The 57286-nt window shown below is 65.2% G+C and carries 53 protein-coding genes and 2 tRNA genes; 28 read left to right on the forward strand and 27 right to left on the reverse strand.

What is annotated here, in order from left to right; all coding sequences use genetic code 11:
- Nucleotides 1-102: 102 nt before the first annotated feature.
- Complete coding sequence (locus HV681_RS18045) at nt 103-1200, forward strand: S24 family peptidase (RefSeq protein WP_175124353.1); 1098 nt, start codon at nt 103-105, stop codon at nt 1198-1200.
- Nucleotides 1201-1626: 426 nt separating this feature from the next.
- The gene (locus HV681_RS18050; RefSeq protein WP_175124354.1) at nt 1627-2898 is read left to right on the forward strand and encodes an MFS transporter; all 1272 of its coding nucleotides are present in this window, start codon (nt 1627-1629) and stop codon (nt 2896-2898) included.
- A 56-nt stretch (nt 2899-2954) separates the two neighbouring features.
- Here the strand turns inward: HV681_RS18050 and HV681_RS18055 are convergent, their stop codons facing one another.
- Nucleotides 2955-3827: an NAD(P)-dependent oxidoreductase gene (locus HV681_RS18055; RefSeq protein WP_175124355.1), complete on the reverse strand. Its 873-nt coding sequence runs from the start codon at nt 3825-3827 to the stop codon at nt 2955-2957.
- 196 nt (nt 3828-4023) lie between these two features.
- Between HV681_RS18055 and HV681_RS18060 the strand changes: the two genes are divergently transcribed.
- On the forward strand, nt 4024-4452 hold the full coding sequence (locus HV681_RS18060; RefSeq protein WP_056563788.1) for a PaaI family thioesterase: 429 nt from the start codon (nt 4024-4026) through the stop codon (nt 4450-4452).
- Nucleotides 4453-4519: 67 nt separating this feature from the next.
- On the opposite strand, the gene HV681_RS18065 is transcribed toward HV681_RS18060, so the two are convergent.
- Nucleotides 4520-5977 carry a phospholipase D-like domain-containing protein gene (locus HV681_RS18065; protein WP_175124356.1) on the reverse strand — a complete coding sequence of 486 codons (1458 nt, stop codon included), beginning with the start codon at nt 5975-5977 and terminating at the stop codon, nt 4520-4522.
- 217 nt (nt 5978-6194) lie between these two features.
- Here HV681_RS18065 and HV681_RS18070 point away from each other — a divergent pair.
- Nucleotides 6195-6270, forward strand: a tRNA-His gene (locus tag HV681_RS18070).
- A 314-nt stretch (nt 6271-6584) separates the two neighbouring features.
- Here HV681_RS18070 and HV681_RS18075 read toward each other — a convergent pair.
- Complete coding sequence (locus HV681_RS18075; protein ID WP_175124357.1) at nt 6585-7241, reverse strand: GntR family transcriptional regulator; 657 nt, start codon at nt 7239-7241, stop codon at nt 6585-6587.
- 215 nt (nt 7242-7456) lie between these two features.
- Here HV681_RS18075 and HV681_RS18080 point away from each other — a divergent pair, with 215 nt between their 5' ends.
- The 4 genes from HV681_RS18080 (at nt 7457) to HV681_RS18095 (ending at nt 12287) form a co-directional block, all read left to right on the forward strand.
- Complete coding sequence (locus HV681_RS18080) at nt 7457-8431, forward strand: Bug family tripartite tricarboxylate transporter substrate binding protein (protein ID WP_175124358.1); 975 nt, start codon at nt 7457-7459, stop codon at nt 8429-8431.
- A gap of 24 nt (nt 8432-8455) precedes the next feature.
- Entirely contained in the window at nt 8456-10051 is a 1596-nt protein-coding gene (gene ggt, locus HV681_RS18085) for a gamma-glutamyltransferase (protein WP_217467862.1), read from the forward strand.
- A gap of 160 nt (nt 10052-10211) precedes the next feature.
- A complete protein-coding gene (locus HV681_RS18090) occupies nt 10212-11615 on the forward strand; it encodes a trypsin-like peptidase domain-containing protein (protein WP_175124359.1) in 1404 nt (467 codons plus the stop codon).
- A gap of 123 nt (nt 11616-11738) precedes the next feature.
- Nucleotides 11739-12287: a DUF3455 domain-containing protein gene (locus tag HV681_RS18095; RefSeq protein WP_175124360.1), complete on the forward strand. Its 549-nt coding sequence runs from the start codon at nt 11739-11741 to the stop codon at nt 12285-12287.
- A 133-nt stretch (nt 12288-12420) separates the two neighbouring features.
- Here the strand turns inward: HV681_RS18095 and HV681_RS18100 are convergent, their stop codons facing one another.
- The gene (locus HV681_RS18100; protein WP_175124361.1) at nt 12421-12876 is read right to left on the reverse strand and encodes a hypothetical protein; all 456 of its coding nucleotides are present in this window, start codon (nt 12874-12876) and stop codon (nt 12421-12423) included.
- A gap of 140 nt (nt 12877-13016) precedes the next feature.
- Between HV681_RS18100 and HV681_RS18105 the strand changes: the two genes are divergently transcribed.
- Nucleotides 13017-13481: a hypothetical protein gene (locus HV681_RS18105; RefSeq protein WP_175124362.1), complete on the forward strand. Its 465-nt coding sequence runs from the start codon at nt 13017-13019 to the stop codon at nt 13479-13481.
- Between the two features lie 311 nt (nt 13482-13792).
- On the opposite strand, the gene HV681_RS18110 is transcribed toward HV681_RS18105, so the two are convergent.
- From HV681_RS18110 to HV681_RS18120, 3 genes are all read right to left on the reverse strand, one after another.
- A complete protein-coding gene (locus tag HV681_RS18110; protein ID WP_175124363.1) occupies nt 13793-14899 on the reverse strand; it encodes a porin in 1107 nt (368 codons plus the stop codon).
- A gap of 231 nt (nt 14900-15130) precedes the next feature.
- Nucleotides 15131-15850, reverse strand: a complete 720-nt coding sequence (locus tag HV681_RS18115) for a glutamine amidotransferase (protein WP_175124364.1) — start codon at nt 15848-15850, stop codon at nt 15131-15133.
- Between the two features lie 36 nt (nt 15851-15886).
- Nucleotides 15887-16054, reverse strand: a complete 168-nt coding sequence (locus HV681_RS18120; RefSeq protein WP_313065589.1) for a hypothetical protein — start codon at nt 16052-16054, stop codon at nt 15887-15889.
- Between HV681_RS18120 and HV681_RS27900 the strand changes: the two genes are divergently transcribed.
- Nucleotides 16053-16223: a hypothetical protein gene (locus tag HV681_RS27900; protein WP_254594319.1), complete on the forward strand. Its 171-nt coding sequence runs from the start codon at nt 16053-16055 to the stop codon at nt 16221-16223. The two genes, HV681_RS18120 and HV681_RS27900, sit on opposite strands and share 2 nt — an antisense overlap.
- Here HV681_RS27900 and HV681_RS18125 read toward each other — a convergent pair.
- Entirely contained in the window at nt 16220-17140 is a 921-nt protein-coding gene (locus HV681_RS18125; RefSeq protein WP_175124366.1) for a LysR family transcriptional regulator, read from the reverse strand. The two genes, HV681_RS27900 and HV681_RS18125, sit on opposite strands and share 4 nt — an antisense overlap.
- 166 nt (nt 17141-17306) lie before the next feature.
- Between HV681_RS18125 and HV681_RS18130 the strand changes: the two genes are divergently transcribed.
- The 10 genes from HV681_RS18130 to hutI all read left to right on the forward strand — a co-directional run bounded on the left by HV681_RS18130 (nt 17307) and on the right by hutI (nt 29754).
- Complete coding sequence (locus HV681_RS18130) at nt 17307-17804, forward strand: (R)-mandelonitrile lyase (RefSeq protein ID WP_175124367.1); 498 nt, start codon at nt 17307-17309, stop codon at nt 17802-17804.
- Between the two features lie 97 nt (nt 17805-17901).
- Nucleotides 17902-18579 carry a carboxymuconolactone decarboxylase family protein gene (locus HV681_RS18135; protein WP_217467863.1) on the forward strand — a complete coding sequence of 226 codons (678 nt, stop codon included), beginning with the start codon at nt 17902-17904 and terminating at the stop codon, nt 18577-18579.
- Nucleotides 18580-18745: 166 nt separating this feature from the next.
- The gene (locus HV681_RS18140; RefSeq protein ID WP_175124369.1) at nt 18746-19219 is read left to right on the forward strand and encodes a (2Fe-2S)-binding protein; all 474 of its coding nucleotides are present in this window, start codon (nt 18746-18748) and stop codon (nt 19217-19219) included.
- Nucleotides 19216-21507 carry a xanthine dehydrogenase family protein molybdopterin-binding subunit gene (locus tag HV681_RS18145; protein WP_175124370.1) on the forward strand — a complete coding sequence of 764 codons (2292 nt, stop codon included), beginning with the start codon at nt 19216-19218 and terminating at the stop codon, nt 21505-21507. The genes HV681_RS18140 and HV681_RS18145 overlap by 4 nt, the downstream gene beginning before the upstream one ends.
- Before the next feature lie 73 nt (nt 21508-21580).
- Nucleotides 21581-22546: an XdhC family protein gene (locus HV681_RS18150; RefSeq protein WP_175124371.1), complete on the forward strand. Its 966-nt coding sequence runs from the start codon at nt 21581-21583 to the stop codon at nt 22544-22546.
- A 90-nt stretch (nt 22547-22636) separates the two neighbouring features.
- On the forward strand, nt 22637-23380 hold the full coding sequence (gene hutC, locus HV681_RS18155) for a histidine utilization transcriptional repressor HutC (RefSeq protein ID WP_279974892.1): 744 nt from the start codon (nt 22637-22639) through the stop codon (nt 23378-23380).
- 255 nt (nt 23381-23635) lie between these two features.
- Nucleotides 23636-25315: a urocanate hydratase gene (hutU, locus tag HV681_RS18160; protein ID WP_175124372.1), complete on the forward strand. Its 1680-nt coding sequence runs from the start codon at nt 23636-23638 to the stop codon at nt 25313-25315.
- Between the two features lie 97 nt (nt 25316-25412).
- Nucleotides 25413-26942, forward strand: coding sequence for a histidine ammonia-lyase (gene hutH, locus HV681_RS18165; protein ID WP_175124373.1), 1530 nt, complete (start codon nt 25413-25415; stop codon nt 26940-26942).
- 120 nt (nt 26943-27062) lie between these two features.
- Nucleotides 27063-28493 (forward strand): amino acid permease, encoded by a 1431-nt coding sequence (locus HV681_RS18170; protein WP_175124374.1) that lies wholly within the window; start codon nt 27063-27065, stop codon nt 28491-28493.
- A gap of 55 nt (nt 28494-28548) precedes the next feature.
- Nucleotides 28549-29754, forward strand: a complete 1206-nt coding sequence (hutI, locus tag HV681_RS18175; protein ID WP_175124375.1) for an imidazolonepropionase — start codon at nt 28549-28551, stop codon at nt 29752-29754.
- A 196-nt stretch (nt 29755-29950) separates the two neighbouring features.
- Here hutI and HV681_RS18180 read toward each other — a convergent pair whose 3' ends face one another.
- The 13 genes from HV681_RS18180 to HV681_RS18240 all read right to left on the reverse strand — a co-directional run bounded on the left by HV681_RS18180 (nt 29951) and on the right by HV681_RS18240 (nt 42901).
- Nucleotides 29951-30310: a helix-turn-helix transcriptional regulator gene (locus HV681_RS18180; RefSeq protein WP_175124376.1), complete on the reverse strand. Its 360-nt coding sequence runs from the start codon at nt 30308-30310 to the stop codon at nt 29951-29953.
- A 10-nt stretch (nt 30311-30320) separates the two neighbouring features.
- The gene (locus tag HV681_RS18185; RefSeq protein WP_175124377.1) at nt 30321-30584 is read right to left on the reverse strand and encodes a PAAR domain-containing protein; all 264 of its coding nucleotides are present in this window, start codon (nt 30582-30584) and stop codon (nt 30321-30323) included.
- A gap of 23 nt (nt 30585-30607) precedes the next feature.
- A complete protein-coding gene (locus HV681_RS18190; protein ID WP_175124378.1) occupies nt 30608-32083 on the reverse strand; it encodes a type VI lipase adapter Tla3 domain-containing protein in 1476 nt (491 codons plus the stop codon).
- Nucleotides 32084-32253: 170 nt separating this feature from the next.
- Complete coding sequence (locus HV681_RS18195; RefSeq protein WP_175124379.1) at nt 32254-34587, reverse strand: T6SS effector phospholipase Tle3 domain-containing protein; 2334 nt, start codon at nt 34585-34587, stop codon at nt 32254-32256.
- Between the two features lie 85 nt (nt 34588-34672).
- Entirely contained in the window at nt 34673-37252 is a 2580-nt protein-coding gene (locus HV681_RS18200; RefSeq protein WP_175124380.1) for a type VI secretion system Vgr family protein, read from the reverse strand.
- Nucleotides 37253-37442: 190 nt separating this feature from the next.
- A complete protein-coding gene (locus HV681_RS18205) occupies nt 37443-37733 on the reverse strand; it encodes a hypothetical protein (RefSeq protein ID WP_175124381.1) in 291 nt (96 codons plus the stop codon).
- A 17-nt stretch (nt 37734-37750) separates the two neighbouring features.
- Nucleotides 37751-37827, reverse strand: a tRNA-Arg gene (locus tag HV681_RS18210).
- Nucleotides 37828-37898: 71 nt separating this feature from the next.
- Nucleotides 37899-38483, reverse strand: a complete 585-nt coding sequence (locus HV681_RS18215; RefSeq protein ID WP_175124382.1) for a helix-turn-helix domain-containing protein — start codon at nt 38481-38483, stop codon at nt 37899-37901.
- 85 nt (nt 38484-38568) lie between these two features.
- On the reverse strand, nt 38569-39861 hold the full coding sequence (locus HV681_RS18220) for an NAD(P)/FAD-dependent oxidoreductase (RefSeq protein WP_175124383.1): 1293 nt from the start codon (nt 39859-39861) through the stop codon (nt 38569-38571).
- A gap of 9 nt (nt 39862-39870) precedes the next feature.
- Nucleotides 39871-40560, reverse strand: a complete 690-nt coding sequence (locus HV681_RS18225; RefSeq protein ID WP_175124384.1) for an amino acid ABC transporter permease — start codon at nt 40558-40560, stop codon at nt 39871-39873.
- Between the two features lie 2 nt (nt 40561-40562).
- On the reverse strand, nt 40563-41255 hold the full coding sequence (locus tag HV681_RS18230) for an amino acid ABC transporter permease (protein ID WP_175124385.1): 693 nt from the start codon (nt 41253-41255) through the stop codon (nt 40563-40565).
- A gap of 18 nt (nt 41256-41273) precedes the next feature.
- Nucleotides 41274-42065, reverse strand: a complete 792-nt coding sequence (locus tag HV681_RS18235) for an ABC transporter substrate-binding protein (protein ID WP_175124386.1) — start codon at nt 42063-42065, stop codon at nt 41274-41276.
- Between the two features lie 86 nt (nt 42066-42151).
- Nucleotides 42152-42901, reverse strand: coding sequence for an amino acid ABC transporter ATP-binding protein (locus tag HV681_RS18240; protein ID WP_056563861.1), 750 nt, complete (start codon nt 42899-42901; stop codon nt 42152-42154).
- Nucleotides 42902-43107: 206 nt separating this feature from the next.
- On the opposite strand from HV681_RS18240, the gene amaB reads away from it, so the two are divergent.
- The 8 genes from amaB (at nt 43108) to cynS (ending at nt 52359) form a co-directional block, all read left to right on the forward strand.
- Entirely contained in the window at nt 43108-44610 is a 1503-nt protein-coding gene (gene amaB, locus HV681_RS18245) for an L-piperidine-6-carboxylate dehydrogenase (protein ID WP_175124387.1), read from the forward strand.
- 245 nt (nt 44611-44855) lie between these two features.
- Nucleotides 44856-46142 (forward strand): phospholipase A, encoded by a 1287-nt coding sequence (locus tag HV681_RS18250; protein ID WP_175124388.1) that lies wholly within the window; start codon nt 44856-44858, stop codon nt 46140-46142.
- Between the two features lie 833 nt (nt 46143-46975).
- Entirely contained in the window at nt 46976-48118 is a 1143-nt protein-coding gene (locus HV681_RS18255; protein ID WP_175124389.1) for a sensor histidine kinase, read from the forward strand.
- Nucleotides 48119-48131: 13 nt separating this feature from the next.
- Nucleotides 48132-48770: a response regulator gene (locus HV681_RS18260; RefSeq protein ID WP_056563872.1), complete on the forward strand. Its 639-nt coding sequence runs from the start codon at nt 48132-48134 to the stop codon at nt 48768-48770.
- Nucleotides 48771-48902: 132 nt separating this feature from the next.
- Nucleotides 48903-50264, forward strand: a complete 1362-nt coding sequence (locus HV681_RS18265) for a CmpA/NrtA family ABC transporter substrate-binding protein (RefSeq protein WP_175124390.1) — start codon at nt 48903-48905, stop codon at nt 50262-50264.
- Nucleotides 50264-51106, forward strand: a complete 843-nt coding sequence (ntrB, locus tag HV681_RS18270; protein ID WP_175124391.1) for a nitrate ABC transporter permease — start codon at nt 50264-50266, stop codon at nt 51104-51106. Before HV681_RS18265 ends, ntrB begins: the two co-directional genes overlap by 1 nt.
- Nucleotides 51107-51111: 5 nt before the next feature.
- The gene (locus HV681_RS18275; RefSeq protein WP_175124392.1) at nt 51112-51906 is read left to right on the forward strand and encodes an ABC transporter ATP-binding protein; all 795 of its coding nucleotides are present in this window, start codon (nt 51112-51114) and stop codon (nt 51904-51906) included.
- Nucleotides 51907-51915: 9 nt separating this feature from the next.
- On the forward strand, nt 51916-52359 hold the full coding sequence (gene cynS / locus HV681_RS18280; RefSeq protein WP_056566815.1) for a cyanase: 444 nt from the start codon (nt 51916-51918) through the stop codon (nt 52357-52359).
- A gap of 32 nt (nt 52360-52391) precedes the next feature.
- On the opposite strand, the gene pdxK is transcribed toward cynS, so the two are convergent.
- The 6 genes from pdxK to HV681_RS18310 form a co-directional block, all read right to left on the reverse strand.
- On the reverse strand, nt 52392-53255 hold the full coding sequence (pdxK, locus tag HV681_RS18285; protein ID WP_056563884.1) for a pyridoxine/pyridoxal/pyridoxamine kinase: 864 nt from the start codon (nt 53253-53255) through the stop codon (nt 52392-52394).
- Nucleotides 53256-53286: 31 nt separating this feature from the next.
- Nucleotides 53287-53652, reverse strand: coding sequence for a cupin domain-containing protein (locus HV681_RS18290; RefSeq protein WP_056563887.1), 366 nt, complete (start codon nt 53650-53652; stop codon nt 53287-53289).
- Between the two features lie 44 nt (nt 53653-53696).
- Nucleotides 53697-54251: a helix-turn-helix domain-containing protein gene (locus tag HV681_RS18295; RefSeq protein ID WP_056563890.1), complete on the reverse strand. Its 555-nt coding sequence runs from the start codon at nt 54249-54251 to the stop codon at nt 53697-53699.
- Nucleotides 54252-54329: 78 nt separating this feature from the next.
- Nucleotides 54330-55112, reverse strand: a complete 783-nt coding sequence (locus tag HV681_RS18300; protein ID WP_175124393.1) for an aldolase — start codon at nt 55110-55112, stop codon at nt 54330-54332.
- A 10-nt stretch (nt 55113-55122) separates the two neighbouring features.
- The gene (locus HV681_RS18305) at nt 55123-55767 is read right to left on the reverse strand and encodes a glutathione S-transferase family protein (protein WP_056563896.1); all 645 of its coding nucleotides are present in this window, start codon (nt 55765-55767) and stop codon (nt 55123-55125) included.
- A 28-nt stretch (nt 55768-55795) separates the two neighbouring features.
- Nucleotides 55796-56758, reverse strand: coding sequence for a Bug family tripartite tricarboxylate transporter substrate binding protein (locus HV681_RS18310; RefSeq protein WP_175124394.1), 963 nt, complete (start codon nt 56756-56758; stop codon nt 55796-55798).
- Between the last annotated feature and the right edge of the window lie 528 nt (nt 56759-57286).

The raw sequence follows: 57286 nt of genomic DNA on the forward strand, positions 1-57286 counted from the left end.
AATAAGAGACGAGTCGATCGTTTTTGCTCTCATGCATAAATCTTAGAATGCTAAGATACTGAAAGCAAGCCACCTAAGAACATTTTTGTTTAGCATCCTAAGATGACCTTTCAAAAGCGAATCACCCAGGCGTTCAACGAGGAAGCGTCCCGCCGCGCGGATGCTGCAGAGCCTCGGCTGACCAAGACCGATCTATGGAAGGCTGCCAACGCCTCTTCCGGTGCTGCCACGCACTGGTTCAACGGTTCCAACGGCATGGATATGGCGACCTGCATGAGGGTCGCCCCGCTTTTGCGCGTGAACGCGCAATGGCTCTATGACGGCACCGGTCCGAAGTCGCCCGTCGGCAACGGGGCTGGCGCCACATTCCCGCCCGCGCAGCCCTCCGCACCATGGCCCTTCCCCAGCATCCCGGAAGCGCAGGTGCGCGCGCTGTCTCCCGACCAGTTGAACAAGCTGCAAGGCGCGTTGGCATTGGCGATCGCGCAATTGAAACTGGGTCTGGACGTGTCGCCCGCGCCCGTCGTTGCCCCGATCCCGACCGTGTTGCGCAGTGACTCGCTGGTCGACACGTACCTGTCGCGGGACGAGTTTCCGATGCGGATCGAGGGCCTGTCTCCCCCGCCTTGGGACGGTGGCAAAACCACTCACCAGTCCGAACGCGAGCGCCGTGTTCGAATCAGCACCGAGACCGGCGTCGTGACGAACGTGGGCGCCGGCGAACCACCTGCCGCCAACGACAAGTTCGAACGGGTTCCCGAGTTGGCGGACGTACGCCTGGCCGCCGGCGAGCCGATCGAAAACCACACCGAAGAACAGACGGGAATGATCCAGTTCCGCAAGTCATTCCTGAAGTCGGTGGGTGCAGCCCATGGAAAGGGCCGCGTCGTTTACGCCAAGGGCGACAGCATGGAACCCATCATCCGCGACGGGGCGGCCTTGCTAGTGGTGCCCAACGAAAGCCTGACGTTGCACGATGTCGCGGCGGGCGGCGTCTACGCCATCAACTACGACGGCAAGATGATCGTGAAGACGGTATCAAAGGACAGGGTTACGGGCTTGTGGGTAGCGCGGTCGTTTAACCCGTCGCACGCTGACATTCCGCTCGAAAACGGCGTACCTGTTCGTGTACTGGGCCGTGTGGTCTGGGCGGGCGCCCGACTGCGCCACGACGACGCCGGTCAGTGGGTAAAAGCGTAGCCGCAAGATCGGACGGGACGTGGCGAAAAGTCTTACTCGACTAAGCTTTTCCGCTGTCTCTAACCCGGCAGGTGATGCTTCGTCATATTAATGATTCACTAATACTGTTTTTGCATCATTAATGAGTCATCTAGCTGCTAGCGTCGCAACGCTTAGGCTGTTCATCTACAGCAGCGGATCCGCAAAACACCGCCACAGGGAATCTGGCCGCTCACATGACAGGATTTTCTGACTTGGCCGGATTCGGCTTTATAGCCAGGAGTAATATGACGCGTCTGGCGTCAAACCCGCCGGCGCAAGCAAGCCGATTCACGCCTGGTCCTTCCCACCCCTGTCGACAGCGGAGCGTCCCTCCGTGCCTGCCCTCGGTGTCTGCAAGTCCTGGCGCGCAAGCGGCCACAAGAAAAGACATCGAGGAGAAGCGGATTGGACAAGCAAGAGTCGGGCGGCTGGTATTTCGGCTGGAACATCGTCGGCGCCGCCACGGTACTCACCCTGTTTACGGTCGGCCTGCGCATGGGCATCGGACCGTTCTTTCTGCCCATGGCCGAGAGCCTGGGTTTTTCGCGCAGCCTGCTGTCGGGCATCGTCGCCATCGGCATGCTGTGCTATGGCCTGGGCATGCCGCTGGCGGGTTATCTGGTCAGCATCCGCGGCACGCGCTTCGTCCTGCTGACCGGCACGGCCATCGTGGTATTGGCTTCCATCTGGACCGTCTTCGCGCGCGGACCGCTCGAATTCTTGCTGGCCTTTGGCGTTGCGCTATCCGTGGGTCTGGCCTTCACCAGTCCGGTCGCGCTGACGCCGGTGATCAGCCGCTGGTTCACGCGCCAGCGCGGCATGGCGCTCTTCTTCCTGTCCACCGGGTCGATGGCCGGCATCGCGCTGATGACCCCGACGCTCACCTACGCCATCTCGGCGGTCGGCTGGCAGGAAACGCTGCTGGGCTTTGCCGTGCTGTTTGCGCTGCTGACCGTGCCGGTCGCGCTTTTCGTGATGCGCGACGAGGCACCCGAGCACACCGACCTGCTGCCCCATCAGATCATCGAAAAGACCGGCACGGCCAAGCCGACATCCAAGGCGCCCGCGCCGGGGCTGGGCGAGGCCCTGCGCACGTTGCCGTTCTGGCAGGTCGCGCTGGGTCTGTTTGCCTGTGGTTTCAGCATGAACCTGCTGGGCACGCACGGCATGCCCATGCTGATGGACCACGGCTTTGACGCCACAACCAGTTCGCTGGGCATCGGCCTGATTGGCTTGGTCGCCATTTTCAGCACCTTGGTGCTGGGCCGCATGTCCGACCAGGTCGAACGCCGCAACATCCTTGCGGCCATCTATCTGGTGCGGGGACTGGGATTCTTCGCGCTGGTCATGGTGGGCGCACATTGGGAACTGTATCTGGCTGCGACCATCGGCGGCATCGTCTGGGCCGGCAGCATTGCGCTGTCCTCGGCCATCCTGGCGGACGTGTATGGCATCCGGCTGGTTGGCGTGCTGTACGGGCTGACGTATCTGGGCCACCAGATCGGCGGCATGATCAGCTCGTGGCTGGGCGGCTGGGCGTTCGAGACCTTTGGCACGCACTGGGTGGCCTTCGGGTCGGCCGGCGCGCTGCTGTTCCTGGCCGCATTCATCTCGATGCGCCTGCCGCCGCGCGGAATCCTGCGCGCGCCACGGGCAGTGCCTGCCGCCGGACGCTGAATCGCCCGCGCCTTGGGCGACTTGCCGGGGATGCGCCGCACCCCGGCCCGCAGGCGTTAACGGTCTTTCAGCAACGACACCAGCTCGGGCACATAACGTTCGCCGCCGCCTTGCGCAACGGCCTGGTCGAACGTTTGCTGCACGGCGGCGCCGATCTCGCGGACCGCCCCGGCTTCGGCGGCCATGGTGTTGTAGTACGAAAGATCCTTCTGCGCGTTCGACATGAAAAATCGCAGGGACGACGGATCCTGCTCCAGCAGGTACGGCTTGATGCGCTCCAGCGCCACACCGCCGCCGCCGCCCTTGGTCAGCACTTCCGCAAAGACGGCCGGGTCGATGTCCGAACGCAGCGCGCACGCCGCGGCTTCGGACAGCAGCGCCACCACGCCCAGCGACACATAGTTGTGCAGCAGCTTCATGCGATGGCCGGCGCCCACCGGGCCGGCATGCGTGATGTTTTCAGCGAAGCAGGCCAAGAGCGGCTTGCATTCGTCAAACAACGCCGCATCGCCGCCCACCAGCAGGTTAAGACGGCCTTCGGCGGCTTCTTTCGGGGTGCGCGTCATGGGCGCGTCCAGAAAGCGCCCGCCGCTTTCGGTGACGGCCTGTGCGACCTTAACGGTCGACGACGGAATGGCCGTTGAGCAATCGATGATGACGGTGCCGGGACGCAGCCCCTCGAGCACACCGGCCGGCGACAGCAGCACGGCTTCGACCTGCGGGCTGCCGGTGACGCACAGGATGATCACATCCGACTGCGCAGCCAGCTCGGCCCCGCTGGTCACGCTGACCGCGCCGGCCGCCTTGAGCGCGTCCAGCGGCTGGTTGCCCGGGTGTTCGAGCACGGTCAGCGCGTGACCATGCTTGACCAGGTTGCTTGCAATGCCGTGGCCCATGAGGCCGATACCAACCATGCCGACTTTCGCCATCTTCAAATGCTCCTGCCATGTAGGGTGATTGTTGTGCCGTAAATCTTACCCTCAGAAGATGAGCGCTGGGCCGGGGGGTTGCACGGCGTGGTGACAATTCCGCGTGCGTCCGCGCCCCGATCACCGCGCTATGCCTGCGCGGGCGCGTCTGGAATACTTTCGGGGATCGTCCTACGGGACTCTTGCATCGCCAGCCATGACAGACTCCCTTCCCGCCGGTTTCACGCCCTGGTATCCCAGCAGCCAGTTCATGCGCCACCTGAACGACCTGGGCCCGTTCTACCGCCGCAAGGCCGACAACGTGTTGGCCCTGCGGGTTACCACGGCGCACGGCAACATGCACGGCATGGCACACGGCGGATTTCTGGCCACGTTTGCCGACAGTGCGCTGGGCCTCGTCATTTCCGAAGACGCCCACGTGTCCGTCGTCACGGCGCAGATGTCCGTCGAGTTTCTGAATGCCGTCAATCCGGGTGATTGGCTCGAAGCCCACGTGCAGATCGACAAACAGGGCAAGCGGCTCATCTACGCGACCTGCCGCCTTCAGGTGGAGGGCCGCGTCATGCTCAAAGCGAGCGCCGTGTTCGCGGTGCGACATGCGGCGGTGCCGGCTTCGGACGGCTGATCGACGAAGCGGGCATGGCCGGCGGCACAGGCTTGCCGGCCGGGGCCCGCGCTACAAGGGACCCACGCTACAGATAAGGCGTAGCCAGCCAGATCACCTTGTTGCGCAGGCGCTTCGCGAACGGCGCCTGCAGCAGATCTTCCAGCGTCACGCGGTGCGCGTTGGCGATCAACGCATCAACGCGCGCGCCGATCCAGCGCGCCACCTCGGGATCGTAGATCTCGGTGTCCAATTCGAAATTCAATCGCAGGCTGCGCGGATCCAGGTTCGACGAGCCGGCGTAAGTCCACGCGCCGTCCACCGTCATCAGTTTGGAGTGATCGAACGCACCGCTCGACCGCCAGACGCGGCAGCCCGTTCGCACCACCTGATCAAGCTGCGCCGTCATCGCGTAGTCCACCAGCCGCAGGTTGTTCTTGCCCGGAATCACGATGTCCACGACGATCCCACGTCGCGCCGCCGTGGCCAGCGCGCCGATCAGCGTCTGGTCGGGCAGGAAGTAAGGCGATTGGATCCGCACGTGATGCCGCGCCACCGCCAACGCGCCCAGCAGCATGTTGTGCGTGCTGCCGATTGCGCGGTCCGGGCCGGACGGCACGCAGCGGATCGGCACGTGGCCCGACGGCGGCAGGTAGTCAGGATCGAACCACGGCTTGGCGGACAGCGACTCGTGCGTCGTGAAATTCCAGTCATGCGCGAACACCGACATCAGCTGCGTCACGATCGGCCCTTCCACGCGGAAGTGCGTGTCGTGGTTGGTGGCATCCCCCGCCAGCGCGCTGACAAACGCCGCCCGCACGTTCATGCCGCCCGTAAACCCCACACGTCCGTCTACCACCAGCACCTTGCGGTGGCTGCGCAGATTGGCGTAGGGCATGCGCAGCACGCCCATCGGATTGGTCATGAACCGCGCCACCGGCACGTTCGCCTTCGCCAGCATGCGCACGATCGGCGGGCGTGAATACTTGGAACCCACGGCGTCGATCAGCACCCGCACCTGCACACCGCGCGCCTGCGCTTCGATCAGCGCCTCGGCCACCTCGCGCCCGATCGGATCGTTATCGAAGATGTAGCTCTGCATCGCCACCGTGTGCCGCGCCTCGCGGATGGCCTGCAGCATCGCGGGATACGTCTCGTCGCCACCAGCGAGCGGCCGCACCTGGTTGCCGCCCAGCAGCTCGAACCGGCTGACGCGGTCGCCAAGCACTTTCAATGACGCAAACTGCTCGCCCGATATGGGCACCACATCCACCGGCGCCGTCGCGACCTGCCCAGCGTCCTCGAGCATCGCGTCGTCCCGCTGCTGCGACACCCGCGTCTTGCGAATGCGGTTGATCCCCGCCACGAAATAGAAAAGCGCCCCGAGGATCGGCGAGAACATCGCCACCCCCACCCAGCCAATGGCCGCCCGCACATCCTGCTTGGTCATCGCGGCATGCACCGCCGCGCCCGTGCCCGCCACGATGCTGATGGCAAAGGCAACATGAGGCCAGTATTCGATCAAAAATGCGTGTATGCGATCCATGGCGATGGCTTGAAACACGGCCTCCAGTGGTTAACCAGCGCAAGAATAGCAAGGCTGCCGCCGGTGGCAAGACTACTTTTTGAAGGCGATTTCACACCCTTCAAAAAAACGTGCTAGAATTCGGCCTCTTCGTTGTTGAGCAGCTTTCGAAGCAAAATTCAAAGACGCAAAACGACGAAAGCACTGAAGAAAACTGAAGTGCAACGCAGTACCAGAGGTGGCTGTAGCTCAGTTGGTAGAGTCCCGGATTGTGATTCCGGTTGTCGTGGGTTCGAGCCCCATCAGCCACCCCAAGAATTCATTTGAAATCAGCCGCTTTTAGCCGCTTTTAGCGGCTTTTTTCTTTTCTGGCGCTAATTAAATTCAATAATCCAGGCGCTGGATAATGAGTTTTCATATTGAGTCGCGGGCCAAAGCGCTCGTCAAATCGCACCATCACGGCGCACATCAAAGCGCACACCACAGCGCACATCAAATCACCCGTCAAAACGCACCGCGAGGCAGAGTTTGACCGGCCGCCCCGCTGCCGGTCGAAGTTGCGAATGAACGGTGTCTGCCGCCCATGCCACGGTTGCGCCAAGGGATGGCTATCGCAGCGACACCTGGATCAGCCACCCTGCTCCAAAAACGCCTGCAAAGCGGGCACCGTATTCAGCACGTGCTGGCGCATCGCGGCCTCGCAACGTGCCGCGTCGCGGGTCTGTAGCGCGTCGATCAGTTCCTGATGCGATTCGCGCACGCGCAGCACGCGGCCGGGTTGGGCAGCCCAGAGGCGCATGTAGGGTTCGACAACCGAATGCAGTTCGGAGATCTGATTCAACAGGCGCGGTTGTTTACAGAAGCTGCACAGGTATTCATGGAATTCGCGGTGCGCGGCGGTCCAGTCAAGATCTTCGTTTGCGCCCTGGTCCAGCTGCTCGAGCATGTTCGACAGCCGGCGGATGTGCTCGGGGCCCATGTTTTCCACGGCATTGCGCGTGGCCAACCCTTCGAGCACGGAGCGCATCTCGAAGACCTCGAGCATCTCCTGCTGATTCAAGCCGCGCACCACGGCGCCGCGGTTGGCGCGGATTTCGACCAGACCTTCCGACGCCAGGCGGCGCAGCGCGCCGCGCACGGGCATGCGGCTGGTGCCGATCTCAGCGGCCACCACGTCGGGCACGAGGCGCTGGCCGGGCGCGTAGCGGCCCAGGCGGATTTCACGCTGTAGATGCAGGTACGCCTCGTCTTCGGCGCTGATGGCTGTCTTCTGGAATTGCAGCACTGACGTCCCCGGGCTTGGAAAGCCGCCATGATAGATAAGGGCGAAAATAACACAAATTGGATCCAATGATCCATGGATGCAAATACCTATGGCCGGGGGTTCGCGCGTTGCGTTTAATCCAGGGCAGGACGCGGCAGACCGCGCCCGCTCGGCCGGAACGGGCATCAGACCCGACCCGGCCCATACGCTTTCCATAACGCGATCAAGGGGAATCCATGAAATTTCGTCTCATCCGGGCGCTGGCAGGCGCCGCCGCGATGGCCTTCGGGGCGCAAGCGGCCGCGCAAGCCACGGACTGGCCGCAGCATCCCGTGCGCATCGTCGTGCCCTTCCAGGCTGGCTCGGCCACGGACCTGATCTCGCGCCAGCTTGGCGCGGCGCTGTCCGCCGAACTGGGCCAGCCCTTCGTCATCGAGGCCCGCCCGGGCGCCGCGGCAGCGATCGGCAGCGCGTCGGTCGCGCGGTCGGCGGCGGACGGCTACACGTTGCTGATGGGCGGTCCGGCCGCCGTCGTCACCAACCGCTTCCTGCAGAAACGCCTGGCCTACGACCCCGACGCTTTCGAGCTGGTGTCGATGGTGGCCTACACGCCGAATATCCTGCTGGCCAATCCGTCGCAGCCGTTCAAGACGCTGCCCGAAATGGTGGCCTATGCGCGCGCCAATCCCGGCAAGCTGACCTATGCCTCGTTCGGCACGGGCACGACCTCGCACATGGCGGGCGAGATGCTCAAGTCCGTCGCTGGCATCGACATCCTGCACGTGCCCTACAAGGGCGCCGGCGAAGCCATCCCCGCCCTGCTGAGCGGTCAGGTGTCGATGTACTTCGACACCATCATGACCGGACTACCCCAAGCCAAGAGCGGTTCGCTGCTGGCGTTGGGCATGTCCAATTCGCAGCGCTCGGCGCTGGCGCCGGACATCCCGACGATCGCCGAGCAAGGCTTCTCGGGCTACGACATCGCGCCGTGGTACGGTCTGGTCGCGCCTCAAGGCACGCCCGCACCAATCCTCGACAAGCTCAACAAAGCCGTCAACAAAGTGCTCGCCGACCCCGCATTGCGCGGTAAGCTCGCCGAAGCCGGCGCCGAGCCGCGTGGCGGCAGCCGCGAGGAATTCGCCGCCTTCATCAAGGCCGAGATTCCGCGCACCAAGCAGCTGATCGACCAGGCCGGCATCACCCCGCAGTAATTTTTCCAACGAGTTCCAGCACCCATGTCCTCCCCCTTCGATTGGTCTTTTCCGTACGCTTCCCGAAAAATGCCGGTCCTGGCCGCCAACGCGGTCGCGACCAGCCAGCCGCTGGCTGCGCAGGCGGGACTACGCATGCTGCTGGCCGGTGGCAATGCCGTTGACAGCGCCATTGCCACCGCGATCGCCCTGACCGTCGTCGAGCCCGTGATGAACGGGATCGGCGGCGACATGTTTGCCCTGATCTGGCACGACGGCCAGCTTCACGGCCTGAACTCCAGCGGCTGTGCGCCGGCCGCGTGGACGCCCGAGTACTTCAAGGGCCGCGACGCCATGCCGGGCACCGGCTGGGGCACGGTCACGGTGCCGGGTCAGATCGCGGGCTGGAAGGCCTTGTCCGACCGCTTCGGTAAGCTTCCCTTCGCCAAGCTCTTCGAACCCGCCATCGCATACGCCGAGGAAGGCTTTGCGGTGTCGCCCACCATTGCGCGCCAATGGGCCAATCAGGCGCCCAAGCTTGCGGCCGAGCCGGGCTTTGCCGAGGCCTTCCTGCCGCAGGGCCGCGCGCCGCAGGCGGGCGAATGGTGGCGCTTTCCCGACCAGGCCAAGACCTTGCGCGACATCGCCGAAACCGGTGGTGAAAGCTTCTACCGCGGCGAACTGGCCCGCAAGATCGCGGACTTCGCGGCCAAGACGGGCGGCGCGCTCAGCGCCGTCGACCTGGCCGAACATCAGGCCGAATGGGTCAAGCCCATCTCGCAGTCGTTCCGCGATTACGAGCTGCACGAAATCCCGCCCAGCGGCCAAGGCATCTCGGCGCTGATGGCGCTGGGCATGCTGGAACAATTCGACCTGGAAGGCATGGGCCGCGACAGCGCCGACTACTACCACGTCAGCATCGAAGCCATGAAGCTGGCGTTTGCCGACCTGCACCATCACGTCGCCGATCCGCGCCACATGCGCACCGACGCGCGTGCCCTGCTCGACCGCGCCTACCTGGCCGAGCGCGCCCGCCTGATTTCCATGGACCGCGCCAGCGTGCCCACTGCGGGCACGCCCGCCACCGGCGGCACCGTTTACCTGACCGCGGCGGACGCCAGCGGCACGATGGTGTCGTTCATCCAGTCCAACTATCACGGCTTTGGTTCGGGCGTGGTCGTGCCGGGTACCGGCATCAGCCTGCACAACCGCGGCTTGAACTTCGTGCTGACGCCCGAACACGTCAACCAGGTCGCGCCGCGCAAGAAGCCGATGCACACCATCATCCCCGCGTTCGTGACGCGCGGCGGCCAGCCGGTCATGTCGTTTGGCGTGATGGGCGGGTCGATGCAGGCGCAGGGCCATCTGCAGATGGTCACGCGTCTGGCGGCCTTCGGCCAGAACCCGCAGGCCATGAGCGACGCGCCGCGCTTCCGCGTCGAGAAGGGCCCGGTCGTGAACGTGGAATCGCACCTGCCGGCCGACGTGGTCGACACGCTGCGCGCGCGCGGCCACAACGTCGCGGTGGCCCCGGTGGACAGCCTGGAATTCGGCTCGGCGCAGCTCATCTGCCGCCTGCCGCAAGGCGGCTACGTGGCGGCGTCGGACTCGCGCCGCGACGGGCAAGCCGTCGGCTTCTGACGCGTGGCGGGGCTCGCCGGACGTCCCTTGCGGAAGTTCGGCGACAATCCGTGACCTGCCGGCGCGCGCCCGCGCGCTGGCAGCCTGCCGCCTTCGCGCGCCGTCACATACCTGCAGCAGCGCCGCCCGATACTGCCGCGTCGCTGCATGAAGGACCGAAATGCCCCACCCGGCTTCACCGCCCCGCCTCAAACGCGCGCGCCCAGCGCAGCGTTTTCTTCTGACCCTGCAACGCTTACCCGCCACGCTGGCCGCCGTCGGCCTGCTGGTGCTGACGTCGGCGCCCACGCCCGGCCGCGCCGCGCTGCCTGTGGCCGTCGGTGGTCAACCGCTGCCTTCGCTGGCGCCCATGCTCGAACGCGTCACGCCGGCCGTCGTCAATATTTCAGCGTGTACCGACGCTGCGGCATCGAGCGGCGGCCGCGCGTCCACGCCCGGCAGCCTGCGGCAGAACGTGGGTTCGGGCGTCATCGTCGACGCCACCCAGGGCAACATCCTGACCAACCATCACGTGGTGCGCGGGGCGTCCGCCATCCGCGTGTCCCTGCAGGATGGGCGCAGCTTCCACGCCACGGTGGTGGGCAGCGATCCGGACACGGATCTGGCCGTGCTGCGCATCGCCGCGCAAAACCTGCAGGCGCTGACCCTGTCCGACTCCAGCGACCTGCGCGTGGGCGATTTCGTGGTGGCGATCGGTGATCCCTACGGCCTCGGACAGTCGGCGTCGTCCGGCATCGTGTCCGCGCTGGACCGGTCCAGCCTGCGCGCCGCGGGCTACCAGAACTTCATTCAGACCGACGCGTCCATCAACCCCGGCAACTCGGGCGGCGCGCTGGTCAATCTGAACGGCGACCTGGTCGGCATCAACACCATGATCTACACGCCGTCGGGCGGGAATGTAGGCATCGGCTTTGCCATTCCGTCGAATCTGGCGGGCGAAGTCATGCAGCAACTGTTGCAGCACGGGCAGGTGCAGCGCGGCGGACTTGGACTGGACACGCTGGACATCACGCCGCGCAATACCCGCCAGCTTGGACTGGCGCCGGGATCGACCGGCGTCGTCGTGGCGCGCGTCGCCGATGGCTCGCCGGCGCAAAAGGCAGGCGTCCAGGCCCGCGACCAGATCCTGTCCATCGACGGCAAGACAATCGGCTCCAGCGCCCAACTGCGCAATGCGGAGGGTCTGTTGCCGGTCGGGCGCCAGGTGCGGCTGGGATTGTCCCGCGCCGGCGCAAGGACCGAGGTCCTGCTGCGCATCGAGCCGGAGCAGAACGAGCGCCTGCATGCAGGTTCACTGGACGCCCGGATGATGGGCGTAGAGTTTTCCGAGGTGGGACGCGCGCAACGCGTGCAAGGCAACGACGGCGCCGCGGTCAGCGCCACGTTTCCCGATCGCGGCCCCGTAGCCGCGCGGCTGCAGCGCGGGGATATCGTCATCGGCGTGAATCAGCGCCCCGTCAGCACGCTTGCCGACCTGCGCAACCTGCTGACCGGCGCGGGCGCGCAGCCGCTCGTGCTGACGCTGCTGCGCGGACGGACCGCCTACACGCTGCAGGTGAACTGAGCGAGGCGCTGCCCGGCAATCGTGGCAGAATGGCCCGACCCGGCGTTCGGCGCCGGTTCCAAGGCTAGCCGTCACGACAAACCATGCATCGCGGGCGCGCCCGGCCCGCCAGAAGGAGCACGGATGAACCGCATTCCGCCTCACACCCGCCAAAAGCTGCCCCGCCTGCTGCTGGCGGCCGGCCTCGCAGTCATCGCGACCGGCGCGGCCGCACAGGACAAGGCGCCGCAGATCATGCAGGTGCCGGCCGACAACCGCATCGTCTGGCAGGCGCCGGCGGAAGGCGACATCACGTATGAATGCCGGCTGACGCAGACCGACGGCGCGCGCTACGCGTGGGTCATCGCGGGCGCGGCTGCAACGCTTGGCGCGGGCCAATCCGGCCAGACCGGCACCTACAAAAGTCCGCCTGAAACCTGGCGGGCAGCCGACGGGTCGACGCTGACCGGCATGGAAACCGTGCGCGCCAATGCCGGGCCGGACCGCCTGTACGACCAGCTCGTCCTGGCCAATCCGTCGTCGGGCGTGGGTCTGTTGACCGGCGTGACCTACATCCAGCGGTTCGTGCGCGCGGGCGGCGGCGCGCCGCAGACGCCCTGCTCGGCGGCCAACAAGGGCCAACGGGCGCAGGTCAAATACCAGGCCGATTACGTGTTCTGGAAACCGAACTGAGGTTGGTTCGCTGAACGGACGTCCGGCGACGGTCGCATTGCGGCAATGCACCGCGCCGGTCTTACCGCGGCTGACCCACAGCGGCGGCCCCTGCTGCGCCGCTCGCGCGCCCCCATCGGGCAGATGCCGGGCGTTACTGCGCGACGGACATGCCCTGCTTCAAGGCATCGACCAGCCCGGGATGCCGGGCCTTTTCCTGCGTGAGCGTGTAGGCGGAAAACGTCACCACCTTCTTGCCCGACGCCGCGAACAGCGCCGTCAGCTCGGCCGGGCGGCCCGACAGTTTGCTGGTCGCGTCCACTTGAAAAACGCCGATGGTGCCGACCTTGAACGCGCCGTCTCCCGTCTTCTTGAACGTCGGCACTGCTTCCTTCTGCTGCGACTGAAAGCCCGCGGCCATCGCGCCCAATGTGAACGCGTCGTCATCGCCGACGGCCAGTTCGACCGGCACATCGATCACGATGATCGCCTGCATGGTGGCGCGATTCAGGTAGATCTTGCCGGAGACCTCGGGCGTTGCCGGGTCCGACGGAAATTCGGTTTCGGTGAAGCCGGCGGGGATGAGGACCTTGAGCTTGCCGTCCAGCACCTGCAGCGTTTGCGGCTGCGGCGGGGGAGCGGCGGCGGCGTCCGCCGTCGCGCCATTCGGGTCTTGTTGCGCAGCAGGCGATCCTGCAGCCGGAGATCCGGCGGCGGGCGATCCTGCGGCCGGAGGAGCCGGTGTCGGCGATGCCGGTGTCGACGCGGCTGGCGCTGACGGCGCCGGCGCTGCTGGAGCAGGTGCTGATGGGGCAGGTGCTGCCGGGGCGGGCGTTGCCGGTGTTGGCGTGGCTGCTGCTGGGGCTGGCGCTGCCGCTGCGGGCGTGGCTGCGGCTGGCGCGGCTGGCGCGGCCGGCGCCGGCGATGCAGGCGCTGCCCCTCCTGGGGCGGGCGCTGCCGCTGCTGACGCGGCAGATGCCGGCGACGCGGGTGCCGGCGATGCAGGCGCTGGCTTCGCAGACGCCGATGCCGCAGGTGCAGTTGCGGGCGCCGTCGATGCCGTCGCCGCCGCCGGCACTGCCGCAGCTGGCGCTCCGCCTGCGGCCGCCGCATCCCCCGGCTGAACATTCTGTGCCTGCGCAGAGGCGCCCGCGGCCATGGCCAGCGTCAACGCCAATGTCATTTCTGCGAGCCGTGCGTTGTGCGTGTGCATAGCTATCCGATGATTAGGCTGAGCGTTCAATACTACAACGACACTCACCCTGCCCTCGGGCGACGACGGCCGGCAGGGTGATCCAAAATGCTACGCAATCCGGCCTCAACAAATGACGAAGCCCGCGCAAGCCTGCGCGGGCCTTCAAATTGCCATGATCGGAGTTCGGGTGAGCGGACTGGGAGTGGAGCTAGGGAGGTGGCCGCTTTTTTCGCGTCTGTGGCCGGGTAAGACGCCCAATCCGCTCAGTGCAACCGCGGTGCAGGGCGCAAGCGGCGCGCGCCTGGCGCGCGCCGCTCATCACGTCTGCCGCTTAGAAGCGATGACGGACACCGACCATGCCCACCGTGCTCTTCACGCCGTCGATGAACGCGAAGTCCGTGGCGTAGGAGCCCAGCGCGTACAGGTTCGTACGCTTGGACAGGTTGTACGTGTAGCCGATGCTGTACACGTTCATGGCCGAATCGCCACCGGTCAGCAGATCGCTGTCCGGATCGGCACGTTGCCACGAAGCCAGGATGGTGCTGGCGCCAAGCGGAACGGTCACGCCGACCATGTACGAATTGGCCTTGAAGTCTTCGACGCCAACGTTCGAGCTGAAGCTCTTGGCCTCGGGGCTGCCGCTGCCGAAGGCGTTGATGCTTTGGCCGGTGAACCAGCCGTCACGCGTCTGACCGAAGGCGGCCGCCAGCTTCACGACTTCAAAGTCGTACGAAGCGCCGATGCTCCATGCCTTGGGCGTGGCGTCATTGCCAAGCTGGTTGGCCGGGTTCAGTTGGTCGTACGTCAGGGCGACGTTCAGCGGACCGTTCACGTAGCGCACGCCGGCCGTGATGGCGCGGGTGTTGTCAGCGGTGCGGAAGCCGGTCTGTGCGGCGGTCGTGTCGGCGATGTTGAACGAGTAGCCGACGCCAGCCTGGAAGCCGCCGAACGACGGGGTCGCGTACTGGACCATGTTGTCGTAGCGGACGGTGTTGGCGGCGCTGAACGCGTTGCCGATGTTGGCTTGGCCGTAGCTGGCGCCGAACGGATCGATCGCGCCCAGGTACTTGGAAGCGATGTTGGTCTGGCGGCCGAATTCCAGCAAGCCCCACGACGAGCTCTTCAGACCGATGGTGGCTTGGCGGCCGAACAGGCGGCTGCTCTGGCCCGACTGGCCGTTGGCCGAGTTGAATCCACTTTCCAGCGTGAACACGGCGGAGAGGCCGTCGCCCAGGTCTTCCGAACCGCGCAGGCCCCAGCGCGAACCGCTGGAAACGCCGTTGCTCATGCCGACCTTGGATTCATGGTAGCCATCGCCCTTGATCCGCTGATAGCCCACGCCCGTATCGATCAAGCCGTACAGCGTCACCGAGGTTTCCGCCTGCGCCATGCCGGACAGCGCGGCAAAGATGGCGGTGGCGAACAGAGTCTTTTTCATTACAGATTCCCATTGATGTGAACAGACATGCGCATGTGGCCAGACCCACATTGCAGGCGGCACAGTGATGCACACGGCGCATGGCAGGAACGGATTCTAGGGACGCAATATGTCAGTTCTGGGGACACAAGCGATTTCGCAGCAAGAAATGGAAATAATCGCTTTTTTGTGGCGCGACGCCGACAGCGGCGCGCACATCGGCCACGCCGGCAGGCGTGTCATGGGCGTGTGCTATGAAGACAGGATGCGCGCAAACGTGCGCAGCAATTGGCGCGCATCGTGCGTGGGGACAAGGCCCGCCACCATCGCCGCCACGTCGTGGCCCTCCGCCTCGAACACCGGCGCGCGGCGCGACAGGCATGCCGACATCAGCGTCGGCGAGAACTCGGGATGGAATTGCACCGACCACGCGTTCGGCCCATATCGCAGGACCTGATGCGGATCGTGCCGCGAACGGGCGAGCACTTCGGCCCCCGGCGGCGGCGTCAACACGCTTTGCTCATGCGTCAGATTGGCCAGAAAACGCCGCGGCAGCGCGCCAAGCAGCGCATCGTCGCCAACTTCCGCGCAGAAGTCGATGGCATGCTGGCCGATCTCGCGGCCCTGCGGATGAAAGTCGACGACGCCGCCCAGCGCGTGCGCCATCAGTTGATGGCCGTAGCAGATGCCCAAGAGCGGCAACCGCGCGCCATGCGCGCCGCGCAGCCACTCGGCCGTGCGCTCGCTCCAGGGCTCGCGATCCGTCACCATGGACCACGATCCCGTCAACACCGCGCCGGACACGTCATTCCACGTGGGCAGGGGTTCGTCGTCGTGGGGCTTGAAGACCCGCACCGGCAGGTCCGGATCTTCAAGCGCGGCCAGCATCCAGTCGGATTGTTCGCCTTGCGCCTGCCGCAGATCTTCGGGCGGGCGGCCCATCTGAATGATGGCGAGCGGTTTTCGGGTCATGGACAACGATTCTGCGGATTGAAAGGATGACGGAGTTTACTTTCCGAACAGGCGCCGCAGACGCTGGGACTCGGCGAGGTTCAGGCGCTTGGCTTCGTCTTCGGCGTAATCCCGCTCGCCGACATCGTAGGACCCTTCGTGCAGGCACTTCTTGCGATTGGCCTTGCACTCATCGTTGGACCGGGCCGGCGTGGTGGCCGCCATGCTGGCCTTTTCCGCAGCCGTCGGCTTGCTCGACGAGCACCCCGCCACCACCGCGACAAAAAACAACGCCGCGCCGCAGCGGCTGATCGTGAATATCGACATTTTCCCGGCCCTACAGAAACGCTATAGCCGCTTTTATAGCAAACGCGCGCTGGGAAAGGCGTGTTAAGTCGTAGCAGACGCGCGATCCGATTCAGCGCGATACCGCAGCGCCTCTATCACCAGCGCCAACGCCGGCGAGAGCTGCCGGCGATTTGCGTAGTAAAGGTGATAGCCCGGAAACACCGGCCACCAATCCTCCAGCACGGGCGCCAGCCGGCCCGCTTCGATGTGCGGTTTGACCAGGTCATAGGGCACATAAGCCAGGCCCATGCCATCGAGCGCCGCCTGCAGCATCAGGAACGTATTGTTGAACACGGTCTGCCCGTTCACGCGCACGCTCAGCGCGCGTCCATCCTTTTCAAAATCCCAGGCGTACAGGCCGCCGTGCGTGGGCAGCCGCAGGTTCACGCAACAGTGCTCCGTCAGTTCCTGCGGTGTGGCGGGCAGTGATCTGCCGGCCAGGTAGTCCGGCGACGCGGCGACCGCCATGCGCAGGTCGGGCGCGATGCGCACGGCGATCATGTCCTTGTCCACGCGGTTGCCCACGCGCACTCCCGCGTCGAAACGTTGCGCGGCGATGTCGGTCATCGCGTAGTCCACGCTGAATTCGATCTGCACGTCCGGGTACTGCCGCAGAAGTGGCAACAGGCGCGGCCATAGCGCCGTCACGATGGCGTGATCATGCGCGGTGATGCGTACCGTGCCCGCGGGCTTGTCGCGCATTGCGGTCAGCGACTCCAGCTCCTGCTGTATTTCGCTCAGCCGGGGACTCAGCACACTCAACAGCCGGGCGCCGGCTTCAGTAGGTGAAACGCTGCGGGTCGTCCGGGTGAGCAACCGCACGCCCAGGCGTGCTTCCAGCGCCAGCATGGCGTGGCTGAGCGCAGACCGCGACAAGCCAAGCTGGGCCGCAGCGCGGGTGAAGCTGCGGGTCTGCGCCACCGCCATGAAGGCATGCAGATCGTTGAGGTTCTCTTTGGGCATTGGTGAATTCCGTGCACCAGGGAATACGGATTTTGCGATCTTCTCATCTAATCCGCCGGATCATACAGTGCGACGGGTGGGCGCCGATGGCGGGTCGGCGCCCCGCCAAACCCGACGTGGCGCGCGGCAGACAGCGCCGCCGCCCAACGAACAGAGGCAGAAAAGCATGCAAAAACACGTAAGCAAGATCGCGGTCTGCGCCGCGCTCGTCCAGACGGCGGCGGCGCAAGCCGCGGAACCGCAGCCCACCGCCTCCCCCGCGGCCCAGCAGATCGCACGCGCGGGCGCGCAGGCATCCATCGCCGGTCCGGACGACTACTTCACGGGCCGCGCGCGCATCGATCCCGTGTGGGCGGCGGACAAGGACGTCAATGCTTCGGGCGCACTTGTGACCTTCGAGCCCGGGGCGCGATCGGCGTGGCACACGCACCCGGCCGGACAGCGGCTTGTGGTGACGTCGGGCGTTGGACTGACCCAGGAATGGGGCAAGCCCGTGCAAGAAATCCGCCCGGGCGACGTGATCCACTGCCCGCCCGGCGTCAAGCACTGGCACGGCGCCGCACCCGGCACCGCGATGACCCACTTGGCCGTCACGCCGTCGGTCGACGGCAAGAACGTCAACTGGATGGAGAAGGTCAGCGATGAACAATATGCCTCGCGCTAAAGCCCGCATGACCCAATTTCGCACTCGCGCGCTTGCCGCTGCCGTTGGCCTGGCCGCAGCGATCGCCCTGCCCGTCCACGCGCAAGGAGCCTCCAACATGACAGACAAGACACAGACGGCGACGCAGGCCCCGGACTCGCTGTCCGCCCGCCAGGCGGCGATCGTGCCCATTGCCGCGTTGGCGGCAACCGGCGACATCGCGCGGCTGAACGCGGCGCTTGAACAAGGTCTGGATGCCGGATTGACGGTCAGCGATGCCAAAGAGGTGCTGGTGCAGCTGTACGCCTACGCCGGCTTTCCGCGCAGCCTCAATGCCCTGTCCGAACTGATGAAAGTAAGGCAGGCCCGCCAGCAACGCGGCATCCAGGATGCGCCCGGCGCCGAGCCCAGCCGGCCGATCCCGCAGGGCGACGCGCTGCTGGCCGCCGGAACGGCCAATCAGACCAAGCTATCCGGCGGCCCGGTCCAGGGCCCCTTGTTCGACTTCGCTCCCGTCGCCAACGAATACCTGCGCACGCACCTCTTTGGCGACATCTTCGAGCGCGACAACCTGGACTGGCAAAGCCGCGAAATTGCTACGGTCAGCATGCTGGCCGCGCTGACGGGCGTCGAATCGCAACTGCAATCGCACATGCGGATCAGTATGAACGTGGGCCTGACGGCGCCGCAACTGCGCCAGCTTGCCCAGGTGCTGGCGTCACACGTCGACGCGCAGACGGCCCGCCGCGCAACGGACGCGCTGGACCGGCAATTGCTGGTGCAAGCCGGCAAGTGACGGCAAGGGCCGGCTCCTGTGCAGGCAGGACCGGCCCCGGACACTGGCGAATTTGTCCCTTTAATGAACCAACCCGGGATTTTTTGGGCAAAATTCTGGACTCAAGCAATGATCCCCGCCACCCGAGGCAAGGCAGCTTGTCGTGCCCTCCCCCTGGACTCCCTTCATGACGCAATTGCAAATCAACGGCCAGACCAAGGACGTCAACGTCCCGGATGAAATGCCGATTATATGGGTCCTGCGCGATGAACTGGGCATGACCGGCACCAAGTTCGGCTGCGGCATGGCCTTGTGCGGCGCCTGTACGGTGCATATCGACGGTACGCCCGTGCGATCCTGTCTGACGCCCGTCTCCGTGGCCACCGGCCGCCAACTCTCCACCATCGAAGGCATGGAAGCCGATCCGGTCGGCCGGGCGGTGCAGGCGTCCTGGGTTACCAATAACGTCGCGCAATGCGGCTATTGCCAGGCTGGCCAGATCATGACGGCGGTAAGCCTGTTGAAGGCGACTCCCAATCCGACCGAACAACAGATTGCGGACGCCATGAGCGGCAACATCTGCCGCTGCGGCACGTACCCGCGGATCCTCGCGGCCATTCAGCAGGCCGCAGCCCGCCTCGCCCAAGGAAGCAAGCAATGACCGCCGCCGTTCAGCATTCGCGCCGCGCCTTCCTGCAGGGCAGCCTGGGCGTACTCACGCTGGCCGTCACCGCAAAGGGATGGGTCACGGCGGCGGTGGCCGCCGAGCCGGATGCCAAAGCATACGGCGCCGACAGCATGCCCGGCGGCACCGTGGACGACCCGCTCGTCTTCGTCAGCATTGCTTCCGATGGCGCCGTCACCATCGTGGCGCACCGAGCCGAGATGGGCACCGGCGTGCGTACCAGCCTGCCGATGGTGGTGGCCGACGAAATGGAAGCACGCTGGGAACGCGTGAAGGTCGTACAGGCCCCCGCCGACGAATCCCGCTACGGCAATCAGAACGTCGACGGTTCGCGCAGCATGCGCCACTTCCTGATGCCGATGCGGCGCGTGGGCGCGGCGGCCCGGCAGATGCTCGAAGCGGCCGCGGCGGCGCGGTGGTCCGTGCCCATTGCCGAGGTCAAAGCCGAACAGCACGAAGTGCTGCATGGGCCGAGCGGCCGCCGTCTATCGTATGGCGACCTGGCGGCGGACGCGGCCAAGCAGCCCGTGCCCGCGGGCAACGCCCTCAAACTCAAGGCCCGGTCCGAATTCCGCTACATCGGCAAGGACCAGGTGCGCCTGGTCGACCTTGAAGCCATCGGAAAAGGCCAGGCGACCTACGGCATGGACATGCGCCTGCCCGGCATGGTCTACGCCGTCGTTGCGCGCCCGCCCGTCGTGGGCGGCCGGGTGCGCCGCGTCGACAGCGCCAAGGCGCTCGCCGTACCAGGCGTGCTGAAGGTCGTTGAAATCCCCGCCATGCAAGGGGCGCCCGCCTTCCAGCCGCTCGGCGGTGTGGCGGTCGTTGCGCGCAACACCTGGGCCGCGCGGCAGGGGCGCGATGCGCTGCAGATCGAATGGGACGACGGTCCGAACGGCGCCTATGACTCCGTCGCCTACCAGCAGACGCTGCAGGCGGCGGCGCGCGCGCCCGGCAAGACGATGCGCAACCAGGGCGACGCCGCAAATGCCTGGACCAACGCGCCGGAAGCCGAGCGCGTGTCCGCGGAGTACTACGTTCCGCACCTGGCCCACGCGTCGATGGAGCCGCCCGTCGCCACCGTGCAAATCCAGGGCGATCGCGCCGAGGTCTGGACGTCCATCCAGAATCCGGTCGCTGCCCGGGACGCCGTGGCCGCGCGCCTGAAGCTTGAGCCCGCCAACGTCAAGGTCAACGTGCTGCTGCTGGGCGGCGGTTTCGGCCGCAAGTCCAAGCCCGATTTTGTGGACGAAGCGGCCATCGTCGCCCGCGCCATGCCCGAAGGCACGCCGGTCAAGCTGGTCTGGACCCGCGAAGACGACATCCATCACGACTACCTGCACACGGTCTCGGTCGAGCGCCTGGAAGCCGTCATGAACACGCAGGGGCAAGTCCAGTCCTGGCTGCATCGAAGCGCCTCCCCCACCATCGCGTCGTTGTTTGCGCAAGGCGCCAAGGGGCAGCAGATGTTCGAGTCCGCCATGTCGGCGATCAACATGCCCTATCGCATTCCCAATGTGCGCGTGGAAACCGCCGAAGTCGAAGCCCATGCACGCATCGGCTGGTTCCGGTCCGTCGCCAACATTCCGCATGCCTTCGCGGCCCAGTGCTTCATCGACGAACTCGCGCATCGCGCGGGCAAGGATCCTCAGGCATTCGCGCTGGATCTCATTGGCCCCGCGCGCCAGATCGATCCCGGCACGTTGGCCGACACCTGGAACTACACCGAATCGCCTGAGCGCTACCCCTACGACACCGGCCGCCTTCGCGGGGTGATCGACGCCGCGTGCAAGGGCGCGGGCTGGGGCCGCACACTACCGAAGGGGCATGGGCTCGGGCTGGCCTTCTGCTACAGCTTCATGAGCTACACCGCCACGGTGGTCGAGGTGGCGGTGGACGACAAGGGCGAGATCCGCGTCGTCGCCGTGGACATGGCGATGGACTGCGGCCCGCAGATCAACCCCGAACGCATTCGCGCGCAGATGGAAGGCGGCGCCATCATGGGGCTGAGCCTGGCGCTGACCAGCGAGATCACCTTTGAAAAAGGCCGCGTCAAGCAAAGCAACTTCCACGACTACGAGGTGCTGCGCCACAACGCCTCGCCGCGCGTGATCCGCACGCATCTGGTCAACGACGACCACGCGCTGCCACCGGGCGGCGTGGGCGAACCGCCAGTGCCGCCCGTCGCCCCCGCGCTGTGCAATGCGATCTTCGCCGCGACGGGCAAGCGGATCCGCACCCTGCCGGTCCGCAAGCTGGCATAAGCGGAAAGCCAATCTATGACTGAATCAGGGCCGTCCGCCATGAACGCCTTTTTGATCCAAAGGAAGAACGCCCATGGAAAGCGTTGATGTCCGCGTGCTGCGCGCGGCGCGCGACTGGCAGGAGGCCGGGCATCGCCTGATGCTGGCTACGGTCGTCAAGACATGGGGCTCGTCGCCGCGGCCCGTGGGGTCCATGATGGTGCTGCGCGAGGACGGCCGTTGCATCGGCTCGGTGTCCGGCGGCTGCATCGAGGACGACCTGATCCACCGCTACACGCGGGCTTACGGCGACGGAAGCATTCCACAATCGGCGCCCGAACTCGTCCGCTACGGCGTCACGGCCGACGAGGCGCACCGGTTCGGACTGCCCTGCGGCGGGACGCTTGAACTGCTTCTGGAATTTGCACCGGTCGGCGGAATACTGAATGAACTGGTCCGCCGGCTCGAGACCGGCCAGCTCGTACAGCGGACGGTCGATTGCGCCAGCGGCGCGGTCACGCTGAGCGACGCCTCGGCGCCGGAGGCCCTGCATTTCGATGGCGTCACCCTGTCCAGCACGCTGGGCCCGCAGTACAGGCTGTTGCTGATCGGCGCCGGGTCGCTGGCCGAGTACGTCGCCACCATGGCGCTGTTCAATGATTTTGCGGTCACCGTGTGCGATCCGCGCATCGAGCATCTGGGCACATGGTCCGTCGACGGCGTGGCGTTCACCACCGAAATGCCCGACGACGCAGTGCGCGCGCTGAACCCGGATTCCCGCTCGTGCATCGTGGCGCTCAGCCATGACCCCAAGCTTGACGACATGGCACTGCTGGAAGCGCTGCACAGTCCTGCCTTCTACGTCGGCGCCATCGGCTCGCGCCGTAACGCTGCCAGCCGCCGGCAGCGGTTCATCGAGCATCTGGACGAAACCGAAACATCCGTGCAGCGGCTGCACTCGCCAGTCGGCCTGCACATCGGCAGCAAGACGCCGGCCGAAATCGCGGTGAGCGTGATGGCGCACATTCTGGCGGTGAAGAATGGCGTGATGACGGGATAGGGGCGCCGCCGTTCGCAAGTGATGTGTACCTGTCTATACTAGAAACCGCATCTTTCCTTGCTTACGTATCGCACTCCCAGGATCCCACCCGTGGCCGCTTCTCCCCCCCGATTGCCCGTCCCGGCCAATGCCCTGCCCGCTCCGCTGTACGCGCAGGTCAAGCAGATGATCGCGCAGCAGATCCGCAGCGGCGCCTGGCCTGCGCATTACCGCGTGCCGTCCGAAGCCGAGCTGGTCGATGAACTGGGATTCAGCCGAATGACGATCAACCGCGCGCTGCGCGAACTGACCGCCGAAGGCCTGCTGGTGCGGATGCAAGGCGTCGGCACGTTCGTCGCGCAGCCCAAGGCGCGCTCGGCGCTGTTCGCCGTGAACAACATTGCCGACGAAATCGCGGCGCGCAACCACCGCCACCACAGCCGTGTCGTGCGGCTGGCCGAAGAACCGGCTGGCGCCGAGCAAGCTCAGGCGTTGGACATCCGCGCAGGCCAACCTGTGTTTCATTCACTGATCGTCCATTACGAAGACGACGTACCCATCCAGCTTGAAGACCGCTACGTCAATGTCCGCCTTGCGCCCGACTACCTGCTGCAGGACTTCACGCAAAGCACGCCGTACGAATACCTGACGCGCGTGGCGCCGCTGAGCGCCGGCGAGCACGTGGTCGAAGCCATTCTTGCCAAGCCGCGCGAATGCCAGTTGTTGCAGATCGACCGCGAAGAACCCTGCCTGCTGATCCGCCGGCGCACCTGGTCCGGCGACCGCGCGGTGACACTGGCCCGCCTGATCCATCCGGGTTCCCGTCACCGGCTGGAAGGCAAGTTCACGACGTGACGTTCACCGCTTTCCACTCGCCGTACCTATGACGCGACGAGTCGCGTCCGACTGAACTGCAACGCGCCAGTGCGGCGCCCTCCCGAATGACTTTTCCCATGCCGAAATCTCACAGGTTTCGGCATTTTTCATTGGGGTAATCCCTCAGTCCAAAATCAGTCATCTGCTATTGTATATACAACCATAGTCGTCTTAAGATCTGCTCACCTTGGCGCTGGATCACAGCGCGCCTTGACCCGATCCAGGAGACTTCACTTGAACCCATCCCCCCGATTCCGCGATGCCGTCATCCGCGCCCCGCGCGGCAGCCAGCTCAACACCAAAAGCTGGCTGACCGAAGCGCCCTTGCGCATGCTGATGAACAACCTCGACCCCGATGTGGCCGAGAACCCGAACGAGCTCGTCGTCTACGGCGGCATCGGCCGCGCGGCCCGCGACTGGGATTGCTACGACAAGATCGTTGAATCGCTCAAGGCCCTGAACGACGACGAAACCCTGCTCGTGCAATCGGGCAAGCCGGTGGGTGTGTTCAAGACGCACGCCAACGCGCCGCGTGTCCTGATCGCCAACTCCAACCTTGTCCCGCACTGGGCCACCTGGGAACACTTCAACGAACTGGACGCCAAGGGCCTGGCCATGTACGGCCAGATGACCGCCGGCAGCTGGATCTACATCGGCAGCCAGGGCATCGTCCAAGGCACGTACGAAACCTTTGTCGAAGCCGGCCGCCAGCATTACGGCGGCAACCTGTCCGGGCGCTGGGTGCTGACCGCCGGCCTGGGCGGCATGGGCGGCGCGCAGCCGCTGGCCGCCACGCTGGCCGGCGCGTGCTCCCTGAACATCGAATGCCAGCAAAGCCGCATCGACTTCCGTCTTCGCACCCGCTACGTGGACGAACAGGCAGCCAACCTGGACGACGCGCTGGCCCGCATCGCCAAACACACGCAGGCCGGCCGCGCCGTGTCCATCGCGCTGTGCGGCAACGCCGCCGAAATCCTGCCCGAACTCGTGCGCCGCGGCGTCAAGCCCGACATGGTCACCGACCAGACCAGCGCGCACGATCCCTTGAACGGCTACCTGCCCGCCGGCTGGTCGTGGCAGGAATACCGCGACCGCGCCCAGCGCGAACCGGCGGCGGTCATCAAGGCCGCCAAGCAATCCATGGCCGTACACGTGCAGGCGATGCTGGCCTTCCAGCGCCAGGGCATCCCCACCTTCGACTACGGCAACAACATCCGCCAGATGGCCAAGGAAGAAGGCGTCGCCGACGCGTTCGACTTTCCCGGCTTCGTTCCGGCCTACATCCGTCCGCTCTTCTGCCGCGGCGTGGGCCCCTTCCGTTGGGCTGCGCTGTCCGGCGACCCGCAAGACATCTACAAAACCGACGCCAAGGTCAAGGAACTGATTCCCGACGACGCCCACCTGCATCATTGGCTCAGCATGGCCCGCGAGCGCATCAGCTTCCAGGGCCTGCCCGCGCGCATCTGCTGGGTCGGGCTGGGCGAGCGCGCCAAGCTGGGCCTGGCGTTCAACGAAATGGTGCGGTCAGGCGAACTGTCGGCGCCCATCGTCATCGGCCGCGACCACCTCGATTCCGGCTCGGTCGCCAGCCCCAACCGCGAAACCGAATCCATGCGCGACGGCTCGGACGCCGTTTCCGATTGGCCCCTGCTCAACGCCCTGCTCAACACCGCCAGCGGTGCGACGTGGGTGTCGCTGCACCACGGCGGCGGCGTCGGCATGGGCTTCTCGCAGCACTCCGGCATGGTCATCGTGTGCGATGGCACCGACGCCGCTGCCGAGCGCATCGCCCGTGTGCTGACCAACGACCCTGCCACGGGCGTGATGCGGCACGCGGACGCCGGCTACCAGATCGCCATCGACTGCGCACACGAACAGGGCTTGAACCTGCCCATGGTGACCGGCAAGCGCTGACACCCGCGCGGCGCAGCCTCGCGATGGACCAGCCCGCGCAACAGACCGCATGACAACGATAGCAAGCAGCCGGACCGCCGGCGTAGGAGAAAGAGGAATGGAATTGCATGTGAAACCGGGCCACTTGACGCTGGCCGACCTGCGGCGCGCCTATCAGCAGCCCGTTAGCCTGACGCTGGATCCCGGCGCCGCGCAGGCCATCGACGCCAGCGTGGACACGGTTGAACGCATCATCGCCGAAGGCCGCACCGTCTACGGCATCAATACGGGCTTTGGTCTGTTGGCCTCGACCAAGATCGCGCGCGAAGACCTGCAGGCGTTGCAGACTTCGCTGGTCCGCTCGCACGCAGCCGGCGTGGGCGAGGCGCTGGACGACGCCATGGTGCGGCTCATCATGGTGCTCAAGATCAACAGTCTGGCTCGCGGTTATTCCGGCGTGCGCCGCCATGTCATCGACAGCCTGATCGCGCTGGTCAACGCGGGCGTGTACCCGCACATTCCGCTCAAGGGTTCTGTGGGCGCCTCGGGCGACCTGGCCCCGCTCGCACACATGTCGTTGGTCCTGCTGGGCGAAAGCCAGGCACGCTACCAAGGCGAATGGCTGCCCGCGCGTGAGGCGCTGACGCGCGCGGGCCTCGCGCCGCTCACGCTGGCCGCCAAGGAAGGGCTGGCCCTCTTGAACGGCACCCAGGTGTCCACCGCGTTCGCGCTGCGCGGCCTGTTCGAAGCCGAAGACATGATGGCGGCAGGTCTGGTGTGCGGCAGCCTGAGCGTCGAGGCCATGCTGGGCTCGCGCGCCCCCTTCGACGCCCGCATCCACGCCGCGCGCGGGCAGCTTGGACAGATCGACGTGGCCGCCGTCTACCGCAGCCTCTTGGGCGACGACAGCGAAGTCGGCCACTCCCACGCCGATTGCGGCAAGGTGCAAGATCCCTACTCGCTGCGCTGCCAGCCCCAGGTGATGGGCGCCTGCCTCACGCAGATCCGCCACGCGGCGCAGGTACTGGAAATCGAATCGAACGCCGTGTCCGACAACCCGCTCGTGTTCGTCGAGCAGGGCGACGTCATCTCCGGCGGCAACTTCCATGCCGAACCCGTGGCGCTGGTCGCCGACAACCTGGCGCTGGCGCTCGCCGAAATCGGCGCCCTGGCGGAACGGCGCATCGCGCTGATGATGGACAAGCACATGTCGCAGTTGCCGCCATTCCTGGTGCGCAAGGGCGGCGTCAACTCGGGTTTCATGATCGCTCAGGTGACGGCTGCGGCACTGGCAAGCGACAACAAGGCTCTGGCCCATCCGGCCAGCGTGGACAGCATGCCCACGTCGGCCAACCAGGAAGACCACGTGTCGATGGCGCCCAACGCGGGCAAGCGGCTGTGGGCCATGGCCGACAACGTGCGCGACATCCTGGCCATCGAATGGCTGGGCGCGTGCCAGGGCCTGGACTTCCGCGAAGGGCTCAAGACCTCACCGCAGCTCGAAGCCGCGCGTCGCGCGCTACGCGAGAAAGTGCCCCACTACGAAGAAGACCGCTTCTTCGCGCCCGACATCGCAGCGGCCAGCGGCCTGATCGCCGCGCAAGTCATGAACGGCCTGATGCCGGCCGGTCTGCTGCCCAGCCTCTGATACCACGCCCCCCGGCCGGAAGCATCCGGCCGTCATTGCCTCGCCGCGCGTACGGGCCCATCAGAAGGCGCCTGCGCGGCGTTACACGCGAGATCGACCAAGGAACCGAGAGAGACAACAATGCAAGCATCCTCGCAGTCAGACACACCGGCAGAAGCGCAGACACTCAAACGCGGGCTGAACGCCCGCCACATCCGCTTCATGGCATTGGGCTCGGCCATCGGCACGGGCCTTTTCTATGGGTCGGCCAAGGCGATCCAGGCGGCCGGCCCCTCGGTGCTGCTTGCCTACCTGGTGGCCGGCGCCGCCGTCTATATGGTCATGCGCGCCCTGGGTGAGATGGCGGTGCGCAACCCGGTGTCCGGATCGTTCGGCCACTACGCCACGCAATACCTGGGGCCGCTGGCTGGCTTCCTGACCGGCTGGACCTATGCGTTCGAGATGATCATTGTCTGTCTGGCCGACATCACCGCGTTCGGCCTCTACATGGGGTTCTGGTATCCCGACGTGCCCCGATGGATCTGGGTCTTGTCCATCGTCCTCTTCATCGGCGCCATCAACCTGCTTTCCGTGAAGGTATTCGGCGAACTGGAGTTCTGGCTGTCGCTGCTGAAGGTAGGCGCCATCCTCGCGATGATCGCCGGCGGCCTGGGCATCATGCTGTTCGGCATGGGGATGGGCGCGGACAGCGTTGCAACCGGCGTGCACAACCTGTGGGAGCACGGCGGCTTCATGCCCAACGGCGTGGGCGGCCTGATTGCATCGCTGGCCGTGGTGGTGTTCGCCTTCGGCGGCATCGAGATCATCGGCATCACCGCCGGCGAAGCCAAGGACCCCGGCCGCACCCTTCCCCGCGCCATCAACGCGGTGCCCATGCGCATCCTGCTCTTCTACGTGCTGACGCTGTTCGTGCTGATGTCGATCTTCCCGTGGACGCAGATCGGCAGCCAAGGCAGTCCCTTCGTGCAGATCTTCGACAGCCTCGGCATCAGTTCCGCCGCCACCATCCTGAACATTGTCGTGATTTCGGCGGCCGTATCCGCCATCAACAGCGACATCTTCGGCGCGGGCCGCATGCTGTTCGGCATGGCCCAACAAGGCCAGGCGCCGCGCGGCTTTGCCTCGGTATCGGCCAATGGTGTGCCGTGGATGACGGTGGTGGTAATGACGGTGGCGCTGCTCTTGGGCGTACTGCTGAATTATCTGATCCCGGAAGATGTTTTCCTGCTGATCGCCTCCATCGCCACGTTCGCCACGGTGTGGGTGTGGCTGATGATCCTGCTGTCGCAGGTGGCGATGCGCCGCAAGATGAGCCCGGAGGAAATCTCGCAGTTGAAGTTCCCCGTCCCGCTCTGGCCCGCTGCACCGTTGATGGCCATTGCCTTCATGGCCTTCGTGATCGCAGTCCTGGGCTACTTCCCAAGCACACAGGCGGCGCTCGGCGTGGGCGCTGTCTGGATCGCGCTGCTTTGCCTGGCCTATCGCTTCTGGGTATATCCCAAGCGCCTGCCGGAGCGGCAGCCGGTGCCCGCGCCCCAGGGTTCGGACTGAACGACGCGGCGCCGGCGCATGTGTTTGGGCCGGCGCCTGCACCAAGGAGAAATGCATGAGACAGGTCTGGCGACATTGCCACGCCGCCACGATGGCCGGCGGCACCTATTCCGTAATCCACAGCGCGGCCATCGTGACCCGCGCCGACCGCATCGAATGGATCGGCCCGGATTCCGAACTGCCCGCCGTGGACGCCGCGCACGTCCATGACCTGGGCGGCGCGTGGGTCACGCCCGGCCTCGTCGATTGCCACACCCACCTGGTATTCGGCGGCGACCGCAGCAGGGAATTCGAACAGCGTCTGCAAGGGGTCGACTACGCCACCATCGCGGCCCAAGGCGGCGGCATCGCCAGCACCGTACGCGCCACACGCGCGGCAACCGAAGACGAACTGTTCGCAAGCGCCCATCGCCGTGCGCTGCATTTGCTGCGTGATGGCGTCACGACGTTGGAGATCAAGTCGGGATACGGACTTGATTTAGAAAATGAACGCAAGATGCTGCGCGTGGCAAGGCGCCTGGGTCAGACGCTGCCGCTGACCGTGCGCGCAACCTGCCTGGCTGCGCACGCGCTGCCGCCAGAGTTCACAGGGCGTCCGGACGAGTACATCGACGAAGTAACGCTGCGCATGCTGCCGGCGCTGGCGGCGGAAGGCTTGGTCGACGCCGTGGATGCATTTTGCGAACACCTTGCTTTTACGCCGGAGCAGGTCGAACGGGTTTTTCGGGCGGCGGTCCGGCTGAACCTGCCCGTGAAACTGCATGCGGAGCAGCTGTCGTCACTGCACGGAGCGAGTCTGGCGGCGCGCTATGGGGCGCTGTCTGCCGATCATCTGGAATACCTGACCGAGTCCGACGTGCTGGCAATGGCCAAGGCGGGGACGGTGGCGGTGCTGCTGCCAGGCGCGTTCTACGCGCTGCGCGAAACGCAACTGCCGCCGGTGGATCTGCTGCGCCAGCACGGCGTGCCGATCGCGATTTCGACGGATCTGAATCCCGGGACGTCGCCGGTGCTGTCGTTGCGGTTGATGCTGAGCATGGCGTGTACGTTGTTCAGGATGACGCCAGAAGAGACACTGGCGGGGGTGACGCTGAATGGCGCGCGGGCGTTGGGGTTGTCAGCGACGCACGGGACGCTGGAGGTTGGGAAGGTGGCGGATTTTGTGGCTTGGGAGATCACGCATCCGGCGGAGCTGGCGTATTGGGTGGGTGGGGATGTGGCGAAGCGGGTGGTTCGGCATGGCGCTTTAGTCGACGTTTGAGCGATTTAGCATCCGGTCGACCGCCGTCAAGGATCACCGCTGCACTTCGGCAAGGCGTTCTTCAAACCCTTTCAGTCGATCAAACCTGTCTGCACCGATCCAGCTTAACGAGGGGACAAGGCTGCTCACGAGCGTCACGTGCCGCGGATTTTTGCCTGATGGGGCTACCTCAACCGGGGCCCCACCGTTTTCCAAGTCAGACATCGCATTGGTCGAACCGAAGGCCGAGGAGGACCGCAATCTGCTCGCGTGTGTCCTTGTTCAGGCGTGCTCCGGTTGCCTCCATGGCCGTATAGCTCGATCGCCGTATGTCCAATCCATCCGCCATCTGGGCTCTCGTCATCCCCAGGAACTTGCGCCACGCACGGATGACGCTCCAGTCGTTAAGAGTCATCAGGAGAAAAACCTCGTGCGGAATGCTTCCGTCCGCGGGTATGCGCACACGGTGCCGCCTTGGCGCGTTGTAAGCGCGGATCAGCGCAAGGTATTCGGCGTAGGGCAGCACAACGAAGGCAGGCTTGCCGTCGGCCGCTACGATGGTGGGGCTCGGGTTCATGACCGGCATCTCAGCAGCTAACTTTCCCGGTTGACGTGTTCGCGATCAGGCTTGCTCCGCATGTGGTCCTCATCCCTTCCACCGCGACGGGGATTCCGCCTATGTTGTAGGCGGCATTTCCCTCTGCGATGGCGAAGACGCCATTGCACCTGGGGCAAGAAACCTTGTGCCCCACACCGGCCAACGGCCTCCCGTTGAAGTTAGTGTGTTCAAAGCCCTCCAGCACCACGCCGCCATGATCGGTGCTGTCGCCCTTGCGAATAACGTTGGGCATCGCTATGCCTCCTTCTACTGGACCTAGTTGGTCTTCGGACCCAATGGGCCGCCGCCGGGAAGCCCCGCAATAAAGTCATCGAGCATGCGCTGCTCCCGGGCGACCACGGCGGGGTCTCGATAGCGCGGCGCGCTTCGCTCCTGCGCCCGCTGATAATCAATGACCTGTTGACCGTGCCAGGCCTTGAACTCCGGAGAAGGCGCTTCAGACATCGGCGCGTGCTGAGGCCGCAACGCCACGTCAAACGGGTCGTCAACAGGCTGCTTTCCTGGCGATGGCGGGCTGATGCCGATGAAGGTTGCACGGTCCGTGCGGCGCAACGGGACCACCACGCTGCTATCCGCGTTGAGGTAGCTTGCCATCGTGGCCAGGGCCAACCCGACAAACGGCGACGCAGCGCCCGTGTCGCCCAGCCGCTGGGTCAGGTCATAACTTTGAGCCGAGTCGAGCAGATCCACCGGATGCTGAGCCGCATGCAACGCCGGGGCTAGTTCGGCGATGGCGCCAGACGGTTTTCCCGTGTCGAAGAATGCCCGCGCAGGTGCCCCGCCCAGCGCCGAAACCGCCTGATCCCAGCCTTCGGCAAGCGCCCTATCGCGTGAAGCGCCCTTGAGCGGGATCGAGCTCTTTCCGTCCTGATGCAAGGAAACCGTCACCGGCCGATGCAACCGCGCCAGCACCTTCAGGCGATCCCACTGCTCGAAGCCGCGTTGGGTGATCGGGGTGGGGAAAAACGGGCTGGGCTTGAAGGCATGTGGCGGCGTACGCTCCCAACCGGTAAACGCCGGGTCAATGGAGTCGGACTTGGACTTCGTGTACTTGGCGAACTCGCGCAGCCAGCCGATGCGTTCGGGGCGGGCGACGACCAGCGCCACCACGCTATCAGTCAGCTCGCCTGGTTGGCGGGGGCCCGTGCCGAGGCCAATGGGCTTCTCGCCGTGACTCATCAAGATGCGAGCCATGTTGTAGCCCTCGACGACATACAGCAATAGCGCTGGCATGTCAGGGTTTTGCTCGAAGACGCCAAAGACTGCCTCGATCACGGCTTCTGGTGTGTCGTTGCAGATGACGCCATTTTTCAACTGTCCGATACGGTGCCAATGCAGCCCTGCGTCTCCGAGTTCCAGGCTGGCCATATCGTTCAACATTTCCGCTGCTTCCTCGGGAAATAGCCGCAGACGTTCCGCATTGGGGTTATAGCCTCGAACTACCGTTATGGCGGGAATTCGCCAGCGCTCCGGGAAGCTTCTCAACGCGAGCTCGGTCGCGTTGGAAATTCGCTGTCGCCAAGCCATGTCTTTGCGCGTGGCACTAATGGGATAGTCCCGAGGATCCATTGGCAGTGCCGAGCCAAGTTGCAATGCGCGGGGCTGGCTCGCGTTTTGCTTTTGCAGATGCGCCCAGACCTGGCCTTGGCGGAAGACATCAATGCTGACTCCCACGCGGACGATATCCAGTGTTTCGAGGCGAGGAGACGTGCGCGGAGCGTTGAAATACATGTGAACATCCGACGGTAGCGTGTCAGCAGGAACAGGGTGCCCAGTCCTGTCGATGGGCGGTAGTGGACAAGTGATGGCGACCAGTGGATGTGCTGGAACGTCGGCTGCAAAAGCGGAACCGCCGGTCACAGATAAAAGAACGACCAGGCCCGCGTAAATTGAAAGTCGCATCATCGGTGCGCCCCGATCTTGCCGGGTACGACGTGATCGCCGCGCTCGCGCTCCCTAACGGTTTCGCTCTGGACCAAAGTGGGGATGGACGCGCTTACGGTGGATACCGGTAAAACTCCTCCGCCGCGAGACCCCGCAAAACCTGCACGGTCTCGCGTCGGCTCACGATTGCTTCGATATAGATCGGTCGCATTGATCAGGCGCCTATTAATTTCGTTCTCGGCTTTGTACAAAAAGCGGAGCGCGCTATCGGGCTGGCCAGCCTTACTCGGATCCGACTCGGTCTCATCTCGGCCGTCCCCGTAGATCATTTTCCAGCTAAGCCGCCAATCCGCCACCCTGCACAAATAGGCATAGAACACTTCATCGTCAATGCTGCAGGCCTGCCCAATGGCCAGGTCGTACGCCACGGCGCGCCGGCTGTGCATGGCGCTCATCGGAATCGCCGAGTGAAACGAGATGGCTTCGTTGCTGCCTGCCGGCGCATCCATCATCCGTCTGCGCGCCTGGTTGGGCGTCTCCTCGAACACAGCGTCGTAACGCCCCTGTCCCAACGGCTTGACGTGCGCAACGCGATGCCAATCGGCGGCCCACGCGCTGTTTTCCGGGTCCAGGTAGGGGTTGCGGCTCAGGTCATTCAGGTCAGTCGCCTTTTCCTCCAACGCCCGCCGCAACGCCGGACCGCGCAGGCTGTCCGTCGAGAGCGTCATCACCCGCGAGGTGTGGACGTCAATGCCGCCGTTCGTGATGGAGATCGACGCATCGATGGGGTCGGTCCCCGTCCACACGGGTTTAATGCCCCGGGAATCTGTGCTATCCAGCGTCGTGCCGCCAGCGATGAAATCAGGCAGGAACGGAACAGGCAGAGCGGGCGCCTGAATGGTAACGGTTTGCCCAGGAGAGAAGTCGGCATTCGCGACCATCGTCCTCCCGGCGCCGAGCTGGGTGCCTTCCCAGGTTCGTTCCCCCTGCCCCACCAGCTCGTAGGCATAAGACGGCGGCTCACCCACATTTTCACCCTTGCCATCCCGCTCGCGCATCGTAAAGATGCGCTGGAAGAAGCGACCTCCGAGCGCCGGCAAGGCAGGAACGGTGATACGCCGGTATCCACCTTGGTCTGCACTCGTCTGATAGGCGGGGTTGTGAGGCCGGGTCGTGAAGGCGGCCGGATCGAAGACCTCATAACTTACGGCTTCAGCAACCCCTTGCCAACCAATGCCCTGAACGTTTGCCATCCCTACCGTTTGGTCCTGTGGCGAGAAGTACAGAAAGACAGCGCCGCGATTGTCGCGCTCCGAAAACTCGACCGTGTTGCCATCAATCGAGGTTTCACAGTGCTGTCCCGTCCAGCGCACACCGCCGATGCAACTATCCTTACCCGCATCGGCCATGTCGGCCAATGAAGGCGTCTGATGGGCGTTCTTTCCAATGAAGCTGACAAGGTTGCATAACGTCGTGATGCGCGCAGGGGTCGTCTGCTGCGCGTCGCCCAGCTCGCTACGTTCGAAGCGCGTTTCCGCCAGACTGTAGGGCGGGCTCATCAGCACAAAACCGTCGATGGGTCGCAAGCCCTCATCGTGGAGCATGGCATTGGCCAGCAGCGTGATGAGGTTACCCTGGCTATGCCCGACCACATTGATGGTGTCGTCTTCGCCCGAGCGACCATCGGGATGCCGATAGGCGCGGATGATCCTGACCAACATGGCCAGCCGCTGCGCCGCCAACACCATGTAGCGCCGAGACGGCGCCGGAAACAGCGGGTGGTCAGGAGATCCAAACATCAAATTGGCAGGCAACCCCACCACCTTGCCGGAGAATCCCTGACCGAACATGTCGGGCAAGGTCGTGGTCGCATTGGCAAAAGGACCGCCTTCCTTGGTCCCAGCCTTGTCCAGCCGATTGCCGAAACGGTCCAGCCATTCGCCATGCGGGGTCCGCTTCTGGATCCGGCCTTCCTCTTCACGAAAGCCCCAATAAAAGGGAATCACCACGCTGCGCGAATGACCGCCATGCTTACCTTCCGCCGCCAGGCGGCGGTAGTACGCCACATCCGGGTCCGGCGCTTTACCGTCATCGTCTTTAGGCGATGTGTACCTGGCCGGATTGAGCGCAGCAGGACTGCGCTCGCCGCGCTTCGTAAACAGATGGTCCAGACGTTCGTTCAAGCCGGTGCAGATGCCTGTTTCCAGGTCATCGTAAACACCAGCCAGATCGTTGACGCCGTGGATCAGAATCACGATGCAAGGCTTCGGCTGCTGCTTTTGCACGTAAGCATCTGTCGCGTTGGGCGCAACAATGGCTTGGGTCTTTCCGGTAATCGGGGGTGAGTGCATCCCTTGAACTCCCTCTTCTTGTCTTCGGCAGCGCGCTGGACGCCTCAATCCACTTGAGGCGCTTTCCGCTGGCCCGGCAAATTCGTCAACCCTGCGTTGCTTTATCGGCCGCCGCCTGCATTGCTGCTTCCGAAGACAGTGAAGACAACGCCCCTGAACCGTTCCGAGGAAGCAGCGCAAACGAGGCGATGTGCATTGCCCCCATCTCCACACGGTCGGTACCACCTTCCGCATCCGTAACGCCATCAATCACATCCCCATTGCTAAGAGTGATCCTGTACGGATACCCGGCGGCCGGTCGTTCGCCATCGGGCAACGTCAACACGAAGCGTCTCTGGGTAGATCCGACATCGAACTGAGGCAACGAACCAGCCTCGCTTGCAGCACCCATCCAGTTGTAGCTACCAGCTTTGAAGGTCATGGCGCCAGGGCATCCATACTCGATGTCGCCCCCCTGCATCCGGATGTAGGCGCCCTGGCACAACAGCGTGATGTGCTTGTCTGCGGTCACCAGAACATGTTCGTTACTGGCACTGACCACGACGCTCTTGTCTGCCTGAAGGTGGATCGACGCTTGTTGAGCCTGAACGCTTACCTGTCCTTGATGCGCGATGTGGCGCAGGTCGCCGCTGTGCGTGAATTGGCTGATGCCTTGCCCGGCGTTCATGACGATGGACTGGCCTGCCGTGACATGCTGGTTCTGCTCAGCTACGGTGTCCAGATGCTGGCCAGCCGCGAGCGTGATGGAACGCGGCGTGGCGGCCGCAATGCCTGCCGGGCTGCTGAGGCCGATTAGCGGCTGCCCGCCGTTTCCGCCGCTCTCGTCGTTCGCCCCGTGCCCCAAGTCGCGAACGGCGCTGGACAAGGTTGCCTGGGGACCGGCATCGTGCCGCAGATTTTGATGCTGTCCGGCGTACTCGCCCAGGGTTCTCGCCAACTCCAGCGCACTTTCCAGGCACTGGACCAACCGGGCGCGCGCAAGGTGGCATCCTTGGGCGTCCGGTTGTTCATCAGTGGTCAGCAAGAGGCCCCGTGCGGCGCGCAGGGCTCCTTGCAAGTCGGTACGCAGCTCGAAGCCCTCACCGCGCGGCTTTCCGCCGCGGGGCCGCGGATGCGTCAGGTAGCCCAGGTGCAGATGGCTGGCGCCATGATCGTTCATCAGCGCGGCGCTGATTTGAGAAGTGGTGTCGTCCAGCCGCAGCTCACTGGCGCGGTTACCTTTGTGTTCCTTGCTCTTGACTGTCGCAAGTTCCTTGAACTTCGGCAGTTCATACGGGGGCAATTGCAAGCGGTTGTAGGCCCTTCCCGTGATGATCGGCTGATCCGGATCCCCATCCAGGAACTGGACGATGACCTCCTGACCGACGCGCGGAATGGCCATGTGGCCCCAGGTGGCGCCGGCGATGTTCTGCGACACGCGGATCCAGCAGGAGCTGCGTTCGTCCTGATTGTCCAGGCGGTCCCACGGGAAATGGACCTTTACCCGCGCGAACTCGTCTGTATAGATCTCTTCGTTGGGCGGGCCGACGACCACCGCGTTCTGGGGTCCGTCGATGCGGGGCCTGGGCAGGGGTTCGGCGCGCCACTCGGCGTCGTCGGGCACCAGCTCGGCCTTGTAGTGGTAGTGAGTGCCACGTTGCGCGTCGGCACTATCCTCACCCTGGCTGGTGTGCTGGGTGCCACGGTGAACAATGCGGACCGGACGCCAGCCGCGGTTCATGTCGTCCCGGGGGTGCCCGGCCAGCGTGAAGGAGATACCCGGCTGCAATCGCGGGTCATCGCCTTCGACCAAGGCAATACGCGCATCGTGCCGATGCCCGCGCAGGCGGTTCTCGGCAAAAGGCTTGCCGGCCTCGTCAAACTTGGCGCGCGCCGGATAGTCGTAGCGCTCGTAGCGGCGGCCTTGGTGGTCCAGCTCCCGTCCATCGCGGCTGTGCTGGTGGGTGTAGCGGGGATTGTGGAATGTGTAATCGCGCTGCGTCTGTCGCGCGGTGCGCACGTTTTCCGTGTAGGCAAAGCGGCGCAGCGCCGGTTGCGCCTGATCGCCGCCGGGCGTCGGGTTGTACTGCACGGGCTCGTCGCCCACTCGGCCGTGAATGAAGAGGCGATCGCTGTGGATTAACTGATGCCCCTCGGCGCTGTGGCGGAAGGAATAGAAGAATCCCTCTTCGCGCATGATGCGCTCGACGAAGTGGTAGTCCGTGTCGCCGGCTTGCACGCAGTATTCGCGGGTCTGATGCTCCGTGGTATTGCGCTGCTCGTAGTCCAGGGTGAGGCCGTGGGCCTTGAGCACCGCCTCGGCGATCTGCGGGACGCTGAGGGACTGGAAGATGCGCCCGTCGGAACTGAGCTTCAGTCGCGCCAGCCGCGGCTCGACGATGGCGGAATAGCGCGTCCGGCGAAATCCGGTGTCGCGCTGAACGAAGGAGGAAACTGCGCCGTGCACGTAGCGCACGGGCGTATCGCCGTGCCAGAACGTGAGGCGACCGGGACGGTCGAGCACGCTGCCAAAGTCGATTTCGTGATTGGCGCTGGTCAGCTCGACGACAAGACGGAAGGTCTCGCTGAGGCCTTCCCGCAATTCAAACTCGACCACCTCGAAGTCGTTGCGGGTCTCACCGCCAATGATTTCGAAGGTAAAGCGAAGATGGGATTGGGTGGGCATGGCGAGCTTCCTGTGGGGACATGCCGCGCAGGTCGCACTTGGCGACGCGCGGCAGTTCCCTTTTTAGAAGCTGCCCGTATAGGTCGTAAATTGGAGTCCGTCTTATTGATGCGGAGAAACCGTCCTATTGTGATTGGCCGGCCCGCACGCGGATTCACGCTGGTGGATAGGAAGTCCCCAGGAAGACAACTCAGGCAGTCAAAAACCGCACGACTTCCGCCCAATCATTCGTCGACAACGCCACATCCTCGTAGTCGCCTTCTTCCTCGTCCCAACGCGAGACGCAGTAGCGCTGGCTTCTGCCGGATTCGCGGTCGGCGTAGTTGGCGTAGTCGACATACACCTTCAAGCCGCGCTCCTCGTTCACGAAGGACGGCGCTGCATCGATGCGTTCAGACGCGTCAACGTAGCCTTCGGGCAGAGTCGGCAGGGTGGAGATGTCGTAGCGGGGAAATTCCCGGCGCAGTCGGTCAAGGTTCATATGGCAAGCTTTAGGGCTGGCGCGGCAGGAGGGGCTCGAACCCCCGACCTCAGGCTTAGAAGGCCCGTGCTCTATCCAGCTGAGCTACTGCCGCGCGATGTGGTGACGCCCGGAACCCGTCCGGGCCGCGCATTTTACCCTGTTGCGGAAAAAGCGGCTCGCCCCCTACTCCTCGCCTATATCCGTATGCGTGGACACCCACAACACAATCGCGTCCTCCGGACTGAGGCTGATCACCCGGTGCCCCATCCGGCTATCTATATAGAAGCTCTCCCCCGCCTTCAGCCGGGCCGGTTCATAGAACTCCGTATAAAGCTGAACCTCTCCCTCCAGCACATACACAAACTCCTCCCCCCCGTGCCGGCTCCAGTCCTGGAACTCGTCAAAGGCGCGCGCCTTGACGCGGGTATGAAACGGCATCATGCGCTTGTGCGATAGCGCAGTGCATAGCAACCGATGATCGTAATACGGCGTTTCGTACTGCCGGCCTTCGCCCTGGCGGCTCAGGCTGCGGCGGCCGGTGCCCATGTGGGCGTCGGAGGCGGTGAAGAGTTCGGCCACGTCCAGGTCCAGGCCCGCGGCGATCTTGATCAGGTTGTCATAGGTGGGGGACAGCAGGCTGTTCTCTATCTTTGACAGGGTGGACGCGGACACGCCGGTGGCCTCGGCCGCCTGCTTCAGAGTCCACGCGCGCGCCTGGCGCAAGGCTCGCAGCCGTTGTGCCAATGCGCTCTGTTTGTTGCCTTGCATCTGTATACCCTGTCATGCCCGCAGTAGTCAGGCCCGCAATACTCAGACCCGAACCCTCAGGCCCGAATCCTCAAGCCCGCAATAGTCAGCCCCGCGATTGACGCTCACGCCACCAATCGCGCGCCTGGTAAGACCAATAAGTCAGTTGAACCGCCGCCGTGCCCAGGCTTCCGCCGTTCCAGGCCAACCCGAACGGTTCGAAGAGCTTGTAGCGCTGCGTGTCGCCGGTAATGCCCTCGGCCACGACGCGTCCGCCCACGGACGTGGTGTTCATGCCGTGTCCGCCGAACGCGGTGCAATACCAGACATTCCGACCCAGCAGGCCGATCTGCGGCATCAGGTGCCGCGCGTAGGCCATGCGTCCCGACCACGCTGCCTCCACGCGCACCCCTTGCAATTGGGGGTAGACGCTGAGCAATTCGCGGCGCAGGGACTCGGCCAGATCGGGCGGGTCGTCGACACGGGTGGTGATTCTACTGCCCCAGCCGATGCGGCCGCCATCCAGGACGCGGTAATAGTTGCCGGCGCGCCGGTCGTCGCCGATGGCCGCATTGCTGCGGATGGCTTCGCGCACGCGGTCACCCAGCGGTTCGGTCAGCATGATGTAGGTGGCGATGGGCAGCATTGCGCGGCGCAGGGCCGGCACGACGTCGCCGGTGTAGCCGCCGGTGGCCAGCACGACGGTGGCGGCGTCGATCTGGCCTTGCTCGGTCTTCAAATGCTTGACCGCGCCATCCAGCGTGGCCTGCACGACCGGCGAATCTTCGTGGATGCGCACGCCTAGCCGCACGCACTCGCGGGCCAGCGCGCGCGCGTAGTTCAGCGGATGGAAGTGAAAGGACGAGGGGTCTTCGATGCCCTGGTGGTAGACGTCGGACACCAGCCGTTCGCGAACCTGGCTGCGCGAGAGCAACCGCACGTCGCGCCCGAAGTCGCGCTGCTGGCTGTCGCACCACTGGCGCAGCGCGTCGGTGGCCTCGTAGCGTACGACGCGCAGCCGCCCGTCGACCTTGTGGGCGTCGGCGATGCGCAGGTCGCGGATGTTGTCGCGGATGATCTCGACGCCTTCCATCGACAGGCGGTAAAGCTGGCGGTAGTGGTCTTCGTCGACGTGCTTGCGGATGGCGTCGGCGCCCGCGGAAAACGCTGGCGACACCGAGCCGCCGTTGCGGCCCGAGGCGCCCCAGGCGATCCGCCGCGCTTCCAGCAGGGTCACGTTGCGGCCGCGCCGGGCCAGTTCGAGCGCCGTGGACAGGCCCGCCAGCCCCGCGCCGATCACGCAGACGTCGGCGCTGGCCGCGCCCGCCAGCGGCGGATAGTAGGTGTCGCCGTCGGCGATCGTGCGCTTGTAGTAGGTGTCGATGTACTCGGAGACCATGGTGTCGGCTCAGTGCAGGCCCGCGCCTTGCAGGCCCCCGGTCAGGCGCTTTTCCAGCCAGTTGGCCAGGCGCAGGAGCGGGTAGCAGTAGATGAAGTAGATGGCGGCGATCATGCCGTAGATGAACAGCGATTTGGCCGGGAAGGTGATGATGAAGACTTCCCCCTGGCGCGTGAGTTCGGTGATACCGACCACGGACAGGATGGCGGTGCTTTTGATCAGCATGACGTACACGCCGCTCATGGGCTGCACGATCAGGCGCATGGCCTGCGGCAGGATCACCAGCCACAGAATCTGCAAAGGGCGCAGGCCCAACGTCATTGCGCCTTCGGTCTGGCCGCGCGGCACGGCCTGGATGGCGCCCATGACAATTTCCGCCACGTAGCAGGACGTGTACACCGACAGCGCCACGAAGGCCGCCGTGCCGGAATCCCAGTGCAGCAGCTCGATACCCGAACTGGGCAGCACGAAGTAGACGATGTAGAGCTGCACCAGAAACGGCGTGCCACGCAGGATGTGGATGTACACCCCCAGGATCTGATGCACGCCGCGGATGCGGTAGCTGCGGATCACGCCGATCACGAAACCCAGCAGCGAGCCGGCAATGATGGCTACAAACGAGATCTTCAGCGTCTCCCAGAAGCCCTTGAGCAGAAAAGGCAGCACGACGCCGGCGGTGGAAAGATAGGAGTCCAGCATGATTACCTCGCGTTCCAGGCCGGGCCGGCCAGCCACAGGCTGACGCCCTTGGACAGCAGCAGCATGACGCAGTAGATCAGCAGATAGCCCGCCGCGATGGTCAGGAAGGCTTCGTTGGGCACGATGCGTTCGCTGTTCATCTGCACGCCCGCGGCAACCAGTTCAAAGACCGTGATCAGCGACAGCAGCGACGTGTCCTTGATGAGTACGGCGGTCTGGCCCAGCAGCGGCGGCAGCGTATTGGCGAATGCCTGCGGCAGCACCACGTAGCGCAGACGCTGGTGGTAGTTCATGCCGCAGGCCTTGGCGCCTTCGATCTGGCCGCGCGGCACGGACTCGATGCCGACGCGGATGATTTCGCTCATGTAGGCCGCGTGGTGCAGGGTCATGGCGAGGATGCCCAGCACCATCTCGCTCCAGCCCTTGGCGCCCGGCACAAGATAAGGCACCGCGTAATAGACCAGGTAGATCTGCACGAGCAGCGGCGTGGAGCGCACGAATTGCACATACGCCGCCACCGGACGCCACACCGCGCCGCGGGACGACATATGGGCAAGCGCGAGCGGAACCCCGGCCAGCACCGACAGCACCAGGCTGGCGCCCGCCGCGATCAGGGTATTGGCCAGGCCTTCGGCAAATTGGCCCGTGTACTGGCTGACGATGCGCCAGTTATAGAAATCGATCAGCCAGTCCATGGGCGGTCCCGTCTCCGATCAGTGGTCTTTCTTCCAATCGGTGGAATACCAGTACTGGACCAGTTCCGGCAGCGAGTTGTCAGCGGTCTTCAGCGTCTGCCAGTTGTCCAGCCAGAACTTCAGGCGGAACGCGTTGGGGCCGACGGCAAACGCCAGGGGTTCGCGCACCATCACGCCCTCAAGCACGCGCAGGTTGCCGAAGTCGACGAGAAACTGGTTGGCTGTGGACAGCGACATGATGCCGGCATCCAGCCGGCCGCTGGACAGCGCCTGGCCAACCGGCGCGCTGCCGCCCGAGAACTCCTTGAGCGTGGCCGTGGGCAGCATCTTCTTGCCGACTTCGGCGTAGGTGCTGGCGCCCAGCGCGCCGACGGTAACGCCCGACTTGTTCAGCTCGGCGTAGTTCTTGTACGGCGAATCCTTGGGCACCACGGCGACGGTGTCGGCGTAGAACATGGGCAGCGAGAACAGCACCTGCGCGGCGCGCTGCGGCGTGGGCGTCATGTCGGCGGCCACCATGTCGGCCTTACCCGACAGCAGCGCGGGCAAAAGGCCCTTCCATTCATAATCCTGCAGCACCAGCTTCACGCCCAGGTCGTCGGCCATGCGCTTGGCGACTTCCACGGCCAGCCCCGTGCGCTTGCCCGTCTTGTCCATGAAGCTCATCAGCGGCCCGGAGGTCTGCACCGCCACGCGCAATTCACCGCGCTTGATGATGTCGGAAAGTTCGTCCGCCTGTGCCGGCAGGGCCACGGTGGCGGCCGCCAGGGCGACGCTGGCCACGCCCAGCCATTGTTTGATTTTCAACATTGCTAACCCCTTTGGTGATTGGACCCATATCGTTCCGGGCAAGGCACATCGCGCCGGCAGCGCCCGGATAAGCCGGACCGGCGGGACTACAGAATCTTTTCCAGGAAGGCGCGGGTGCGCGCCTCTTTGGGGTGGCCGAACACTTCGTCGGGCGTACCCATCTCCACGATGCGGCCCGCGTCCATGAAGAGCGCGCGGTCGCCCACGTCGCGGGCGAAGCCCATTTCGTGCGTCACCACCGCCATCGTCATGCCGTCGCGCGCCAGGGCGCGCATCAATTCAAGAATGCCGCCCACCGTTTCAGGATCGAGCGCCGACGTGGCCTCGTCGAACAGCATCAGCTGCGGGTCCATCGCCAGCGCGCGCGCGATCGCCACGCGCTGCTGCTGGCCGCCGGACAACTGACTGGGGTAGCGATCGCCGAATTCCGCCATGCCGACGCGGCCCAGGAGGTCGCGGGCGTAGCGTTCGGCATCGGCGCGGCTGCGCCCGCGCACCACCCGCTGGGGTAGCGCCACGTTGTCGAGCGCAGTACGGTGCTGGAACAGGTTGAAGTGCTGGAACACCATGCCGACGTCGGTGCGCCAGCGGTTGACGTCGGTGGCCGGATCCGTCAGCGACACGCCATTGACGCGGATCGTGCCGCTGTCGATGCTTTCCAGCCCGTTCAGGGTGCGCAGCAAGGTGCTCTTCCCCGAGCCCGACGGACCGACCACGACCATCACCTCGCCGCGTTCGAGCTGGCAATCGATGCCGTCCAGCGCCAGATGCGGGGGATGCCCGTCGCGCTGATAGGTCTTCTTGACTGCCTGAACAACGAGCAACGGTTCCGCCACGAATTCACCTTCAGGTGCAGTGCGCACGGGGCTGACTGAGGATCTGCCGCACGCACTGGCGTTTCAAGGAGGCCAGCAAAGGGCGCCTCAAAAATATTTCGCATTTCACGTCATAGTTTCGTATAGTAAATTTTTTTCCAGAATCGCCACTTAGGCATAACCCTTAAGCGAAGGCGCTGACTTCGCAAGGCCTCGAAGGAACCGGCATGGACACTCCTCAAGACATCCTGCGCAATCTCGGACTCACCTCCAGTGCGCTCACCGGCGGCACCCTGATCGCCCGCAGCCCGATCGATGGCGCCGAACTGGCGCAGGTGCATGAGCACACGGTGGCCCAGGCCCACGCCGCCATCACCCGCGCGCGGCAAGCCAGCCTGGCTTGGCGTGACGTCCCCGCCCCCCGCCGCGGCGAACTGATCCGCCTGTTCGGCGAAACCCTGCGCCAGCACAAGCAGGAACTCGGCCGCCTCGTCAGCCTGGAAGCCGGCAAGATCGTCGCCGAAGGCGAAGGCGAAGTGCAGGAAATGATCGACATCTGCGACTTCGCCGTCGGCCTGTCGCGCCAGCTCTACGGCCTGACCATCGCCTCCGAACGTCCCGGCCACCGCATGATGGAAACGTGGCATCCGCTGGGCGTCGTCGGCATCATCAGCGCCTTCAACTTCCCCGTCGCTGTGTGGGCTTGGAACTCCGCGCTGGCGCTGGTCTGCGGCAACGCCGTCGTCTGGAAGCCTTCGGAAAAGACCCCGCTCACCGCCCTGGCCTGCCAGGCGCTCTTCGCGCAGGCCGTCCAACGCTTTGGCGACGCGCCCGCCGGCCTGTCCGAAGTCCTTATCGGCGGCCGCGAGGTCGGCGAAGCCCTGGTCGACTCGCACACCGTCGCACTGGTGTCCGCCACCGGCTCCACCCGCATGGGCCGCCAGGTCGGTCCGCGCGTCGCGCAACGCTTCGGCCGTGTCCTTCTTGAACTGGGCGGCAACAACGCCATCATCGTCGGCCCCACCGCCGACCTGGACATGGCCGCCCGCGGCATCGTCTTCGGCGCCATCGGCACCGCCGGCCAGCGTTGCACCACCACCCGCCGCCTGATCGTCCACGAAAGCGTCGCCGACGAACTGGTCCAGCGCCTGCACAAGGCCTACGCCAGCGCCCCCATCGGCAACCCGCTCGACAGCGGCAACCTCGTCGGCCCCCTGATCGACCGCGCCTCCTTCGACGCCATGCAGTCCGCGCTGACCGCCGCCCGCGAGCAGGGCGGCAAGGTCACCGGCGGCGAACGCGCCCTGGCCGACCAATACCCCGACGCCTGGTACGTGCGCCCCGCCATCGCCGAAATGCCCGGCCAGACCGACGTCGTCTGCCACGAAACCTTCGCGCCCATCCTCTACGTCATGCGCTACAAGGACTTCGGCGACGCCCTCGCCATGCAGAACGGCGTGCCGCAAGGCCTGTCGTCCGCCATCTTCACCAACGACCTGCGCGAAGCCGAAACCTTCCTGTCCGCCGCCGGCTCCGACTGCGGCATCGCCAACGTCAACATTGGCACCTCCGGCGCCGAAATCGGCGGCGCGTTTGGCGGCGAAAAGGAAACCGGCGGCGGCCGCGAGTCCGGTTCGGACGCCTGGCGCAACTACATGCGCCGCGCGACCAACACCATCAACTACTCGCGCAATCTGCCGCTGGCGCAGGGCATCAAGTTCGGGGAATAACCCCGATGCCGGCCACGCGCGGCGCTTGCAGCAAGCCCGCGCGTGGCATCGCATCGAGCCGCAAGGCCCGGCCTGCTCGACCTCGATTCCCGCACCACAACCGGCTCGAAAAGCCCCGCGCATTGTCGACAACGCGCGGGGCTTTTCGCATTTTTTACAGCCCACACATACGATTAGTCTGATTTACAAACTGTTGCCAGAGTCGGTGCTACATTGCCTGATCACAAAAATCAGATACATCCTCAATGACCTCCCGCCGTCCCTTTCACCGCTCTCCCACCCCCCGCCTCCTTGCCGCCATCCTGGCCCTGAGCGCGGCCGGCTCTGCCGCGGCAGGCGTGTCATACCGGCTGGACCGCCCCTCCGCGGCGCCCGGCGAAACCGTCACCATCGAAGCCGTCTTCTTCAACGAAGGCGGCTCGCGCGTCGACTGGCAGGCCCCGCCCGAACTCGTCCTGCAGTGGCGCAGCCCCGACGGCCAGATCGTCCGCAGCCTCGCCAAACTGAAAAGCGGCCGTGACAACTACAGCGTGCCCGTCAACAACTTCGCGCGCATGTCCTGGTCCGCCGAAGTGCCCGCCACCGCACGCGGCCTGCAAGCCGTCTCCATCGAAGGCCAACCGTCCATGATGGCGCTCGACGCCACCGGCCGCGACAGCGGCACCCTGGCCACCACGCCCGCCCAGACGCCCGTCGTCGACCCACGCAGCGGCCAACCTGTCCCAGCCGCAGCCGTCGCCGCCGCAGGCGCCTCCCCCGAAGCCGGCCCCGCCCCCGCCGCCACCATCGAACCCACCGTCGAGCAGGCCGCCTTCGACAAATTCCGAAGCGCCTTCTCCGCCTACAAGCCCGTCTACTTCGCCGTCGGCACCCGCGGCCTCACCACCGCCCGCTTCCAGATCAGCGCCAAATACCGCCTGATCAGCCCGCGCGGCGGCGAAGACACCTGGCACGACGACTTCTACCTGGGCTACACCCAGACCTCGCTGTGGGATCTGGAAAGCGACTCCAAGCCCTTCATCGACACCACGTTCAATCCCAGCGTTTTCTGGATGACCGACGACATCTGGAAATCCGAAAACCAGAACTGGCGCTTCGGCATGAACACCGGCGTCGAACACGCCTCCAACGGCAAAGACGGAGAAGACTCCCGCTCGCTCAACGACGGGTACATCGAACCGCGCTTCCACTACCGCTTCGACAGTGGCAGCACCCTCACCTTCGCCCCCAAGGTCAAGGCCTACTTCGCCGTCGCCAAGGAAAACAGCGACTACGCCGACTACGCCGGCCACGTCGACTGGCAACTGCGCTGGGCCCAGGACAACGGCGCGGTCGTCTCGGCGATGTACCGCCAGGGAGATCAGAAGCGTCGCACGACACAGCTGGATTTCGCGTGGCCGCTGCGCCGTACGTTCCTGAACTGGAACGGGTACCTGCATCTGCAGTATTTCAACGGCTACGGCGAGACGCTGCTGGGCTACAACCAGCGCAACGAAAGCCAGTTCCGCGTGGGCTTGTCGCTGATTCCGTAAACGCACAATGCGGCAAGCAAGCGTCAAATGAAATCGCCGGCCTGACAGGCCGGCGATTTTCTTTGCTCGCACTTCAATGTGTCGCATCCGTCGGCGGGCCGGTGTCAGACACCCAGGTAGCAGGATCGTCAGTCTGTGAGACCGGCTCAGCGGGTGTCAGACACCTCGATTCTCGAACATTCCAGCGAACAACCCATACGCCACGGGTGTCAGACACCTCGATTTGAGCCTGGGCCAGCGGCGCAGCGGGTGTCAGACACCTCGATTTGAGCCGCCGACGCAAGACAACCGATCGCCAGATAAGGCCGCCCGCGCGGCCGACATCTGGCAGCCCCGCAAGATCTTCCGGCCATCAACAAACCTTCAAAAGAAGGCCAAGCAAGCCGCCCTCCCCGCCGACCGCACGACCTCATACGACGCAGCCCGGTGCGGCGGTGGCCTGGGTGCGCGGGGCGTGTAGATGCGCCCGAGGGAATCGGAAGGCAGTCGCCGAAGACGACAACGACGATGACGACGGGGCAGTCCGGAGCGAAGGCTCCGGACCGCAATCGTAGCCCCGCGCACCCAGGCCACCGCCGCGCCGGGCGTCTTAAGAACCCGCACCGATCCCACACAGACCGTCTCAAAAACTCGACCCGCGCCCCACCTGCCTTCTCAAGAACCCGCACCGAAGCCGCACCACACCCGGCCGATACCGACGAAGGGATTTCCCTCACTCCCCCCGCAACTCCCAACCAGTCCCGTAAACTCCGCGCAAAAGCGCAGCCAATAATCCGCGCACCAAGGGGATCCGGGGCAACTCCCCGGCAGATTCAACAAGCACCAGGCCATTCATGTTCGCCGACCTGAAGCACCTCTCGCACCACGCCGCCTGGCGCCGTCAGCTTGAAATGCTGCTGGAATCCGCCGGCGAAGGCATCTACGGCATCGACCTGCGCGGCAGATGCATCTTCATCAACAGCGCCGGCGCCGACATGCTCGGCTACACCCCCGATGAGCTCGTCGGCCGCAACATGCACTACCTCATCCACCACTCCCACGCCGACCGCACCCTCATGCCGGTCCACGACTGCCGCATCTTCAAAGCCTTCCGCGACGGCCGAGGCGAACGCGCCGACGACGAAGTGCTCTGGCGCCGCGATGGCACGTGCTTCGACGCTCAATACGCCTCGTACCCCATCCGCAACGACCACGACGTCGTAGGCGCCGTCGTCACCTTCTCCGACATCACCGCCCGCAAAGGCATCGAACGTGAGCTTCAAAACACCCAGGCCCTGCTAGAACGCCGCGTCGGCGAACGCACCGCTGAACTCAGCGCCGCCCACGAATCCCTGCGCCGCCTGTCTTCCCACCTGAGCACCCTGCGCGAAGAAGAACGCGCCCACATCGCCCGCAACATCCACGACGACCTCGGCGCCTCCTTCACCGCCCTGCAACTGGATTTGAACTGGCTGCGCCGCCAGCTAAGCGCCACCCCCGCCCTGCAGACGCACCTCGACCGCATGCTCGAAGTCACCCAGACCGCCATGGGCGCCACCCGCCGCATCCTCAACGACCTGCGCCCCGTCGTCCTTGACCATCTTGGCCTCTGGGCCGCCCTCGAAGCCCTGCTGCAAGACCTGCAAACCCGCAGCGGCCTCCAATGCCGTTACCTCTGCCCCCCCGACACCGAAAGCCTGCGCCTCGACCGCAACGCTGAAATCGCCATCTACCGCATCGTCCAGGAACTGCTTACCAACGTGCAGCGGCACGCCCGCGCACGCAGCGTCAGCGTCAGCGCCGCCTGGGGCGCCGACGGCCTCGTCCTCACCGTCGAAGACGACGGCGTCGGCATGCAGTTGCCCGAAGACCGCCACACCTTCGGCATCCTGGGCATGCGCGAGCGCGCCCGCGCCATCGGCGGCGACCTTGCGCTGGACAGCGCCCCCGGCGCCGGCATGCGCGCCCGCCTGCGCCTGAACCCGCTGGCCGCATGAAGGAAACCCTGCCATGCCCCTGAACCTGCTCATCGTCGACGACCACCTCATCATCCGCCGAGGCCTCGCTCGCATTCTTGAAGAAGACCCGCGCGTCGCCCTCGTGCATGAAGCCGCCGACGGCCCCGCCGCTCTGCGCGCCCTGCGCCAGGCGCATTACGACGCCATCGTCCTGGACGTCGCCCTCGGCGAACGCGACGGCCTGGACGTGTTGAAAAGCGTGCGCGCCGACCACCCCGGACTCGGCGTCGTCATGCTGTCCGTCTACCCCGAATCCCAGTTTGCGGTCCGCGCCCTGCGCGCCGGCGCGCACGCCTACCTCAACAAAGGTTGCGAACCCGAAGAACTGCTGGCCGCGCTGACCAACGCCGCCGCCGGCAAGATGTACGTCACGCCCACCGTCGCCGAACTGCTCGCCCACACCGTGCGCCAGGACAGCTCCCGCCCACCGCACGAACTTCTGTCCAACCGCGAATTCCAGGTCCTGCAACTGCTCGTTGCCGGCCGCTCCGTCTCGGCCATCGGTGAACAGCTGGCGCTGTCCGTCAACACCATCTCCACCTACCGCAGCCGCATCTTCGAAAAGCTCAACGTCCGCACGCTGGTGGAACTGGTCTCCTACGCCAACACGCACCAGTTGGGTGCGATCTGAGCGCGCACGCACTACCGCGGCGCATCGCGCGCACCACGTAGTAAGTCCCCTACACGCGTATCGTTGAACCGGCGATACCGGCTGCCGCCACGCAGCCCCATGATGGCTCCATTCCCGATCGAAGGAGCCACCATGTCCCTCTTCAGCAATCCGTTCGACGCCAACAGCCGCCTTGCCTGCGGCTGCGGCCGCCACGCCTCGCAGGCCGAACACGAACGCGCCGCGCAAGCCGGTCTGACTGGCGACACCGCCGCCAGTGCCGTCGAGCAGGCCGTCATGCGCGCCCTGTTCCCCCAGGATGCGCTGCGCCGGCGCTTCCTGCGCGCCGTCGGCAGCGGCACCGCCATGGCAGCCATTGCGTCGATCTTTCCGCTGGCCGCCGCCAAGGAAGCTTTCGCGCAGACCGCCGGCCCGCTGGAGAAGCAGAAACTCAAGGTCGGCTTCATCCCCATCACCTGCGCCACGCCCATCATCATGGCGCACCCCATGGGCTTCTACGGCAAGCAGGGCCTGGACGTCGAAGTCGTCAAGACCGCCGGCTGGGCGCTCATCCGCGACAAAGCCATGTCCGGTGAGTACGACGCCGCGCACATGCTGTCGCCCATGCCGCTTGCCATCTCGATGGGTGTCGGCGCAAGCCGCGCTGTGCCGTGGACCATGCCCGCCGTCGAAAACATCAACGGCCAGGCCATCACGCTGTCCATGAAGCACAAGGACCGGCGCGACCCGAAGGACTGGAAAGGCTTCAAGTTCGCCGTCCCCTTCGACTACTCCATGCACAACTACCTGTTGCGCTACTACCTGGCTGAACACGGCCTGGATCCCGACACCGACGTGCAGATCCGTTCCGTGCCGCCGCCCGAAATGGTGGCCAACCTGCGCGCCGACAACATCGACGGCTTCCTGGCGCCCGATCCCGTCAACCAGCGCGCCGTGTACGACGGCGTCGGCTTCATCCACACCCTGTCCAAGGCCATCTGGGACGGCCACCCTTGCTGCGCGTTCTCCGCCAGCAAGGAGTTCGTCACCACCATGCCCAACACCTATCAGGCCCTGCTGAAAGCCATCATCGAGGCCACCGCCTACGCCCGCAATCCCGCCAACCGCAAGGAAATCGCCACCGCCATCGCCGCCCCCAACTACCTGAACCAGCCCGTCACGGTGGTCGAACAGGTGCTGACCGGCACCTACGCAGACGGCCTGGGCAAGGTGATCACCGATCCCAACCGCATCGACTTCGATCCCATGCCGTGGCAGTCGTTCGCCGTGTGGATCCTGACGCAGATGAAGCGCTGGGGCCAGGTCAAGGGTGACGTCGATTATCAGAAGATCGCCAGCGACGTCTTCCTGGCCACCGATGCCGTGCGCCTGATGCGCGAAGCCGGGCTGACCCCGCCCGCGGAAACCGGCAAGACCTTCAGCGTCATGGGCAAGCCCTTCGATCCCAGCCAGCCCGAGGCCTACCTCGCCAGCTTCAAGATCCGGAGGACCTGATGGGGTCCGTGCAACACTGGCGGGCCACGTTCCTGTCCGTCGCCCTGTTCCTGGCGTTTCTGCTGCTGTGGCACGCCGCCACCCGCCCCGATGCGGGCGAGGCGACGGTGGATCCGGCCTACGCCGCGCTGGTCGGCAATGCCGCGGCCAGCGGGTCCAAGACGCCGTTTCCCGGTCCTGCCGAGGTCGGCGCGCAGTTGTGGCAGCACCTGAAGGATCCCTTCTACGACCGAGGGCCGAACGACAAGGGGATCGGCATCCAGCTGGGTTACTCCGTCGCGCGGGTGCTGACTGGCTTCGGTCTGGCCGCGCTGGTCGCGATCCCACTGGGATTCCTGATCGGCATGTCCCGGACGGTGTACCGTGCGTTCGACCCCTTCATCCAGGTGCTCAAGCCGATCTCGCCGCTGGCGTGGATGCCGCTGGCGCTCTACACGATCAAGGACGCCAACACCTCCGCCGTCTTCGTGATCTTCATCTGCTCGCTATGGCCCATGCTGGTGAACACGGCGTTTGGCGTTGGCGCCGTGCGGCAGGACTGGCTGAACGTGGCGCGCACGCTGGAAGTGTCGCGGCTGCGCACGGCGCTGCAGGTCATCCTGCCCGCCGCCGCGCCCACCATCATGACCGGCATGCGCATCTCGGTCGGCATCGCATGGCTGGTGATCGTCGCTGCTGAAATGCTGATCGGCGGCACGGGCATCGGCTACTTCGTCTGGAACGAGTGGAACAACCTGTCCATCTCCAACATCATTTGCGCGATCTTCTTCATCGGCCTGATCGGCATGCTGCTGGACAACCTGCTGGCGCGCGCCGCCCGGCTGGTGAGCTATCGGGAGTAACGCGCATGAGCCAATCTTTCCTGCAGGTCCAAGGGCTGGGCAAGCGTTACGCCGGACGCGATGGCCGTCCGCAGCCGCCCGTGTTCGAGAACATCGATTTCCAGATCGACAAAGGCCAGTTCGTCTGCGTCATCGGCCACTCCGGCTGCGGCAAGACCACCATCCTGAACGTGCTGGCCGGCATCGACGACAGCAATGAAGGCATCGTCATCATGGACGGCCGCCAGATCGCGGGGCCGTCGCTGGAGCGTGGCGTCGTGTTCCAGGCGCACGCGCTGCTGCCGTGGCTGACGGCGCTGCAGAACGTGGAATTCGGCGTGCGCTCGCGCTGGCCGGCCTACAGCCGCGAACAGGTGCGCGTGCACAGCCAGCGCTACCTGGACATGGTCGGGCTGGGCCACGCGGCCGGCAAGAAGCCCTGCGAACTGTCCGGCGGCATGAAACAGCGCGTCGGCATCGCCCGCGCCTTTGCCATCCAGCCCAAGATGCTGCTGCTGGACGAACCCTTTGGCGCGCTTGACGCGCTGACGCGCGGCGCCATCCAGGATGAGCTGCGCGCAATCGTCCAGGAAACCCGCCAGACCGTCTTCATGATCACGCACGATGTGGACGAAGCCATCCTGCTGTCCGACCGCATCCTGCTCATGAGCGCGGGCCCGTACGCCCGCATCGCCGAATCCGTCACTGTGGACCTGCCGCGCGACCGCACGCGCGCAAGCCTGCATCACGAACCTCGTTATTACGACATCCGCAACCATCTCGTCGACTTCCTGGTCGACAAGGCCATCCACAAGGAGTGAATCACCATGATGTCCCGCGCTGAAGTCACCGAACTCGTCGTCACCCGCAAGCTGGAAAAAAAGCTCTCGTGGGGCGCCATCGCCGAAGCCGTCGGCCAGAGCAAGGAATGGACCACCGCCGCGCTGCTGGGCCAGATGACCATGACCGAGGAGCAGGCGCTGGCCGCTGCCCGCGTGCTGGATTTGCCGGCGGACGCCGTCGTGCAGCTTCAGGTCGTGCCCTACAAGGGCTCGCTGCCGTCCACGGTTCCGACCGATCCGCTGATCTACCGCTTCTATGAACTGATCAACGTCTACGGCACCACCTTCAAGGCGCTCATCAATGAAGAGTTCGGCGACGGCATCATGAGCGCCATCGACTTCAAGATGGACCTGTCGCGCGAGGCCGACCCCAAGGGCGACCGCGTGCAGATCGTGATGAGCGGCAAGTTCCTGCCGTACAAGACGTACTGATGCGGGTAAGGCGGGACGCGTCCCGCCCTTGGCTAGCCTTCGGCGGCCAGCTCTTCCCAGCCCAGTTCACGGGTGCGCTCCAGCGTCACCGTGACCTGGGCCGCCGCTTCGCGCACCGCCTCGATGAGGTCCTTCCCGTTCAGCAGCCGCGACGCGACGCCCGCCATGAACACGTCGCCCGTGCCGTGTACCGACGGCGGAATCGCGATCTCCGGGTGCGTCACCACGGTGGCGTCGTCGCGCGTCACGGCCACCAGTTGCAGCGTGCCGGGCGCGGCGGCCATCGGCGCGGCGCTGGTCGCGACGATCCATTGCGGCCCGCGCGCGATGAGCTCGCGCGCCGCGGCCACGACTTCATCCACCGACGACAGCGGCCGCCCGACCAGCAATTCCAGTTCGAAATGATTGGGCGTCATGCCCTCGGCCAACGGCACCAGCAGATCCCGGTACTGCGCGACCAGCCCTTCGTTCACGTAGAGCCCGTCATTGCGGTCGCCCATCACGGGATCGATGAACACCCGCAGTTCCGGACGCGATGCCCGCACGGCCGACAGCCATTGCGCCAGCAGGTTCGCCTGCCCCGGCTGCCCCAGATATCCGCAGACCACCGCGCGCGCCACCTGGCTTACGCGCCGTTCGTCCAATCCCTGCAGCAAGCCCTCGAACCAGTCCAGCGGCACCGCCCCGCCATGCAGCGTCGGATAGTGCGGCGTGTTGCTCAGGATGACGGTCGGCAGCGCGATCGCGCGCAGTCCCGCCTTGCGGAACACCGGCATCGCGGCATTGTTGCCCACATAGCCATAGACAACTTGGGATTGAATCGAGACGACATCCACCTGCGCGGTGCGGGCGGGCAGCGCTGCGCCTGGGGCGGGGGCAGCGGTAGTTGCGGTCATGAGGATTGCTCCTGGGTATGGGCCGAAGGCTTCAGGCCATCCGAGTAATGAAATAGATCTTCTTGACGAACTGGTCCACTTCCCAGCGGCCCGTATAGCCTTCGGGCATGACGAAGGCCTCGCCCACCGTCAGTTCATGCACCGTGCCGTCCGGGTCCACGAGGCGCGCCGCGCCTTCGACGATGTAGCCAAATTCGATGTAGCCCGTGGTGTTGGACTGGAAGGAGCCAGCCGTGCTTTCCCACACGCCGGCCTCTGCCTTGCCCGCGTTGCCTTCAAAGGCGGTCACGGTGCGAAAGGCCGCATCGCCCGACAGCGGACGGCGCGGCTTGCCGGGCACGGGGTTTTTCATGGGGCCGGCGTCGATGCGGACGAGCCGCGATTGATCGTTTTTCATCGGGGTTCCTGTGTCTTCCAAAAGCAATTCGATACGCCGCTCGCTCAGTGCGCCGCCACCACCAGCACTTCGGCCATGGCGCGGCTGACGGTGCGCATGCGGTGCGGCAATTCGGAGTCGAAATAAACGGAGTCGCCGGTTTCCAGGCGGAACTGGCGTTCGCCCACGTGGACCTCGATGGCGCCCTTGAGCACCAGCAGGAATTCCTCGCCCGGGTGCGGAAAGACCGCGGCGGCGTCCGGAAACTCGCGCGGCGGATGCACCACGAACGGCTCCATCGCCTTGACCTTGCGGCGGCCGGCCAACGACTCGTAATGATATTCGCTGCCCAGCCCGCGCCGCTGCAGGGCCTCGCGGTCAGCCACGCGCACCACGCTTACCACCTCGTCCTGCGCGGCGTCGTCGGCGCCGACCAGTTGCGACACGCCCACGCCATAGGCCTCGGCCAGGCGCAGCACCGTCGAGATGGAGGGCTCGCTCAGGCCCCGCTCCAGCTTGGAGAGATAGCTCTTGGTCAGTCCCGTGCGCTGCGCAAGCTGTTCCAGGGACAAGCTTTGCTGGCGGCGCAAGGTGCGTAGGCGGTGCGGCAGGTCGATCATGGGGCGGAAAGGCGCAAATACAACCGGTAAGAATGCCCGAAACGGGCGCTTCCGTCGAGCGCCCCCGCCCCATGCGCGTCAGCTCAGCACATTGGCGTGCGTCCGCAGCGCCCGGCGCGCGTAGTACGAAAAGCCCACCTGCGACCGCTTCGGCGTCAGGATCCAGTCGTGCGCCTCGTGTCCCAGTTCGGGCGGAATCGGCTGGATCATGCCGGCGGCCATCGCCAGCAACTGCATGCGCGCCGCGCGCTCGAACTGCAGCGCCAGCACGCAGGCCTCTTCCACCGTCCCGGCGGCGATCAGCATGCCGTGGTGCGACAGCAGGATGGCGCGCTTGTCGCCCAGCGCCTTGGAAATGATCACGCCTTCCTCGTTGCCCACCGGCACGCCGGGCCAGTCCTTCAGAAAGGCCACGTCGCCGTAAAGCGGACAGTTGTCCATGTGCGAGACCTCAAGCGGGACCTCCAGCATCGACAACGACGCCACATGCAGCGGATGCGTGTGGATGATGCAGTTCACGTCGGGACGCGCGCGGTAGATCCAGGAATGGAAGCGGTTCGCCGGATTGGGCATGCCGCCGCCTTCCTGCACCACGAGGTCTTCGTCGACCAGCAGCAGATTGCTGGCCGTGATCTCGTCGAAGCCCAGGCCCAGGCGCTGCGTGAAATATCGGTTGGGTTCGGGCGCGCGCGCGGTGATCTGGCCCGCCAGGCCAGAATCATGCCCGCCGTCGAACAGAATGCGGCAGGTCAACGCCAGCCGCTCGCGCAGCGTCCATTGTGGGGTCTCGAACTGGCGCTGCATCTCAGCCTGCGCACGCGCGATCAGTTCATCCTTTCCCAGGTGCATCGTATCGGCCATCATGTCTCCGTCATGCCGTTTCGATCAACGGCGTAAATCCCGGCAGACTGCGCATGCGCGCCAGCCAGGCAGTGATGTGCGCAAAGCCGGACAGGTCGTAACCGCCCTCGCCCGCCATGCTCGTGTAAGGGTACAGCGCGATATCCGCGATGGTCGGCGCGGTACCCACCAAGTAGTCGCGGCCCGCCAAATGCGCGTCCATCAGCGCGGCGGCCTTCATGCCGGCAGCGCGCCACGCCACCATCGCCGGGTCGTCCGCCTTCGCCGTTTGGCGTAGATGGATCAACAGGCGCGGCTGCGCGAAGGCGTGCATGTGCTGGGTCTGCTCGAAGCTCAGCCAGCTCGACACCTGCGCCTGCGCCAGCCGGTCTTCCGGCAGCCAAGGCGTGCCCATGCCCAGATACCAGAGAATGGCCTGCGATTCCGCCAGCCATTGTCCCTCTGGCGTCAGCAGCGCGGGCACCTGCCGCCATGGGTTGATGCGCGCGAAGGCGTCGGTTTCCAGGTCGCCCTGGACGATGTCGAACGTTTGCCGCTTGACCGGCAGGCCCATCAGCCCGCAGGCCAGCCGGATCTTCCAGGCATTGCCCGATCGCAGCGTATCCGCCAGCTCCAGCGGCTTGCCCGCCAGCGGGTGCGTTACCCGAATATTCATGCGTGGCTCCATTTCATGTGCGCGGTTGCTAATCCATTCTGATGTTGGCGCGCTTCACGATCTCGGCCCACTTGCTCTTTTCGCCGCCGATGAAGCGCTGGTACTCGTCGGGCGTGCCCGTATAAAGCTGCGTACCCTGTGCCGCCAGCTTTTCCTTCAGCTCTGGCGACGCGAGTGTTTTCTGCAACGCCGCGTTCAGTGCGGCCATGACCTCGGGCGGCGTGCCCGCCGGCGCAAAGAACGCGTTCCACGAACTGATTTGCAGGCCCGCATCGCCCGCCTCGGTGCTGGCGGGCACGGCCGGAGCAGACGGCAGCCGCTTGTCGGACGCCACTGCCAACGCGCGCAATTTGCCCGACGCCACATGGGGCATGATGACCGGACTGGCGTCCATCACCACATCCACCTGCTCGCCGATCGCCGCGTTCACCGCCTCGCTGCCGCTCTTGAACGGCACGTGGACGATATCGACGCCAGCCGTCAGCTTCAGCAATTCCAATCCAAGGTGCGGCGAACTGGCGTTTCCTGCCGAACCGAAATTCAGCTTGGCCGGATTGGCCTTGGCGTATTTGACGAACTCAGCAAACGACGCGGCGGGCACGCCCGCCCGCACGGCCAGTAGATACGGCGACCCGGACACCATGCCCACCGGCGAAAACTTGTCCGCGTCGTAGCTGAGCTTGGCGTAGATCAGCGGATTCACGACCTGCGTGCCCACCGTCCCCATGAAGATCGTGTAGCCATCGGCCGGCGCCGCGGCCGCCACCTGCGCCGCGATCACGCCACCCGCGCCGGGCCGGTTCTCGATCACGATCCCCTGCCCCAACACGTCCCCCATTCCCTTGCCCACCTGCCGGGCGACGATATCCGTGATGCCGCCAGCGCCAAACGGCACCACCAGCCGGATCGGCCGGTCAGGAAATGCGGCCTGCGCGCCTCCTGACATACCTGCGGTTATCGCCAGCGCGGCTACCAAGCTCAAGACCTTCATGCCATTCCCCTTGTGTGCGCCGTCGCGGCGCTATGACACAAAGTGTCCTATAGAGCATTGATTTTCCGCAAGAGGGATTTGATTAGGGAAATCCTTGAGCAGCAGGAATAGAGTTCGCCCTTTTTTGTTGAAGTTCGCGTTTCGGCTTTGATGGGCATCACCGGCTATTTCGCGGCCATCTTCTCTTATTCTTCGCGGATGGACGGCCTGCAGGCTGAAGAAAGGCGAACTTTGCAATAAACGCGATTGAACTAGCGCGACAATCCAAGCCGGCAGATTTAGGGCATGCCCGTACGGGCATTGGGGAAGAGACACGGGCGTTTCGAGCACTCCTGCTATAGGTTGGGAGCTGTAAAAGAAGAAAGCCGTGCGTTGTATGGACGGCCCGGGGGCCCTGTGGTCAGTGGCCGCTTCCGGCCGAGGCTGTGTGGAAACGCTTTTCGTCCTGCCAGCCACAGCGCAATAGCCTAGTCCGCATCACCTTGGGCGGTCTTCACTTCGATTTTTCGAAGCGGGGCTCACTCAAGG

Source organism: Achromobacter animicus, assembly GCF_902859585.1.
Lineage (GTDB): Bacteria > Pseudomonadota > Gammaproteobacteria > Burkholderiales > Burkholderiaceae_B > Achromobacter > Achromobacter animicus.

Excerpts from the sequence above, each read along its gene's own strand:
- HV681_RS18200 (WP_175124380.1), bottom strand. The coding sequence starts at position 37,252 with ATGCCCACCCAATCCCATCTTCGCTTTACCTTCGAAATCATTGGCGGT.
- HV681_RS18125 (WP_175124366.1), bottom strand. The coding sequence starts at position 17,140 with ATGCCCAAAGAGAACCTCAACGATCTGCATGCCTTCATGGCGGTGGCG.
- HV681_RS18225 (WP_175124384.1), bottom strand. The coding sequence starts at position 40,560 with ATGCTGGACTCCTATCTTTCCACCGCCGGCGTCGTGCTGCCTTTTCTG.
- HV681_RS18105 (WP_175124362.1), top strand. The coding sequence starts at position 13,017 with ATGCCGGTGTCGACGCGGCTGGCGCTGACGGCGCCGGCGCTGCTGGAG.
- HV681_RS18135 (WP_217467863.1), top strand. The coding sequence starts at position 17,902 with ATGACAGACAAGACACAGACGGCGACGCAGGCCCCGGACTCGCTGTCC.
- HV681_RS18260 (WP_056563872.1), top strand. The coding sequence starts at position 48,132 with ATGCCCCTGAACCTGCTCATCGTCGACGACCACCTCATCATCCGCCGA.
- HV681_RS18060 (WP_056563788.1), top strand. The coding sequence starts at position 4,024 with ATGACAGACTCCCTTCCCGCCGGTTTCACGCCCTGGTATCCCAGCAGC.
- HV681_RS18230 (WP_175124385.1), bottom strand. The coding sequence starts at position 41,255 with ATGGACTGGCTGATCGATTTCTATAACTGGCGCATCGTCAGCCAGTAC.
- HV681_RS18235 (WP_175124386.1), bottom strand. The coding sequence starts at position 42,065 with ATGTTGAAAATCAAACAATGGCTGGGCGTGGCCAGCGTCGCCCTGGCG.
- HV681_RS18275 (WP_175124392.1), top strand. The coding sequence starts at position 51,112 with ATGAGCCAATCTTTCCTGCAGGTCCAAGGGCTGGGCAAGCGTTACGCC.
- HV681_RS27900 (WP_254594319.1), top strand. The coding sequence starts at position 16,053 with ATGCTGGCCTTTTCCGCAGCCGTCGGCTTGCTCGACGAGCACCCCGCC.
- HV681_RS18205 (WP_175124381.1), bottom strand. The coding sequence starts at position 37,733 with ATGAACCTTGACCGACTGCGCCGGGAATTTCCCCGCTACGACATCTCC.
- HV681_RS18310 (WP_175124394.1), bottom strand. The coding sequence starts at position 56,758 with ATGAAGGTCTTGAGCTTGGTAGCCGCGCTGGCGATAACCGCAGGTATG.
- HV681_RS18095 (WP_175124360.1), top strand. The coding sequence starts at position 11,739 with ATGAACCGCATTCCGCCTCACACCCGCCAAAAGCTGCCCCGCCTGCTG.
- HV681_RS18250 (WP_175124388.1), top strand. The coding sequence starts at position 44,856 with ATGACCTCCCGCCGTCCCTTTCACCGCTCTCCCACCCCCCGCCTCCTT.
- HV681_RS18130 (WP_175124367.1), top strand. The coding sequence starts at position 17,307 with ATGCAAAAACACGTAAGCAAGATCGCGGTCTGCGCCGCGCTCGTCCAG.
- HV681_RS18180 (WP_175124376.1), bottom strand. The coding sequence starts at position 30,310 with ATGAACCCGAGCCCCACCATCGTAGCGGCCGACGGCAAGCCTGCCTTC.
- amaB (WP_175124387.1), top strand. The coding sequence starts at position 43,108 with ATGGACACTCCTCAAGACATCCTGCGCAATCTCGGACTCACCTCCAGT.
- pdxK (WP_056563884.1), bottom strand. The coding sequence starts at position 53,255 with ATGACCGCAACTACCGCTGCCCCCGCCCCAGGCGCAGCGCTGCCCGCC.
- ggt (WP_217467862.1), top strand. The coding sequence starts at position 8,456 with ATGTCCTCCCCCTTCGATTGGTCTTTTCCGTACGCTTCCCGAAAAATG.
- HV681_RS18090 (WP_175124359.1), top strand. The coding sequence starts at position 10,212 with ATGCCCCACCCGGCTTCACCGCCCCGCCTCAAACGCGCGCGCCCAGCG.
- HV681_RS18265 (WP_175124390.1), top strand. The coding sequence starts at position 48,903 with ATGTCCCTCTTCAGCAATCCGTTCGACGCCAACAGCCGCCTTGCCTGC.
- HV681_RS18255 (WP_175124389.1), top strand. The coding sequence starts at position 46,976 with ATGTTCGCCGACCTGAAGCACCTCTCGCACCACGCCGCCTGGCGCCGT.
- HV681_RS18300 (WP_175124393.1), bottom strand. The coding sequence starts at position 55,112 with ATGGCCGATACGATGCACCTGGGAAAGGATGAACTGATCGCGCGTGCG.
- HV681_RS18195 (WP_175124379.1), bottom strand. The coding sequence starts at position 34,587 with ATGCACTCACCCCCGATTACCGGAAAGACCCAAGCCATTGTTGCGCCC.
- HV681_RS18295 (WP_056563890.1), bottom strand. The coding sequence starts at position 54,251 with ATGATCGACCTGCCGCACCGCCTACGCACCTTGCGCCGCCAGCAAAGC.
- HV681_RS18145 (WP_175124370.1), top strand. The coding sequence starts at position 19,216 with ATGACCGCCGCCGTTCAGCATTCGCGCCGCGCCTTCCTGCAGGGCAGC.
- HV681_RS18190 (WP_175124378.1), bottom strand. The coding sequence starts at position 32,083 with ATGTATTTCAACGCTCCGCGCACGTCTCCTCGCCTCGAAACACTGGAT.
- HV681_RS18140 (WP_175124369.1), top strand. The coding sequence starts at position 18,746 with ATGACGCAATTGCAAATCAACGGCCAGACCAAGGACGTCAACGTCCCG.
- HV681_RS18185 (WP_175124377.1), bottom strand. The coding sequence starts at position 30,584 with ATGCCCAACGTTATTCGCAAGGGCGACAGCACCGATCATGGCGGCGTG.
- HV681_RS18220 (WP_175124383.1), bottom strand. The coding sequence starts at position 39,861 with ATGGTCTCCGAGTACATCGACACCTACTACAAGCGCACGATCGCCGAC.
- hutH (WP_175124373.1), top strand. The coding sequence starts at position 25,413 with ATGGAATTGCATGTGAAACCGGGCCACTTGACGCTGGCCGACCTGCGG.
- HV681_RS18115 (WP_175124364.1), bottom strand. The coding sequence starts at position 15,850 with ATGACCCGAAAACCGCTCGCCATCATTCAGATGGGCCGCCCGCCCGAA.
- HV681_RS18055 (WP_175124355.1), bottom strand. The coding sequence starts at position 3,827 with ATGGCGAAAGTCGGCATGGTTGGTATCGGCCTCATGGGCCACGGCATT.
- cynS (WP_056566815.1), top strand. The coding sequence starts at position 51,916 with ATGTCCCGCGCTGAAGTCACCGAACTCGTCGTCACCCGCAAGCTGGAA.
- HV681_RS18045 (WP_175124353.1), top strand. The coding sequence starts at position 103 with ATGACCTTTCAAAAGCGAATCACCCAGGCGTTCAACGAGGAAGCGTCC.
- ntrB (WP_175124391.1), top strand. The coding sequence starts at position 50,264 with ATGGGGTCCGTGCAACACTGGCGGGCCACGTTCCTGTCCGTCGCCCTG.
- HV681_RS18290 (WP_056563887.1), bottom strand. The coding sequence starts at position 53,652 with ATGAAAAACGATCAATCGCGGCTCGTCCGCATCGACGCCGGCCCCATG.
- hutI (WP_175124375.1), top strand. The coding sequence starts at position 28,549 with ATGAGACAGGTCTGGCGACATTGCCACGCCGCCACGATGGCCGGCGGC.
- HV681_RS18215 (WP_175124382.1), bottom strand. The coding sequence starts at position 38,483 with ATGCAAGGCAACAAACAGAGCGCATTGGCACAACGGCTGCGAGCCTTG.
- HV681_RS18120 (WP_313065589.1), bottom strand. The coding sequence starts at position 16,054 with ATGGCGGCCACCACGCCGGCCCGGTCCAACGATGAGTGCAAGGCCAAT.
- HV681_RS18080 (WP_175124358.1), top strand. The coding sequence starts at position 7,457 with ATGAAATTTCGTCTCATCCGGGCGCTGGCAGGCGCCGCCGCGATGGCC.
- HV681_RS18150 (WP_175124371.1), top strand. The coding sequence starts at position 21,581 with ATGGAAAGCGTTGATGTCCGCGTGCTGCGCGCGGCGCGCGACTGGCAG.
- HV681_RS18170 (WP_175124374.1), top strand. The coding sequence starts at position 27,063 with ATGCAAGCATCCTCGCAGTCAGACACACCGGCAGAAGCGCAGACACTC.
- HV681_RS18110 (WP_175124363.1), bottom strand. The coding sequence starts at position 14,899 with ATGAAAAAGACTCTGTTCGCCACCGCCATCTTTGCCGCGCTGTCCGGC.
- HV681_RS18065 (WP_175124356.1), bottom strand. The coding sequence starts at position 5,977 with ATGGATCGCATACACGCATTTTTGATCGAATACTGGCCTCATGTTGCC.
- HV681_RS18305 (WP_056563896.1), bottom strand. The coding sequence starts at position 55,767 with ATGAATATTCGGGTAACGCACCCGCTGGCGGGCAAGCCGCTGGAGCTG.